Source organism: Rhizobium phaseoli, assembly GCF_001664385.1.
GTDB lineage: Bacteria > Pseudomonadota > Alphaproteobacteria > Rhizobiales > Rhizobiaceae > Rhizobium > Rhizobium phaseoli.
The window spans coordinates 2,547,709-2,603,306 of record NZ_CP013532.1 but is presented as its reverse complement, the minus strand read 5'-3'; the positions used below and the strand labels follow the sequence as shown (position 1 = coordinate 2,603,306).

Genomic DNA, 55,598 nt, shown 5'->3' with positions numbered 1-55,598 from the left:
CGGTGTGTCCGGTCACACGATCGAGGCGCAGTTCCCGCTGGGGCTGGCGCTCGCAGCCCTTGCCATCGATGCCAATGCCAAGGTCCCGCCGTTCGATGCCGCCCATGAAGCGCCAATGAAGGCAGGCACGAAGGCTGCTGTCGTCACGACAGTCGGTCACCAGCGCGGCGAGGGCGTCGCCGTTCTTTCGGCTGAGGCGTGAGGAGACAGATATGACGGATTCCCTTTACAAGGATCATCTCGGCCGGCCGATAGTCGCAGTGACCGGCATGGGCATCATTACCTCGCTCGGCCAGGGCCTGAAGGACAATTGGGCGGCCCTTTCTTCCGGCACCTCGGGCATCCATGCGATCAACCGCTTCCCGACCGAAGGCCTGTCGACCCGGATCGCCGGCACCGTCGATTTCATCGAGATTCCCGTGCCGAACGCCGTCGAGCGCTCCTATGCCTTTGCGCGCGAGACGACCATCGAGGCGCTGGCCGACGCCGGTCTGTCAGGTGACTTCAACGGCCCGCTGTTCCTTGCCGCGCCGCCGATCGAGCCTGAATGGAGCGCCCGTTTCGAGCTTGCAGACCGTTCGCCGGGGGCCGACCATCCCGGTGATGCTTATGAGCGCTTCCTGACGGCGCTGCGCCAGCGGCCGGACCCGGCTTTCCATGAGGCGGCGCTGTTCGGCGCGATTTCCGAGCGCCTTGCCGACCGGTTCGGCACGCGCGGCCTGCCTGTGACGTTGTCGACGGCCTGCGCCTCCGGCGCGACCGCGATCCAGCTCGGCATCGAGGCGATCCGGCAGGGCCGCACCGACCGCGCCCTGACCGTCGCCACGGACGGCTCGCTGAGCGCCGAAGCGCTGATCCGCTTCTCGCTGCTGTCGGCCCTTTCGACCCAGAACGATCCGCCGACCAAGGCCTCCAAGCCGTTCAGCAAGGATCGCGACGGCTTCGTCATCGCGGAGGGTGCTGCGACGCTGGTGCTGGAATCGCTGGAATCGGCGGTCGCCCGCGGCGCCAAGGTGCTCGGCATCATGAAGGGCGCCGGCGACAAGGCCGACAGCTTCCACCGCACCCGGTCGTCGCCCGACGGCGGCCCGGCCATCGCGACGATCCGCGCGGCTCTTGCCGATGCCGGCATGAGCGAGGCCGATATCGGCTACATCAACGCACACGGCACCTCGACGCCTGAAAACGACAAGATGGAATATGGCTCGATGTCCGCCGTCTTCGGCGAGAAGCTGGTAGGCATTCCAGTGTCGTCCAACAAGTCGATGATCGGCCATACGCTGACGGCTGCAGGCGCGGTCGAGGCGGTGTTCTCGCTGCAGACGATGCTGACGGGCACGCTGCCGCCGACGATCAACTACAACAATCCCGATCCGTCGATCGTGCTCGATGTCGTGCCGAACAAGAAGCGGGAAGCCCAGGTTTCGGCCGTGCTTTCCAACTCCTTCGGCTTCGGCGGGCAGAATGCCAGCCTTGTCATGGCGCTCGAACCGGCTTAGAGACCCTCCTTGATTTTGGGACGAAGTGGTTTTTGACGTCATCCTCGGGCTTGTCCCGAGGATCTACTTGCGTCACTCAATGACCGCTGGCAGATGCTCGGGACAAGCCCGAGCATGACGACGATCCACGTAGAAGAAAGAACTATATATTATGCGAGCGCTGCAACTGATCGATGACCGTAAGCTTGAGATCACCGATCTGCCGGAACCGGATGCACCGGCAGCCGGCGAGGTGACGCTGCGCGTCAAGGCCGTGGCGCTCAACCATATCGACGTCTGGGGCTGGCGCGGCATGGCGTTTGCCAAGCGCAAGATGCCGCTCGTCATCGGCGCGGAAGCCTCCGGCGTCGTCGAGGCGATCGGGCCCGGTGTCGCCAACGTGCTGCCGGGTCAACTGGTGTCGATCTACGGCGCGCGTACCTGCGGGCTCTGCCGCCCGTGCCGCGAAGGCCGCGACAATCTCTGCGAACACGTTTCCGGCGTGCACGGCTTCCATCTCGACGGCTTCGCGCAGGAGAAGGTCAATCTGCCGGCGCGCCTGCTCGTTCCGGCTCCTCCCGGAGTCGATGCGATCGGCGCAGCACTCGCGCCCGTTACCTTCGGCACGGTCGAACACATGCTGTTCGACAATGCCAAGCTCGAACCCGGCGAAACGATCCTCGTCCATGCCGGCGGCTCCGGCATCGGCACGGCGGCGATCCAGCTTGCCAAGAAGATCGGCTGCACCGTCATCACCACCGTCGGCTCCGACGACAAAATCGAGAAGGCCAAGGCGCTCGGCGCCGATCACGTCATCAACTACCGCACCGACCGCTTCGAAGGCGTAGTGCGCAAGCTCACCAAGAAGAAGGGCGTCGACGTCGTCTTCGAACATGTCGGCAAGGATACCTGGGCGGGTTCGATGCTCTGCATGAAGCGCGGCGGCCGCCTCGTCACTTGCGGTTCGACCTCGGGCGTCTCGACCGAAATGAACCTGATGATGCTGTTCCAGCAGCAATTGAAGCTGCTCGGCTCCTTCGGGTGCCGCATGGAAAACATGGCGGATGCGATGCAGAAGATGGGCCGCGGGCTCGTGCATCCCGTCATCGATACCGAAGTCGGCTTCGACGATATCGACCGGGCGCTGGAGCGGATGGAATCGCGCCAGATCTTCGGCAAGATCATCCTGAAGATGGATTGACCTGAAGTGAAGCTGATCATCACCCGGATCGTCCTGGCGCTCAGGAATTTCCAGCAATGGCTGGTGGCGCAGGCGATGTTCGGCTTCCTGAACCTGCTTAAGCTGTTTCCGGCCGATGGCGCGATCCGCTTTGCCGACAGGGTGATGCGCCGCCTCGGCCGGCGGACCCGCCGCCACAAGCTGATGCTCACCAATCTGCGCAACGCCTTTCCCGAGAAGAGCGAGGCCGAGATCGAGAAGATTGCGCTCGCCAGCTGGGGCAATATGGGAAGGCTCGCGGCCGAATATGTCTTCCTCGACCAGCTGTTCGACTATGATCCCGAAAAATCGGAACCGGGCAGGGTGGAGGTCTCGGGCATTCCGATCTTCCTCGACCTGCGTGACAATCCACGCCCCTTTATCGTGTTCACCGGCCACACCGCCAATTTCGAGCTGCTGCCGGTGGCGGGTGCTGCCTTCGGGCTGACGGTGACCGTGCTCTTCCGGCCGCCGAACAACCCTTACGTCGCCAAGAAGGTGTTCGACTTCCGCAGCGCCCGCATGGGCAAGCTGGTGCCGTCGCATGCCGGCTCCTCCTTCGCGCTGGCGCGTCAGCTGGAAGCCGGCCAGGGGGTGGGCGTGCTCGTGGACCAGAAATTCGGCAAGGGGCTGAAGGGCACCTTCTTCGGGCGCGAGGTGAAGACCAATCCGCTGCTGCCGAAGCTGGTGCGCCAGTTCGATTGCGAGGTCTATCCGGCGCGCTGCATTCGCCTGCCGGGAAACCGCTACCGCCTGGAAATCGAGCCGCGGCTGGAGATGCCGCGCGACGAAAGAGGCAATCTCGACCTGCCGGCAGCGGCCCAGCTGCTCAACGACAAGGTGGAGAGGTGGGTACGGGAATATCCGGAACAGTGGCTCTGGTATCACGATCGCTGGCAGATCAAGAAGACGCTCGCATAAGAAGGTCCACCCCCCATTTATCAGCGGTGAAAAGCGGCAGGTGCTCTCGAGTTGAAACCGAGTACACTTCATGTTACCCGTCACCACCAGGGCGTGAGTAAAATCTACCGCAAGGCGCATTTTCGTGCATGCTGCCTTATCGGTTATTGGGCACACCGCTTGGACAATGGGAGTGGGAGGCGTCTTGCAGGAGCTTTTTCGAGCCTTTTCCTTGCGTTGCGCGCAAATAGAGGAAGCCATACGCCTCGGCGACGATCAGCGCGTCATGTCGCTCGACCGGCATGTCGAGCCGCTGGTCGAGGCGATCCTGGCATGCCGGGCAGCGAATCTGCTGGAAGTGTATATGCAGCTGCAGTTCGCGAGCCATCTCATCGCCCGTGATGCCGATGACAGCGCCAGCGTCCGAGAACATACGGCGGTGCTGTCCTGCCTGCTTGATGGCTATTTCGGCACTCATGGGCCGGACTGGCGGCTGCCTTCACCGCAGGATGTGCGCATCGAGCCGCCGGCGGCCTATGTGCCCGACACCGACAACGGCCAATTTCTCAATGCGGCGATCCTCGAAAGCCTGCCGGATCGGGTGGCGGTGCTGACCAGGGACTATCGCTATCTCTATTCCAATGCGGCCAACAGCGCTCATCTCGACAGAAGGCCGATGGATCTCATCGGCCACCATATATCCGAATTCATCGGCGAAGAACGCTTTGCCGGATGCGCTAAACATAAGCTGGATGCCTGCTTTGCCGGCGAGCAGATCGACTACACCTATGAGCGGGCGGCCGGCGCTGGCCCATCGCGGCAGGCGCGCTGTCGCATGTCGCCGCTGCGCGATGCCGGCGGCACGGTGATCGGTGCTCTGATCGTGATGGATCGGTGATCGAACCTATGCAGTCGCCCAGACGGCGAGCTCGTAACCGTCTCGATCGAGGAAATGGAAGCGGCGGCCGCCGGGAAAATCGGTGATCGGCCGGCAGATCGTGCCGCCGGCCCTTTCGACCGACGTCAGCACCTCCTCCAGATCATTGGCGTAGACGACGACAAGCGGCCCTCCTGGCCGCACAGGTCCGAAATCGGTAAAGCCACCCTTCAAACGGCCATCGTCGAATTCGCAATAGTTCGGCCCGTAATCGGTGAAACGCCAGCCGAAGGCCGAGCCATAAAAGGCCTTGGCGGCAGCGATGTCGGCGACGTTGAACTCGACATAATCGATGCGGCGGTCGTGGTTTTCTGACTTATCGGCCATCTATCTCTCCATCAGGGCTTTCAGCATGGCGAGGTCCTTCTCGACATGGGCGGCATCGGCGGAAAACTGCGCGTCGGTCATGCCGGGCAGGCGCAGCAGCGTAAACATGATCTCGCAACCATCGCCGTTCGGCACGATGCGCAATGCATTATAGACCCTGAGACCGGATTCGATCGTCACCGTATGGTCGATCACGCCGAATTCATTAGCGGGCACGAAGCTGACCTTGATGGTGCCGAGAGGGCCATGGGCGATCCAATCGGCGCCATTGGGCTCAAGACCGGTCGCAAGGCCGGAGGCCCAGAGCGGCATGTTCTCCGGCTTGCCGGCGAAGTCGTAGACGTCGCGCCAGTCACGCTCGATCGATCGGTGGATGATTCTTGCGGGCATAGTCGACATGGCTTGCAGGTCCTTGATCTTGGTCGAGCGAGAATAACAGCCCGACCCGCGGCGTCTTGAACAAAACGGTCAGTCCGGCATTTCCCGCGCGTTGAGCTGATCAAGAATGACGCCAGGCGTCAGGCATGAGAGTTCGCCGACCTCGCGCGTCATGTGGGCTTGATCGGCAAAGCCCGCTTCCAGTGCAAGTTGGGCCAGCGGCATCGCGTGCGATCTGCGGCAGAGGTCGAGGAAACGCTGGAATCGGCGGATGCGTTCCAGCGTCTTGGCGCCGTAGCCGAAATGCTGGTGGCAGCGGCGGCGCAGCTGTCTTTCGCTGATGTCGAGCCGGCGGCGCAGGCTGGGCGAGGGGCAGCCGCTGTCGGCGGCGGCAAAGATCACCGCGGCGTCGGCGGCGGGCTCCTCCTCCCCGCGTGCAGCCTCTTCGAGCAATCGGGCGAACAACACCATCGCGTCCGCAGCGTCGGGACAATCTTGCAGCCGCGCCTCAAAATCGGCGGTGTCCGTCCGGCCGATATCGCTGAGCCGCACCGAGCAGCCGACCAGCGCCGAGAGCGGCGTTTTCAGCCAGAGTGCGGCGGCGCCCGGTGCAAACCGTGCACCAATGACGGTCGTGCCCGGCCGGATGAGGGGAAAGGCCGCCGTCCTGTCAGGCCCGGCAACGACCAGCCGACCGCCGATCCAGAGCAGATCGCAGTAGCCGTCCGGGACGATCGCCACCGTTGCCGGCGGTCCATCGTGAAGCGAATGCGACCAGAGCCGGCTGAAATGGCCCCGCAGCGCCGGCGGAGGCGCATATTCGCGATAGCGGCCGGCGCGGGCCGCCAGGAGAATTCCACCGTTTCGTTTTTCCGTTGCCACGCGATATCTCCCGAACGGCCTATGATACCATGAGATAGGGCATTACAGATGCGCCAAGGGCAGGTCACACCATATCGCTGCCTGCCGATCAGAAGGCAGCTTGTCGGACAAGCCGGCATTGGAAGCTTCATTTCATTGACTTTTGCGAACCGATTAGACCCTTGGCAGACTTGCCGTTTGAGTAAGACAGTGCCACAACACCGGTCCAAATGACACATCGGAGGTTTGTCGTGGAAAAGGCAGAAATCGGACTGATCGGCCTTGCGGTCATGGGCTCCAACCTGGCGCTCAACATCGCGGAGAAAGGCAATAAAATTGCGGTGTTCAACCGCACGCCTGAGAAAACCGACGAATTCTACGAAAGCGCCGGCGATCTGAAAAAGCAGATCATTCCCTGCAAGACCATAGAAGAGTTCGTCGATGCGATCCGGCCGCCGCGGCCGATCATCATCATGATCAAGGCGGGCGATGCCGTCGATCAGCAGATGGAGGCGTTGCGCCCGCATCTGTCCAAGGGCGACATCATGATCGATGCCGGCAACGCCAATTTCCGCGATACCGTCGCCCGCTTCGACCGCCTCAAGGATACCGATCTGACCTTCATCGGCATGGGAGTTTCCGGCGGCGAGGAAGGTGCGCGCCACGGCCCGTCGATCATGGTCGGCGGCACCGAAGAGTCCTGGAAGCGCGTCGAGAAGGTTCTGACCTCGATTGCCGCCCGCTACAATGACGAGCCCTGTGTCGCCTGGCTCGGCAATGACGGCGCCGGCCATTTCGTCAAGACCATCCATAACGGCATCGAATATGCCGACATGCAGATGATCGCTGAAATCTACGGCATCCTGCGCGACGGCCTCGGCAAGAGTGCCTCCGACATCTCCGGCGTCTTCGGCGAGTGGAACAAGGGCCGGCTGAACTCCTACCTGATCGAGATTTCCGAGAAGGTGCTTGCTGCGACCGACCCGGTTTCCGGCGGCCCGATGGTCGACATGATCCTCGACAAAGCCGGCCAGAAGGGCACCGGCAAATGGTCGGCCATCGAGGCACAGAACATGGGCATTCCGGCAACGGCAATCGAAGCCGCGGTCGCCGCCCGCAGCCTTTCCTCGATGAAATCGCAGCGCGAAGCCGCCGAAAAGATTTTCGGCACGCAGGCCGTCTCCTTCCCGATCGCCTACGGTCCCGAACTCAACAAGGATTTGGAACTGGCGCTGTTTGCCGCCAAGATCGGCGCCTATGCGCAGGGCTTCGCCGTAATGGCGGAAGCTTCGCGCGAGTTCAACTGGTCGCTGCCGATGCCGACCATTGCCAGGATCTGGCGCGCCGGCTGCATCATCCGCTCGCAGTTCCTCGATGAGATCACCTCGGCCTTTACCAAGGCTCCCGACGCTGCGAACCTGATCGTCACGCCCGCCTTCTCGGAAATGGTCAAGGAATCGATTCCGGCGCTGCGCCGCGTCGTCGCCGCGGCAATTTCCGCTGGTCTGCCGGTGCCGGCGCTGACTTCGGCGCTCACCTATTTCGACGCCTACCGCCAGGGCAGGGGCACGGCAAACCTCATCCAGGCCCAGCGCGACTTCTTCGGCGCCCACGGTTTCGACCGTCTCGATGGCAAGGATTTCCACCACGGCCCCTGGGGCAGCGGCGCGGCGACCTTCTGAGGTTTGCCAAGCAGAAGATTAAGGGAAAGCCCGGCCCTCGCGCCGGGCTTTTTCGCTTGCCCCTCGGTCTTTCGTCAACTTTGCATTGCCCGCAGTCTTCGAACCGCCGGCATTCGGAGTTGCGTTGCGGGCGCCGGCATGATCCTTAAATTGCCGAACCTCGAACCCGATCCGGTCGCTCTCATCTACGCCACTTCGCTGTGACACGTCCGGACATTTGTTACTGACATCTCAGTTCCTACATTTTCATCACTCATATCGGCGGCAAGGACAATGGAGCGATGACGGACGCGAAACGGGAACATTGGGACGCAGTCTACCGCACGAAAGCTGCCGACAGCGTCAGCTGGTATCAGCCGACGCCCGAACCTTCTCTGCGGGCGCTCGACGCGCTGCAGTTGCCGGTCGCAACCTCGCTGATCGATGTCGGCGGTGGCGCATCGAGCCTTGTCGACCGTCTAGTCGAACGCGGGTGGTCCGATCTTACCGTTCTCGACATCGCCGCGCCGGCGCTCGATGTCGCCAAGGCGCGGCTCGGGGATGAGGCCGCCCGCATCGCCTGGGTGATTGCCGATGTCACCGTGTGGCGACCGGAGCGCCGGTACGATGTGTGGCATGACCGCGCCGTCTTTCACTTCCTCACCGAGCCGGAACAGCGGCTGGCTTATCGCCGCGCGCTCGAAGCTGGCACGTCGCCAGGCAGCATCGTGATCATCGCCACTTTCGCGCCGGACGGTCCGGAGCGCTGTAGCGGCTTGCCGGTTCAGCGTTACGATGCGGCTGCCCTTGCGACGGCATTCTCTTCGGCTTTCACGCTCGAACGCGAGTGGCGCCAGGATCACACGACGCCCGGTGGTGGCCGACAGCCCTTCCAATGGTGTGTCTTTCGCAAGCGCTGAACTTTGTCAGGCCGATGCCTGACATCAAGCGCCGCCTCAGCCTGTCCGGCCGGCGCGCGCCATGCCGTGATCGACGAGCCGGTCAATGACCTCGGCATAGCTGACGCCGCTTGCCGCCATCGCCTTGGAATACATGCTGATATCGGTAAAGCCGGGGATGGTGTTGATCTCGTTGATGAGGAACCGCATGTCCGATGTCAGGAAGAAATCGACGCGCGCCATGCCGTCGCAGCCGACAGCCCGGAAGGCCTTTGCGGCCATGTCGCGCATGGTGGCCTCGACGTCCGGCGGCAGCTCGGCCGGCACTTTCAGCGCCGCGCCGTTCTCGTCGATATATTTGGCATCGTAATTGTAGAAGCCGTGGCTTTCCGCCGGGACGATCTCGCCCGGCCGGGAGACGAAGAGTTCGCCTGCCGCATTCTCCAGCACGCTGAATTCGATCTCGCGGCCGGCAACAAATTCTTCGGCCAGCAACGTGTGATCGTGGCGGAAGGCCTCCGCAAGGGCGGGCGCGAATTCCTGGCTGGCATGGACCTTGGCGACGCCGACCGACGATCCCTGTCGCGCCGGTTTGATGAAGAGCGGCAGGCCGAGCTCGCTTTCGAGGGTTGCCAGCGAAGGGGCGGCATCCGCACGGATGGTCACGGCGCGCGCCACCGGCAGGCCTGCTGCCCGCAACAGGCGCTTGGCGATATCCTTGTCGAGTGCGGCGGCCGAGCCGAGGATGCCGCAGCCGGCGAGCGGCACGCGGGCGACCTCCGCCAGACCCTGCACCGATCCGTCTTCGCCGTACGGGCCGTGCAGCACAGGGAACAGGATGTCGATCCCTGGCAAATCATATGGCGTCCCACCGGCCGGGATCGCCATCATCCGTCCACGTCCGCCCGGCACGAGGCAGATTTCTGTGCCGGATGACGGTGTCGCCAAGGCGCCGTCCACGATGCTGCTGAGCAGCCACTGTCCCTCGCGGCTAATGAAAATGGGAACGGCGTCGTATTTCTCGGGCGCCAGGGCGCCCATGACATTGGTTGCCGAAAGGATGGAAACCTCATGTTCGGCCGAGCGGCCGCCGAAGAGCACGGCGATGCGCAGCCTGTTTGGGGACGGGGTCATGAAAGCCTCCGAAGCGATCTGGTGTTGAAAAGGGTCAGGCCTCGACCGATATGCCGCGATTGGCGAAAAAGCGGTCGAAGACGGCAAGCGGCAGCCTGACATCGGCTTGGCTTGCCTCGTGATGGCCGGATGGGTTGTGGAAGCGGATCGTTTCGTTGCTTGCCGCCGTCACCAGCACCAGGTGACCGCCCTTCGACGGCGGCGCGCGCTCCGGCCAGCGGATTCCCGAATGCACAGAGGCGATAAAGAAGCGGCGCTTCGATAGGAGGTCTGATATGGCCGCCGTCTCGACGCCGGTCATGGTCTCGGCGCCGAGCCCGAAACGCTCGGCCACGAAGCGTACGAAGGGCGCGTAGATCAGTCCCTTGATCGAGGCATCGACCTCGTTGATGACATAACCGCCATAGGCGGTACAGGCCCGGGCGAGGTCGAGGGTCGGATGGATCTCGCCGCGGGCGGCAAGGATCATTTTCAGGCAGGCCATGCCGCAGACATTCACTGCCCAGCGTGCATATTCCTCGATCGTGCCGGCTCCAGAATACCGCCAGAGCGGGTCGCTGAGCAGGGCTTGCGAGCCCTCAGCAAGCACCGGCAGCGTCATGCCGGGTGTTTCCCATTGGCTGAAATAGGGCACGCCGCTCTGCTGCATCCTGTCGAATCCCCGTGGCGTCCCTGAATGCGGGGCAATCTTGGCTTTTTCGAGCCGATGCCGGCTCGGGTATCCCTGGGGTAGCGTTCATCCTCCTTCAGGAGATCGATGATCGATCGATCTTCCGGACAATCGCATTGGGTTTCTTTCGATTGCGCACTCTCGCGCCGCGAGGATGACAAGCGTTTTTGAGCTTTGCCAACCTTCCCTCGATCAGTCCTGTGACATCTCGCGGGCGAAGCCTGAGGTCACACGAATAACCGAGGACAGATTAGTGCACTCCCGACGTAATGAAAGGAGACGGCGGACCGCGGCGTTGATGGGGGCAAGAAGTGGCGCTCTAGTCCCGCCTATCTGCCGTTCTCCGGCCAAATCGGCTGGCTGATGCTCTGCAGCAGTTCCGGTTCCACGCCGTCGATGCGGGCGATGACAGCCTTGGCCATTTCGCGGCCGGCCTGACGCACGTCCTCCTGGGCGGTGATGATCTCGGGCCGGATCCAGTTCAGGATCGGCACCGATTGCTTGGAAACCATGTCGAGATCGCGTCCCAGTGCCTTGCCGGCGGCCTCGATGCCGGCATTGACGGCGATCGCTGCGCTGCCGGCCGAACAGACGATGCCGTCAGGGGCGTTCGCCGAACGCATCATCACCTCGACGACGTCGCGGATATCAGCGAGCGGCGCATCGGTGTTGATGCGCAGCGGCACTTCCTCGGCGCCGTAATCGTGCAGACCTGTCTGGAAGCCGATCCGGATATGGGCGTAATAGGTGAGCTTGCTCGGCGGCTGCAGCAGGGCGATGCGCCGCCGGCCGCGTTTGACCAGCCGCTCCACCGCCTGATGGGCGAAGGCCTCGTTGTCGAAATCGTGGAAGGGGTGCGTCAGACCCGCATCGGTGCGCCCATGCGTGGCAAAGGGCATGCCGCGCTCGGTCAAGAGCCGTACACGCGGATCGTCCGGCTCGATGCGCGAGATGATCACACCGTCGGCCGAGCCGGTCTCGAGGATATAGCGCACCGGCAGCATCGGGTCCTTGCTGTGGGAATGCGGCGTGACGACGATATGATAGGGCGTGCCGGACAGGACCTCGGAGATGCCGAAGACCATCTGGCTCGAGAAGCCCATGATCTCCTCGTCGATGCTGAGGACGAGGGCGATGACGTTGGTTTTGCCGGTGCGCAGGCGCACGCCCGCCCTGTTCGGCTGGTAGCCGAGCTGGCGGGCGACCATGCGCACCCGCTCCTTGGTTTCGGCCCCGATATCAGGTGCATCTTTCAGCGCACGTGAGACCGTGGTGACGCCAAGGCCGGTCATGAAGGCGATCGTCTTCAATGTCGGGCGCTCGCGCGTCACCGCCGTCGATGCGGCTTGTCCGAAATTTCCCTTGTTTTCCATCCCTGTAGGCCGCCCTGCGCGAATTTGTCTCGCTTATAGAGGCTTTTTCAGGCGCCGTAAGCCCGCCGCCTGCCAAAATCGCGCCTCCCTGAAGAATACAATCTGTAACGATACAGTAGAAATGTCGAGCATTTTTTCTTGTGTGCGTCGCAATATCATTCGCATAGGTTGAATCGGTGATTTGTTGGGAATTTTTCCGCGCCTGCGAAAAAGACGATGCGAGGGCTGAGGTTATGTGTTTAAATTATGGCTTTATTTTCAATTATATAAAGGGACAGCGCATATGCGAAAAACCCAAAGGTTCTTTCGATTCAGAGGGTGTAGAGAGCTAATCTTGAACAGTCAGAAGTGGCAATTCGGATCTTTAGGCAAAAATTTATAGGGGGGCAGTTGCGTGGGGAAATCGATTGATCTAAGTTTTTCCGGCAACGTTTCAGTGAGGGAGGAGAACTCATGAAAATTCGTATGATGGCGGCACTGCTTGCCGCTTCGGCCGCGCTTCCGATCAGCGCAAACGCCACCGATCTCGAAGTCACGCACTGGTGGACATCCGGCGGCGAATCCGCGGCCGTCGCCGAGCTGGCCAAGGCCTTCGACGCCACCGGCAACCACTGGGTCGATGGCGCTATTGCCGGTTCCGGCGGTACGGCCCGTCCGATCATGATCAGCCGCATCACCGGCGGCGATCCGATGGGCGCCACGCAGTTCAACCATGGCCGCCAGGCCGAGGAGCTCGTTCAGGCCGGCCTCATGCGCGACCTGACCGATGTGGCGACCGCCGAGCACTGGAAGGACATCATCCGTCCGTCGAGCCTGCTCGATTCCTGCACCATCGACGGTAAAATCTATTGCGCTCCCGTCAACATCCACTCCTGGCAGTGGCTGTGGCTTTCGAACGCCGCCTTCAAGAAGGCCGGCGTCGAGGTTCCGAAGAACTGGGACGAATTCGTCGCTGCCGCGCCGGCTCTCGAAAAGGCCGGTATCCTTCCGCTCGCCGTCGGCGGTCAGCCGTGGCAGGCTGCAGGCGCCTTCGACGTGCTGATGGTGGCGATTGCCGGCAAGGACACCTTCAACAAGGTCTTTAAGGACAAGGATGCGGAAGCTGCCGCCGGCCCTGAAATCGCTAAGGTCTTCAAGGCCGCCGACGATGCGCGCCGTATGTCCAAGGGCACCAATGTCCAGGATTGGAACCAGGCCACCAACCTCGTCATCACGGGGAAGGCCGGCGGTCAGATCATGGGTGACTGGGCGCAGGGCGAATTCGCGCTCGCCGGTCAGAAGGCCGGTACCGACTATACCTGCCTGCCGGGCCTCGGCGTGAACGAAATCATCTCGACCGGCGGTGACGCCTTCTACTTCCCGCTGCTGAAGGATGAGGAAAAATCCAAGGCGCAGGCCGTGCTCGCCAAGACCCTGCTCGATCCCAAGACTCAAGTTGCCTTCAACCTGAAGAAGGGCTCGCTGCCGGTTCGCGGCGACGTCGATCTTGCCGCTGCCAATGATTGCATGAAGAAGGGGCTCGATATCCTGTCAAAGGGCAACGTGATCCAGGGCACCGACCAGCTGCTTTCGGCCGACAGCCAGAAGCAGAAGGAAGACCTCTTCTCCGAATTTTTCGCCAACCCGTCGATGACGCCGGAAGACGCCCAGAAGCGTTTCGCCGAGATCATTGCTTCGGCTGACTGATCGATAGATTCGCTGCCATCGGATCCGGCTCCGCAAGGGCCGGATCCTTCCCCGGACGGAGGTTCGGCTGGCGGCATCTCTCCGGCCCTTCCCGGTAAAACCGGAGCAAGGATGGCAAATGGTGCCGTACCTTGCTGTCGCGGGCCGCCGTTGCGATTTGAGGAGAAGCGTTCATGACGGGTCAAGCGCGAGCCGGCCGACCGATCAAATTACTGCGCAATCTGAATGCCAAGATTGCATCCATCCCGATGATCCTGACGGCGTTGATGATCTTTGTCGGCGGCACATTCTGGACGGTCTTTTATTCCTTCACCAATTCCAAGCTCCTGCCGCGGTTGAGCTTCGTCGGTATCGATCAATATCAGCGCCTCTGGGCGGCGCCTCGCTGGGTGACGGCGATCGAAAATCTGGCCCTTTACGGCGTTCTCTCGCTGATTTTCAGCCTGGTCATCGGCTTCGTCCTCGCTGCGCTGATGGATCAGAAGATCCGTTTCGAAAATACCTTTCGCACCATTTTCCTCTATCCCTTCGCGCTGTCCTTCATCGTGACCGGTCTCGTTTGGCAGTGGGTGCTGAACCCGGATTTCGGCGTGCAGTCGGTGGTGCGCTCACTCGGCTGGACGAGCTTCACCTTCAATCCGCTCTATACGCCTGAAATCGTCATTTACGGCATTCTGATCGCGGCGCTGTGGCAGGGGACCGGATTGGTCATGTGCCTGATGCTCGCCGGGCTGCGCGGTATCGACGAGGACATCTGGAAGGCTGCGCGCGTCGACGGCATCCCGATGTGGAAGACCTATCTCCTCATCGTCATTCCGATGATGCGGCCGGTGTTCATCACGACGATCGTCATCATCGCCTCAGGCATCGTCAAGGTCTACGACCTCGTCGTGGCGCAGACGTCTGGTGGTCCCGGCATCTCGTCGGAAGTGCCGGCGAAATATGTCTACGACTACATGTTCCAGGCGCAGAACCTGGGGCAGGGCTTTGCTGCCTCGACAATGATGCTCGTCACGGTCGCGATCATCATCGTTCCCTGGGCCTATCTGGAATTCGGAGGAGGGCGCAAACGTGGCTAATATCGGAACTCTCAACACCACGGCCGCTGGTATCGATGCCGTCTCGCAGAGGCTCGGCGATGGCCCAAGCGGCCCGAAACCGCGCCCGGCTTTGTCGCCGCGCAACATCATGCTCTACGGCACGCTGACCGTCGCGGCGCTCTATTACCTGCTGCCGCTCTATGTGATGGTTGTGACGTCGCTGAAAGGCATGCCGGAAATCCGCCTCGGCAACATCTTCTCACCGCCGATGGAAATCACCTTCGAGCCTTGGGTGAAGGCCTGGGCGGAGGCCTGCACGGGCTTGAATTGCGATGGCCTGTCGCGCGGCTTCTGGAATTCGGTGCGCATCACCGTGCCGTCGGTCATCATCTCGATCGCGATCGCCTCGGTGAACGGCTACGCGCTGGCAAACTGGCGCTTCAAGGGATCGGAGTTCTTCTTCTCGATCCTCATCATCGGGGCGTTCATTCCCTATCAAGTGATGATCTATCCGATTGTCATCATCCTGCGCGAAATCGGCATTTACGGCACGCTGACCGGTCTCGTCATCGTGCATTCGATCTTCGGCATGCCGATCCTGACGCTGCTGTTCCGCAACTACTTCGTGTCGCTGCCGGAAGAGCTGTTCAAGGCGGCGCGCGTCGATGGCGCGGGTTTCTGGCAGATTTTCCTGAAGATCATGCTGCCGATGTCGCTGCCGATCTTCGTCGTCGCGATGATCCTGCAGGTGACCGGAATCTGGAACGACTTCCTGTTCGGCGTCGTCTTTACCCGGCCGGATACCTATCCGATGACCGTGCAGCTCAACAACATCGTCAATTCCGTTCAGGGCGTGAAGGAATACAACGTCAACATGGCGGCAACGATCCTGACGGGTCTCGTGCCGCTGATCGTCTATTTCGTGTCGGGACGGCTTTTCGTCCGCGGCATCGCCGCTGGCGCAGTGAAGGGTTGATCACATGAACATGAATTCGAGTGTCTCCAATTCAAGTGTTTCCATCAAGGATCTGTCGCTGAACTTCGGCGCGGTCAGCGTATTGAAGGATCTGAACCTCGACATCAATGACGGCGAATTCCTGGTGCTGCTCGGCTCATCCGGCTGCGGCAAGTCGACCTTGCTGAACTGCATTGCCGGCCTGCTCGACGCCTCGGAAGGGCAGATCTTCATCAAGGGCAAGAACGTCACCTGGGAGGAACCGAAGGACCGCGGCATCGGCATGGTGTTCCAGTCCTATGCGCTCTATCCGCAGATGACGGTCGAGAAGAACCTCTCCTTCGGCCTGCGCGTCGCCAAGGTGCCGCAGGCCGAGATCGACAAGCGCGTGGCGCGCGCCGCCGAGATCCTACAGATCCAGCCGCTTCTGAAGCGCAAACCGGCCGAGCTTTCCGGCGGCCAGCGCCAGCGCGTGGCAATCGGCCGGGCGCTGGTGCGCGATGTCGACGTCTTCCTGTTCGACGAGCCGCTGTCCAACCTCGATGCCAAGCTTCGCTCGGAGCTGCGCGTCGAGATCAAGCGTCTGCACCAGTCGCTGCAGAATACGATGATCTACGTCACGCACGACCAGATCGAGGCACTGACGCTTGCGGATCGCATCGCCATCATGAAGAGCGGCATCATTCAGCAGCTCGACGATCCGACGACGATCTACAATCGGCCGCGTAACCTTTTCGTCGCCGGCTTTATCGGCTCGCCGTCGATGAATTTCCTGCGCGGCGAACTGGTCAAGTCGGGCGATGGCATCGCCTTTACGGCGAATGGCGTCATCTTTTCGCTGGCCGCCTACGAGGCTAATGAGGCGCTGCAGCCCGGCCGCAAGGTGGTGCTCGGCGTTCGCCCCGAGCATATCAAGGTCAACGAAAACACCGGCGGCGAAGAACATGACGCGACCGTCGATATCGAGGAGCCGATGGGCGCGGACAATCTCCTTTGGCTGAAACATGCCGGTCACACGATGTCGGTCCGCGTCAACGGCGCGCGCCGCTTCAATGTCGGAGCCAAGGTGAAGCTGAGCTTCGACATGACGCTGGCTTCGGTGTTCGACGCCGAGAGCGAGCTGCGGCTTTAGCGGAGATTTGTGGATTGAGGCCACTAGCCCCGGGCGAGTTTGACGCAAAGGCCAATCCCGCCCTCCGTCATCCTCGGGCTTGACCCGAGGATCCATGCCCGTTGCTGCTGGTGGATGCGGTGTAGATCCTCGGGTCAAGCCCGAGGATGACGGAGAGCGGAGTGGGCGGATGAGGGCAAAAACGACACGTCTCTGACGAACGACTAGGTGAAAGCCGCCGAACAGCGACATTTGCCCTTCCTTCAAGAACACAACCCTTTTCGAAATCGGAAATGAAATCGTGACGCAACAATCGCTCCCCTCCAGCATTGACCTTTCAGGTTCGTGGCAGCTGACTTCCGTCGATGGCGAGATCAAAAGCGTCATCGCACTGCCGGGCGACGTGCATACGGCGCTTCACCGGGCCGGTCTGATCCCCGATCCCTATTTCGGGCGCAACGAGCAGAAGGTGCAGTGGGTCGCCCAGCGTGAGTGGGCGGTCGAGCGCAGCTTTGCACTGCAGGAGGTAGACGGCGACTGGTATCTCGATGTCGACTATCTCGACACGGTCGCCAGCGTCTACGTCAACGGCTTCCTGGCGCTCGAAGCCGACAACAGCTTCCGTCGCTATCGACCCGACGTGTCGAGCATGCTCAAATCCGGTGACAACGTCATCCGCATCGTGTTTGCCTCCAATCCCGCCGTTGGTGCCGAGCGGCAGAAGAAGCAGCCCTTCTATATTCCTTACAGCACGGGTAATTCGCCGATCCCGGACGGCAACATGCTGCGCAAGCCGCAATGCCACTTCGGCTGGGACTGGAATATCGCCATTGCACCCTTCGGCCTCTACGGCACGATCGCGCTGAAGAAGCTCGAGACGGCGCGCATCGAGCATGTCGTTACCCGCCAGGCCCACAACAATGACGGCTCTGTCGATCTCACGGTGACGGCGAGCCTCTATGCCAGGCATGCCGGAATCGCCCAGGTCTATTTCGATCTCGACGGAGAGCGCGTGCGCCTCGATGTCGGCGTCAAGGGCGAGACAACGGTCAATCACCTCTTCCATATCGACAGGCCGCGCCTCTGGTGGCCCTCCGGCAGCGGTGAGCAGGCGCTTTACACGCTCTCCGTCGAGCTGTCCGATGAGGTGGTGACGAAGCAGATCGGTCTCCGTACCATCGAGCTGATCACGACGCCGGATGCATCAGGCAGCCGCTTTGCGTTCAAGGTCAACGGCAGAGAGGTCTTCTGCCGCGGCGCCAACTGGATTCCGGCCGATGCGCTCTATTCGCTATCGTCGCCTGAAAAGACTGAGGATTTGCTGCAATCGGCGAAAGCCGCCAACATGAACATGATCCGCGTCTGGGGCGGCGGTTTCTATGAGCAAGATCATTTCTACGATCTCTGCGACCGGCTGGGCCTCCTGGTCTGGCAGGACTTCATGTTCGCCTGCAATCTCTATCCCTCGACGGAGGACTTTCTCGAGAATGTGGCGATCGAAGTCGATTACCAGGTCCGCCGGCTCTCCTCCCATCCCTCGATCGCGCTCTGGTGCGGCGACAACGAACTTGTCGGCGCGCTGACCTGGTTCGAGGAGTCGAGGAAGGACCGCGACCGTTATCTCGTCTCCTACGACCGGCTCAACAGAACGATCGAGCAGGCGGTGAAGAAAGCGTCGCCCGGCGCGCTCTGGTGGCCGTCGAGCCCGGCCTCCGGCTATCTCGATTTCGGCGATGCCTGGCATGCCGACGGCTCCGGCGACATGCATTACTGGTCGGTCTGGCACGAGAACAAGTCGTTCGACAATTACCGTTCGGTGCGGCCGCGCTTCTGCTCGGAGTTCGGCTTCCAGTCCTATACCTCGCTGCCTGTCATCAAGACCTATGCCGAGGAGAAAGACTTGAACGTCGCTTCTCCTGTCATGGAGCTGCATCAAAAGAATGCCGGCGGCAACGAGCGCATCGCCGGCACGATGTTCCGCTATTTCCGCTTCCCCAAGGATTTCCCGAACTTCGTCTATCTCTCGCAGATCCAGCAGGGCCTGGCGATCAAGACGGCGGTGGAATACTGGCGGTCGCTGAAACCCCATTGCATGGGCACGATCTACTGGCAGCTCAACGACACCTGGCCGGTCGCTTCCTGGTCGAGCCTCGATTATGGCGGGCGCTGGAAGGCGATGCATTATCTCGTCAAGCGCTTCTTCCAACCGGTGGCAGTCGCGGCCATTCCTTCCGAGGACGGCAAGACGATCCGTTTCTCGCTTGTTAATGACACGCTTGCCGATGTCAGTGTCGATCTTTCAATTTCTGTTCTGACGATGAACGGCGAGCGGAAGCACCTGAAAGATGTGCAGGCGGTCTGCTCGCCGGATGCGGCGGTCACGGCTGCGACCATCAACGTCGCCGAGATCGGCGAGGGAACGCTGCTCGCCTGGCATTTCACAGCCTCGAACGGCATGGGCGGCGAGGGGCATTATGTCAACGGCACCTATAAGGCGCTGGAGCTCGAGCCCGCGGGGCTGACGGTCACCCATGAATATGTCGAGGCGAGCGGGGCGGTCGACATCAACGTCACCGCCAAGGCACTTGCGCTCTTCGTAATGATCGAGAGCGAGACGGACGGCAAATATTCCGACAACGCCTTCGATCTTGCGGCCGGTGAGAGCCGCCGCATCACCTTCACCCCGGCACATCAGCTCGAACGCGGCAAGCTGCCGGATTTCCGGTTCTACGACCTGCATTCCTGCCAATCGGCGGATTGATCTTCCCAAGCACGGGCACGAGGCCCAAGGAGAACATGATGACGAAACTCAGCTACCAGCTCTACAGTGCGCGTAATTTCCAGCCCTATTCGGCGATTTTCGAGAAGCTCGGCAAGGCGGGCTATGCCGAAGTCGAGGGCTTCGGCGGCATCTATGCCGATCTCGACGGCGCCGGCCTGAAGAGCCTTCGCGCCGAGCTCGACAAGAACGGCCTCGTCATGGCGAGCGGCCATTTCAGCCCTGATTTCCTGGAAAAGGACGTTCAGAAATCGCTCAACATCGCCAAGATCCTCGGCATGGATTCGATCTATGCGCCGCATCTGGCCGCTGATCAGCGCCCCTCCGACGCCGCCGGCTGGACCGCCTTCGGCAAGCGGCTGCAGGAAATGAGCAAGCCTTACAAGGACGCCGGCTACGAATTCGGCTGGCACAACCACGACTTCGAATTCGTCAAGCTCGCCGACGGCTCGCTGCCGATCGAGCGTATCTTCGAAGGCGCGCCTGACATCTCCTGGGAAGCCGATATCGCCTGGGTCATCCGCGGCGACGCCGATCCGTTCGCCTGGATCGAGAAGCTCGGTCCTCGCATCACTTCCGTCCACGTCAAGGATATCGCGCCGGCAGGCGAAGCGAAGGACGAGGACGGCTGGGCCGATGTCGGCCATGGCAAGGTCGAGTGGGCCAAGCTGATTGCAGCGCTTCGCGGCACCAAGGCCAAGCACTTCGTCGTCGAACATGACAATCCCAAAGACATCGACCGCAACATCAGCCGTTCGATCGCATCCTTCAAGACTTATTGAGGCAAATCATGACCAGGGAACTTGGCGTCGGCATCATCGGATGCGGCAACATCTCCACCACCTACTTCTCGCTCGCACCGCTCTTCAAGGGGCTGAAGGTGTTGGCCTGCGCCGATATCAACGTGCAGGCCGCCGAGGCCCGCGCCAAGGAATATGGCGTGAAGGCACAGACGATCGACGCGCTTCTCGCCAATGACGAGATCGACGTCGTCGTCAATCTGACCATTCCGGATGCGCATTTTCCGGTGTCGAAGGCGATCCTCGAGGCCGGCAAACACGTCTATTCGGAAAAGCCGCTGGTGCTTACGCTGGAGCAGGGCGAGGAGCTTCGCCGCATCGCCAAAGCAAAAAACCTAGCCGTCGGCTGCGCGCCGGACACTTTCCTCGGCGGCGCGCATCAGCTTGCCCGCAAGTTCATCGACGACGGCGGCATCGGCCGGGTAACCTCGGGCGCCTGCTACGTGATGAGCCCCGGCATGGAGATGTGGCATCCGAACCCGGATTTCTTCTTCCTGCCGGGCGGCGGCCCGATCCTCGATCTCGGCCCTTATTACATCGCCAACCTCATCAACCTGATCGGCCCGGTCAAACGCGTCGGCGCCATGACCTCGATGGCATCGGAGACCCGCACCATCACCAGCCAGCCGCGCAATGGCGAGATCATCCCGGTCAAGACGCCGACGACGATCCAGGCACTGCTCGAATTCGTCAACGGCGCCACGGTGACGCTGACGGCGAGCTGGGACGTGTGGTCGCATCGCCATGCCAATATGGAGCTCTACGGCACCGATGGCTCGCTCTACGTGCCGGATCCGAACTTCTTCGGCGGCACCGTCGAGGCAAGCGGCCGCGACAAGGACATCAAGCCGCTCGAAGCCTGGGAGCATCCCTTCGGCAAGATCAACCAGGAAAGCCCCAGCGGCTCGCGCGCCAACTACCGCACGGCCGGCCTTGCCGACATGGCGATGTCGCTGATCGAAGGCCGCGACGCGCGCTGCTCGCTCGACCGCACGCTGCACGGTGTCGACGTCATGACCTCGATCCTGAAGTCGGGCGAGGAAGGGCGTTTCATCGACCTCACCACGACCTGCACCCAGCCGGCCGCGCTCGGTATCGAGGAGGCGCAGGCACTGTTGAAGTGATAGGATGGCGTTAGAATCGTCGTGGTGAAGATTGCCCCTCACCCTCACCCTCACCCCGTAAAGAACGGGGAGAGGGGACGTGCAAACGCAGGGTTGAGATTTAAGCGAGCGGGTGCGGTATGTCCCTTCGCCCCGTTTACGGGGAGAAGGTGGCGGCAGCCGGATGAGGGGCAGACTCCTGAGTCAGGCCCTGCGGGGCATCTATTAAGATATTTTAGCAAGGAGAGTCTCATGAGCTGGCAACCGGCCGCAGACCGTTATTCGAAGATGAAATATAACCGCGTCGGCCGTTCGGGCCTGAAGCTGCCGGCCGTTTCCCTCGGCCTCTGGCACAATTTCGGCGGCGACACGCCGCATGAGCGTAAGATCGACATGTGCCGCACGGCCTTCGACCTCGGCATCACCCATTTCGATCTCGCCAATAATTACGGTCCGCCTCCCGGCAGTGCCGAGACCGCCTTCGGCGAAATTTTGCGGACAGAATTTTCCGGGCTTCGCGACGAGCTGATCATCTCCTCCAAGGCCGGCTATGACATGTGGCCGGGTCCCTATGGCGAGTGGGGCAGCCGCAAGTATCTGATCGCCTCCTGCGATCAGAGCCTGAAGCGCATGGGCCTCGGCTATGTCGATATCTTCTATTCGCACCGGTTCGACCCGGACACGCCGCTTGAGGAAACCTGCGGCGCGCTCGACCATATCGTCCGCTCCGGCCGGGCGCTCTATGTCGGCATCTCCTCGTATAATTCGCAGCGCACCCGCGAAGCCGCCGCCATCCTTAAGGATCTTGGTACGCCCTGCCTGATCCACCAGCCGAGCTATTCGATGCTCAACCGCTGGGTCGAGGACGACAGGCTGCTTGATACGCTCGACGACGTCGGCATGGGCTCGATCGTGTTTTCGCCGCTCGCCCAGGGCATGCTGACGACGAAGTATCTCGGCGGTATCCCCGATGACAGCCGCGCGGCGCAGAACCACTTCCTGAAGCGCGACTTCATCCGTCCCTCGATCATCGACAATATCAGGAAGCTCAACGAGATTGCCGAGCGCCGCGGCCAGACGCTGGCGCAGATGGCGATCGCCTGGGTGCTACGCGGCGGACGCGTGACTTCGGCGCTGATCGGGGCCAGCCGTTCCTCGCAGATCGTCGATTGCGTCAAGGCGCTGGATAATCTCGAATTCAGCCTGGAAGAACTCGCTGAGATCGACGTCTACGCCCGCGAGGCTGATATCAATTTGTGGGCGAAGTCGGCAGAGCGGGAGTAGTATGGGCAGTGGGAGTTTGTGGCAGCATGTCGCCACAGGCTCCCTCATTCGTGTGGGCCAGGCTTCGCCCGAGGACAGAGATGATGGAGGAGAGGTTTTCCCGCCTTCGTTTGACGTACGTACCACAAAAATAATCTAAGGAGGAGGCTTCATCATGATCCGCAATCCCATCCTGCCGGGGTTCAATCCCGATCCGTCGATCTGCCGTGTGGGCGAGGATTATTACATCGCCACCTCCACCTTCGAATGGTATCCCGGGGTGCAGATCCACCATTCGCGCGATCTGGTGAATTGGACGCTGGTGCGCCGGCCGCTGGAGCGCGCCTCGCAACTCGACATGCGGGGGAACCCGGATAGCTGCGGCATCTGGGCGCCGTGCCTTTCCTTTGCCGCTGGGCAGTTCTGGCTCGTCTATACCGACGTCAAGCGCTTCGACGGCAATTTCAAGGATGCGCATAATTACATTGTCACCGCGCCCTCTATCGAGGCCGAATGGTCCGAGCCGGTCTATGTCAACTCTTCCGGTTTCGATCCTTCGCTCTTCCACGACGATGACGGCCGCAAGTGGTTCGTCAACATGCAGTGGAACCACCGCACCGAGAGCTTCGGCGGTTCGCCGAAATCACCGGCCTTCGACGGCATCCTGCTGCAGGAGTGGGACCCGGCGACGAAGGCGCTGAAAGGCCCGATCAAGAACATCTTCGCCGGCAGCCCGCTTGGTCTCGTCGAGGGACCGCATCTTTTCAAGCGCAATGGCTGGTACTATCTGACAACCGCCGAGGGCGGCACCGGCTACGACCACGCCGTCACCATGGCGCGCTCGCGCCGCATTGACGGACCATACGAGATGCACCCGAACATGCACCTCATCACCTCCAAGGATCATCCGGGCGCGGTGCTGCAGCGGGCGGGGCATGGCCAATATGTCGAGACGCCTGACGGTCAAGCCTATCATACCCATCTCTGCGGCCGGCCGCTGCCGCCGAAGCGGCGCTGCACGCTGGGGCGCGAAACGAGCCTGCAGAAATGCGTCTGGCGCGACGACGACTGGCTTTACCTGGAAAACGGCACGACAGTGCCAGAGGTCGATGTGCCGGGCCTCTTCGGCGCGGTACCGGCGGAAAAGCCGATGCGCACCGAATACAATTTCGACGGGGGCAAACTTCCCGCAGATTTCCAGTGGCTTCGCACGCCCGAGCCAACGCGCATCTTCAACCTGACTGACCGTCCCGGCCATCTGCGCCTGATCGGGCGCGAAAGCATCGGCTCCTGGTTCGAACAGGCGTTGGTCGCCCGTCGTCAGGAGCATCACAGCTTCCGCGCCGAAACCGTGGTTGAATTCTCACCTGATACCTATCAGCAGGTGGCTGGGCTGACGCATTACTACAACCGCCACAAATTCCACGCCGTCGCCGTGACGCTGCACGAAACGCTCGGCCGCTGCGTTATGATCCTGTCCTGCAGCGGCGACTACCCGAACGGCCGCCTGAGCTTTCCCGCCGAGAGCGGCGTCGCGATCCTCGCCGAGGGGCGCGTCCAGCTCGCCATGGAAATCCGCGAAAACGACCTGCAATTCTTCTGGCAGACCGAAGGCAAGGGCGCCTGGCAGCCGATCGGGCCGGTTCTCGACGCAGGTGTGGTTTCCGATGAAGGCGGGCGCGGCGAACATGGCTCCTTCACCGGCGCCTTCGCCGGCGTGTTTGCCTTCGATACGTCCGGGCGGGGGAAAGCCGCGGATTTCGACTGGCTCAATTACGACGAGTTGTGAGTGCGACTCGCACCTCGTCTTGCGACTCCTATTCCGCGGCAATTAAAAAGAAAGCCGGCGCAAGGCCGGCTGAGGCGAACGCGGCTGGACAGGGGATACTGGCCGGTTCAAAGCACTTGGTGAATGACAATAACTTTCACTACATGCCGAGGCAGCGGAAATAGGGCGCAACGAGAACGCCGGAGGACGGCTCCGCAAACGGATGGGCGGCGGGGCGGATGCCGGTGCTGGCCTCGGTTCTCTTATCGGGCAAGAATATCACCGGATGATGACATCCGAACCGACCGTCACCTTTCTTTCAACGATCGGCGGCAGGAAATACTGCTGCTGTGCGCCGTTGAATATGAAGCTATCTCCCCTGTGTAATTGCCCAGGCTGGAGCCAGCTGAGGAAAGAACGAGATCATTGACGCCGCACTCACTTTTTCGCACAACGTCGATCGCTGTTCCAAATCCAACCGGGTGTGAGATGACTTTAAAGATTCGCGACGCGGTGCGCGCCGATGCGGCGACGATCCTGAGGTTCATCCGGGAGTTGGCCGTCTACGAGAGGGCTGAGCACGAGGTCGAAGCGACTATCGAGACGCTGACCGAATCTCTTTTTGGCGAGGGATCAGTCACGCATGCTCTGATCTGCGAGAAGGATGGTGAGGCGATTGGTTCGGCCATCTGGTTCTTCAACTATTCGACTTGGCAAGCCAGGAAGGGCGTTTATCTTGAGGATCTATACGTGACGCCGACGGCGCGCGGCCTCGGCGCCGGAAAGGCATTGCTGCGGCGCCTTGCTGAAATCGCGCTGGAAAACAATTGCGGCCGGTTCGAATGGAGTGTGCTTGACTGGAACGAGCCTACCATCAAGGTCTATGAGGCGATCGGCGCCCAGCCTATGAAGGAGTGGGTCCGCTACCGCCTGTCCGGCGAAAAACTGAGCGCCTTTGCGGCCGGATGAAGGCACAATCAATAGTCTTGAGCTTGATCAAGACGCCGATCTTCAGCGGAAGCATACTCAGGGAGCCGATAGGTCCGGGCCGAATCCGTAGCCGATGGACTTGCCAGCGACGTCCAGGTGCGAGTGTCGAGACAATAGCTGAGAGCTAGCTAGGGCACGTCACTGGTCGGAGATCTGGCTATCCTTGGAACGGTGTTGGTGCTGCGTGAATGCAGTGTTCACGTTCCCGAAGGATGTCAAACCGTCACAGACGAACTATATAGCGGGCCGAAATACTTCGAGAATCCACAAGAGTTCCGCATGGCCCCCATTATTTCCGTCCAGAACCTGACCAAGACCTATGCCAATGGGTTCGAGGCCCTGAAGGGCATCAACCTCGATGTGGAGAAGGGCGAGATCCTGGCGCTGCTCGGACCGAACGGCGCCGGCAAGACGACGCTGATTTCGATCATCTGCGGCATTGCCAACCCGAGCGGCGGCCAGGTGCTGGTCGCCGGTCACGATGTCGTCAAGGATTTCCGCGCAACGCGTTCCATGATCGGGCTTGTGCCGCAGGAACTGACCACCGATCAGTTCGAGACAGTGTTCAATACGGTGAGCTTTTCCCGTGGGCTGCACGGCAAGAAGGCCAACCCCGCCCATATCGAGAAGGTGCTGCGGGCGCTCTCCCTCTGGGACAAGAAGGACAACATGCTGCGCCAGCTCTCCGGCGGCATGAAGCGGCGTGTGCTGATCGCAAAGGCGCTCTCCCATGAGCCTGAGATCCTTTTCCTCGACGAGCCGACCGCCGGCGTCGACGTGAGGCTGCGCAAGGATATGTGGAATGTCGTCGAGCAGCTGCGGGCTTCCGGTGTCACCATCATCCTGACAACACATTACATCGAAGAGGCCGAGGAGATCGCCGACCGGGTCGGCGTCATCAATGGCGGGCAATTGCTGCTCGTCGAGGACAAGGCGGCGCTGATGGCCAAGCTTGGCCGCAAGCAGCTCATCCTCGATCTCACCGAACCGCTCGAGCGGCTGCCGGACTGTTTTGCCGGCAACGGATTGACGCTGGAAGCCGAAGGCTGCCGGCTGACCTATGATTTCGATGCCGATAACGAGCAGGAGAGCATCGCGACCCTGCTCACCCGGCTGAGCGAGAGCAATATCCATTTCAAGGATCTGTCGACGCGGCAAAGTTCGCTCGAAGACATCTTCGTGGCCCTGGTGGGAGCGGCAAAATGAACGTCGAAGCAATCAAGTCGATCTATTTCTTCGAGATGGCGCGCACGCGCCGCACCCTGCTGCAGAGCGTCATCTCGCCGGTGATTTCGACATCACTCTATTTCATCGTCTTCGGCGCGGCGATCGGCTCGCGCATACAGGAAGTGGAGGGTGTTTCCTACGGTGCCTTTATCACACCCGGCCTGATCATGCTGACGCTGCTCGGCCAGTGCATCAGCAACGGCTCCTTCGGCATCTATTTCCCGAAATTCACCGGCACGATCTACGAGGTGCTGTCGGCGCCGGTGGCGATGACGGAAATCCTGCTCGGTTATGTCGGGGCGGCGGCGACCAAAGGGATGATCATCGGTTTCATTATCCTGCTGACCGCCAATCTTTTCGTTGACGTCAGGATCGAGCATCCCTTCATGATGATCCTGTTCTTCCTGCTTACGGCCGTCACCTTCAGCCTGTTCGGCTTCATGATCGGCATCTGGGCCGGCAATTTCGAGCAGCTGAATCTTATTCCGATGCTGGTGGTGCCGCCCCTGACCTTCCTCGGCGGCAGCTTCTACTCGATCAACATGCTGCCGCCCTTCTGGCAGGCAGTCAGCCACTTCAATCCGGTCCTCTATCTCGTCAGCGGATTCCGCTGGAGCTTCTACGGGATCGCCGATGTCAATCCGGCGACCAGCCTGGCGATGATCACGGTGTTCCTGGCGATCTGCCTCGGCACGCTCGGCTGGATCTTCAAGACCGGTTACCGGCTGCGCAACTGACGCTGACCGTGCGTCATCGGAAACTCCGATGACGCTATCGATTTCTTCCGTTTTTCTTCCGCTGCCGTCGGGGGCATCTGCTCTCTCATTCAAATGGAGATGTGCGATGACTACGATCAGGATTGAAGGTGCGAAGGTGTTGATTGTCGGTGGCAGTTCCGGCATGGGACTGGCGCTTGCCATGCGCCTGCTTGCCGAGGGAGCGTCGGTGACGATCGCGGGGCGCAGCCGGGAGAGGCTCGCGGCAGCCCGCCGCCACCTCGGCGACCATCCGAAACTCGCGACACGTGCCGTCGATATAACCAGGGAGGAAGAGGTCGCCGCGCTGTTTCAGCACGGCGAACCGCTGGATCATATCGTCAGCACGGCGGCCGATGTCGAAGGCGCCTATCAGCTCCTGCCGTCGATCGAACTGGCGGCGGCACAACGGGTGGTCGAAAGCAAGTTCTATGGGCCGCTACTGCTGGCAAAACATGGCGCCGCCCATCTGTCGCCTCTGGGATCCATCACTTATACCTCGGGGGTCGCCGCCTATAGACCGGCAGCGCGTGGCTCGGTGGTAGCAGCCGTCAACGCGGCGCTCGAAGGCCTGGTGAGAGCGCTTGCCGTCGAGTTGGCTCCGATCCGCATCAATGCCGTATCGCCCGGATGGGTCGATACGCCGATCTGGGGCTTTGTCGCCGGCGACGCCAAACAAGCAACGCTGGACGCGATGGCGGAGCGCCTGCCGGCCGGCCGGGTCGGGCAGCCGGAGGATGTTGCCGACGCAATCCGTTTTCTCATCGGCAACGGCTTTACGACAGGCACGATCCTGCACGTCGAGGGTGGACATCGGCTGGTTTGACCGGCGAGAGATGTTCGCTTGCTGACTGCAGGATAAGGGTGAGCGCCGACGGCTGAACGCGCCGGCGCCGCCACGTCATCACCAGCGAAGCGGCTGGCGGTTTGCCCGGCCACGACAATTCGACGATATCGCTACGCGCCGGAGACAGCCCGATCGCGAGGCGCGGGACGAGCCCATAGCCGGTGCCGAAGGCAACGAGGCGAATGATCGTCGCAATGCTGTCTGCTTCCGTTGCGATGGGCGGCGGCGTCACACCCGCTTCGGCAAAGGCAGTATCGAGCAAATAGCGATAGACGCAGCCGGCTTCGGTCGCCACAAAGTGGGTGGTGCTCAGCGCCGCTAGGCTATCAAATGAGGATAGCTGCGCGTTGCGGCCCGCGATCAACACCAGCGGTTCGCTGCAGATATGGCGCGTCGCGAAGCGCTCGTCCTCATGGCGATCGAAGGTGAAGGCGACGTCGATCGAGCCCTGCTGCAATTGCGCATGCAATTCGCCACTGCCGCCAACCTTGAGTTTGAGAGCGAGGTCGGGATTCTGCCGACGGAAGCGGGAGAGCCAGGGTGCCAGCCTTTCAGCGGCGATGGTTTCGAGCGTGCCCAATATGACTGATTGTTCGGCATTGCCGGCGGCCGAGCGGACGGCGTCCTTGGCCTCGCCATTCAGCGCCAAGATCTCTTCCGCATAGGCCTTCAAAGCTGCTCCTGCCGGCGTCGGGACGACGCCTTGCCGGGATCGGACAAACAGCTCGGCGCCCAATTCCTCTTCAAGCGCCTGGATCTGGTCGCTGAGGCTCGACTGGGCGAGGTTGACCTCGGCAGCGGCGCGCGTGAGGTTTCCGTGGCGGATGACCGCAAGGAATGTCTTTAGTTGTCGTGGAGTCATGTCAGGTTCCGGCATTGCGCAGGCGCAGAATATCAACAAAGAGGACCGGGCGGCAATGAGGCCGCGTTTAGGAAGCGCCGCAATTATAACACGAAAAATGTCCAGCGTTGCTGTCATTGGTCGCGGGGGCAGGGGATGATCACCAGCAGCGTGTTTGAAGTCTTCGCGATTGCCGCGCTCCTCTTTTTAAACCCACAAGGAAGCCGGTCGTACGGGCCGCAGCGCCCGTCAAAATTACTATGGATGTTGCTTGCGACCTTGTCGACCATGCCAATTCCGCCGTCCATCTCGCGATTACGGTGTCTTCGGGCTTGAAGGGTGGTGAACTGCGCATCTATTGCTCGACTGATCCCTGTTCCTTCGGGGGTTCGCGATCGCGCATCGATTTTTCCGGCCGGCGAGTTACCGCCGACATCTTTTTAGGTGAGTCCGATTTCGGTATCGCGGTTCCGCTGGTTGTAAGGCAGCGACGTATTATCGGCAAAGTCCTTGTCTCCTATTGATTGTCTTATCTTGCGCAATCCCCTCAGGCGCTGCTGACGAGGAGAGCGCCTGAGAGAATGAGGAGGGTGCCGGCGGCGAGCTTGCCTGTGTTGATCTCTGAGGCCTCGCCGAGGTAAAGGGCGCCGATGGCGAGCGTCACCAGCACGTTGCAGCTCCAGATCGGCGCGAGTTTCGAGACGGGAACGCCGTAAGCGAAGAGCGCGAAGCTGATCAGGCCGGTGCCGAGGGCGAAGCAGGTGCCGGCGGTCGCGGCCAAACCAAGGCCCTCGAGGCTCCCAATCAAGCCGGCGAAAGCACAGGCGGTGCCGAAGGCGATCAGATAGACGGCGGAGCCGGTAGCGGCCGTGGCGCTCTGCTTCTGGAAGATGGCGGTGATGCCCCAGAAAATGGCAGGCAAGACGCCGCCGACGATGATCGGCCAGAGTGAATTCATCGCGAAGCTCCTGTCGCACCCATTGGTCAAAGCCATCGCCCGAAGCGATGGCCGATCGAACATGCGGGGTGCCACCAGACTAGGAGTTTCTTCTTGCTCTTTGTGGTCTTGTTGTTTTGCGGGTGAAGGTGACAGATCCGGCCCGTGCCGTAAAGTGGCATCGCGCCATTGGTCGCACGGGTTGGCTGGCTTGCATTTCCACGGGCGGTGAAACCTCACGTTGACGGGGTGGAAATATTCGTCTAGCCATAGCGGCCATGAAGATCGCAATGGTTCTTGTCGTGGTGATAAAGCGCATGGGCAGGATGGTGTAACCATCCGGCGATCAGCCCCATGCGCGGTAGTTCAAGCTCCTGACGGGGCTTTTTTTGTGCCCTGAATTTGCGTTGCGCCTCGTCAGACTCTCCACAAATCTCGCTGACAAGACGGGTAGGACCATGACAGGCAATAATTCCGTTCAGACTTCCGGCAGCCGCCTGACCGAGAAAACGGTCACGACATCGACGGCGGCACCCCGACGCACGATCCTCCTGCTGCTGACGGCGCTATCGGTATTGCCGGTCAACATATATCTGCCGGCGCTGCCAAACATCGCTGCCACGTTTCGGGCCGATTTCGCCCTCGTCAATCTTTCGATTGCGGGCTATGCGATCATCAATGCCGTGACGGAAATTGTCGCGGGCGCGATGTCGGATCGCTACGGACGCCGGCCGGTGGCGCTGATCGCCGTTTCGATTTTCATCGTCGCCTCCATCGGCTGCGCGCTCGCTCCCAACATCGGCATTTTCCTGTTGTTTCGCGTGATGCAGGCGTCGATCGCCGCCGGTTTCTGCGTCGCTCTTGTCGTCATCAAGGAGACGGCGGGCGAAGGCCAGGCTGCCAACAGGATCGGTTACGCCGCCATGGGTTGGGCAATTGCCCCAATGCTCGGCCCGAGTTTCGGTGGCGTCCTGGACGAAGCGTTTGGATGGCGGGCGATCTTCGCTGCTCATGCGCTGCTTGGCGCAGCCATCCTTGCGATTTCCATGCGCGAGCTGAAAGAAACGGCGGGGCCTGCGTCGAGACCGAGAGGCAACTACCTTGCCTCTTATCGGCACCTCCTGAGTTCGCCGCGGTTCTGGGCCTATACGCTGTGCATGGCCTGCTCCACCGGCACTCTTTACATCTTTCTCGGAGGCGCATCTTTGGCCGTCGGAACGTTGCTCGGCGGATCGAGCGCGAAACTGGGTTTATTCATGGGGATGGTTCCCGCAGGGTTCATTCTGGGCAGCTATCTGGCTGCCCGATTGACCGAAAAATCGCTCAGCCTCACGCTCGTCATTGCGCGCCTATCGACCTGCATGGGTCTGCTGCTGGGGTTGAGCCTGTCGATCTCAGGCGTGACGCATATTCTGGCGTTTTTCGGACCCTGCATGTTCATCGGCATTGGCAATGGCTTGACCTTTCCGGCCGCCAATCTGGGGGTGATGTCGGTTCGCTCCAATCTCGCCGGCACCGCTGCCGGCCTTGCCGCTGCCATGTCGATCGCCGGCGGCGCGCTAATCGCTTCGATCGCCGGGCTGTTTCTCCGGGAGGCCGGCGCGATTCCGACACTGTTCGCGATGTTGCTGACCTCGGCATCGCTCGCCCTCTTGGCCGCGCTTTCGGCGGCGTTCATCGACGGGCGAACTGCTCCGGGCGCTCCGCATGGAGAGCCTGCCGAAACCCGACGGGGCGGGTGAGGTCCGCTATCGAAGGCGGCAGATGATGAGCGCTGCGACGCCAGGGTTCAATCCCGCAGGCGCAGTTCGTCGGTCTGCATCTGCATGGAGCCCAGCGTTTCCAAGAAGCTCATCCCGAGCAGGCTCTGGTCGAGCCGGCCGTCCTCGGCGACGCTGGCTGCGACATTATTGCGGACGATCGGACCGATCGCCACCTGGTCGAGCGTGATCGGGGCTGCGCGACTGCGGCCGTTGGCGGTCATAACAGTCATCGAGTAGGTGAGGCCGGTGAGATCGATGCCGATGCGTTCGGCATCCTCGTGCGAGAGCGCGACCATGCTGGAGCCGGTGTCGACGAGCATCTCGACCGGTCGGCCATTGACATTGACGTCGGCTTCGAAATGGCCGTTCAACAGCTTGTGCAGGATGATTTCCTCGCCACCCTCGCTCGTCGTGACAACGACGGCGCGGCCGGGAACGAGGCCGGCTAGCACCCGGTTGCCGACGCCGAGCGCTTCCTGGCGATAGAGATAGACGGTGACGAGCGCCAGGATGATCACCAGCCAGATCATCATCTGGCGCATGGTTTCACCGACGCTGCGCCGGCTTCCCCAGATGCCGGCCGACAGCATCAGTGCGATCGGCAGCAGGTAGACGACGCGGCCGAAATCGTCGCTTTGCAGGCCGAGGATGCGGCTGCTGTCATTGTTGAGGATCAGCACGGCAAGGCCGATGCCGATTATGACGAGGAAGACAGTCAAACGGATCATCAGGACTGCTCCGGCCGCGCGGCGAGGCTTGTTTCCATGTGGCTCCTCGTGGCGGCGGCTGCGAGCCTCGCCGGCAGCAGCGCCATGATCCCGCCGCGCTCGGTCTCGGTATAGTTCATCCAGCCACCGATTTCCTCAAGAGTGCGGCCGCATCCGGCGCAAAAACCGGTGGCTGAAACCATGGAGCAGAGGTGAATGCAGGGTGTTTGCATGGAGGATATATCGGAGTTTCAAAGAGCCGTGGCAAGTGCGCATAAAGTGGCGATTTCGCAGATCTGCTGCGTCGCCCCCAGCGTGTCGCCGGTGTGGCCGGCAAGTCGGCGGCGGATGAAGACGGTGCAGGCAAATCCTGCGGCGCCGGCGGCGAGCAGGCTGGCGACGAGCGGCCACAGGCCGAAGGCCGGCCAGATCAGAAGTGCTGCGAGGAGACCGGCTGCGACGAGCGCAAAATGCATCGCCGCTTCATCCGGCTGACCGGTCGAGGCGGCCACGCCATCGGCCTTTGCCGGCGGCAGCCGCTGCCAATGCCAGGTGATTGCGCCGCGGCTCAGCGCCGCGACGGCGGGGATGGCAAGGACCGCTGCGAGAGGTGAGGAATGGCGGACGATGGCGGCAAGCGCTGCCGCGCGGATCGCGAAGGAGAGAATGAGCGCGATGGCGCCATAGGTGCCGATCCGGCTGTCCTTCATGATGATGAGGCTCTGTTCGCGGCTCTTGCCACCGCCGATGCCGTCGGCCGTATCCGCCAAACCATCTTCGTGCAGCGCGCCGGTGACAAGAGCCTGGACGGCAAGTGCGACCAGTGCGGCTACCAGTGGATCAGCGCGCAGGCCCAGAAGAAGGAGGAGGGCGAAGGCCGGGACAAAGCCGATGAGAAGGCCGGCGAAGGGAAAGGCGCGCACCAGACGGCCGAGCCTGCCGTCATAGCCGTTGAACAGCGCTGGCGGCATGGGAAGGCGGCTGAGGAAGGCGACGGCGCGGGCGGTATCGACCGCATAATCCTTGATCTTCATTCTGTTTCGTTCTGCCGGAGATCCCGACTTATGGTCGCGGCGGCGCTTTTGGTGTTGTTCGCTTCGTTCGCCGGCTTTAAGAGAGAGCCACCGCAAAGAAGCTGATTTGCTCGACGCAAACAAGTGGTTTGCGTGAAAACAAGAATAGCCGAATTCATAGGAAAACCGCACAGATGAGCGTTTCAGGCCTGCCGTTCGACGATTTCCGTACCCTGCTTCGCGACCTGCCGGGGCCGGATGCCCGCGCGCTGGTGGCCGCACGCGAACGCGACGCGCAGCTGACCAAGCCGCCGGGTGCGCTCGGACGGCTCGAGGAAATCGCCTTCTGGCTCGCCGCCTGGACGGGCCGCCCACCCGCCGTCAACCGGCCGCTGGTGGCAATCTTCGCCGGCAATCACGGCGTCACCAGACAGGGCATCACGCCGTTTCCGCCGGCCGTGACCCAGCAGATGGTCGAGAATTTCGCGGCCGGCGGCGCGGCGATCAACCAGATCTGCGTCACCCACGATCTCGGACTGAAAGTCTTCGATCTGGCGCTCGATTATCCCACAGGCGATATCACCGAAGAGGCGGCGCTTTCCGAGCGCGACTGCGCCGCGACCATGGCTTTCGGTATGGAGGCGATCGCCGGCGGCACCGACCTGCTCTGCATCGGCGAGATGGGCATCGGCAATACGACGATTGCGGCTGCGATCAACTATGCGCTCTATGGCGGTTCGGCGCGCGACTGGGTGGGGCCCGGCACCGGCTCCGAAGGCGATATGCTGGAGCGCAAGGTCGCGGCGGTGGAAAAGGCAGTGGCGCTGCATAGCGACCATCTCGACGATCCGCTCGAGATCATGCGGCGGCTCGGCGGGCGCGAGATTGCGGCGATGGCGGGCGCCATTCTCGCCGCCCGCATGGAGCGCATTCCGGTGCTGATCGACGGTTATGTCGCGACTGCCGCGGCTGCGATCCTCAAAGCCGCAAATCCTTCCGCGCTCGATCATTGCCTGATCGGCCATGTCTCTGCCGAACCGGGGCATCTGCGCTCGATCGAGATGCTTGGCAAGACGCCGCTTCTGGCGCTCGGCATGCGGCTCGGCGAAGGCACCGGTGCGGCGCTGGCCGCCGGTATCGTCAAGGCGGCGGCCGCCTGCCATTCCGGCATGGCAACCTTTGCCCAGGCGGGTGTGAGCGGCAAACATTGAGGCCGCGACCGGCACCGGCGATGCGGTCTCCGGTTCGCTTGCACCGTTCAGGCGGATTCGCTATTTGCCTATTGGCTCACTAAAGGGGAGACGGCGAAGCCTTTCCCGGGTCCATGGCGCAACGGGAAGAGGAGAGGGCGTGTGATGAAGCCTGCGGTGACGAAAGAGACCGGATTTCGGCATTTCATCGCCGCCGCCAGCTATTCCTGGGCGGGCTTTCTACGCGTGCTGAAGGAAGCTGCCTTTCGCCAGGAACTCGGCTTTTTCGTCGTTTCGATCGCAGCGCTGGCGCTGGTCGGCGCGACCGCCGGTGAGATCGTCGTCGCAGTTTTGCTGTTTCTCGGGCTCTTTTCGATGGAGGCGATGAATACAGCCGTCGAAGAGGTGATCGACCGCATTTCGCCGGAGATTTCGATCGTCGGTAAACACGCCAAGGATCTCGGTTCCTTTGCGGTGAGCTGCATGATCGCCGCCTGCTGTCTCTATCTCGGCTTCGTTCTCGGCAACCACCTGTTTTTTGGCTGAATCAGGCAAAACTCTTGCGCTTGCGGGCGACGGCCTGGGCCTCTTCGACAGCCGGCAGGCTCTGGAGCACGCGCTTGGCGGGCAGGATGGCGATGACCTCGGTGCCCTCGCGCAGCTTCGACTTCAGCAGGAACTGTCCGTCATGCTTGGCAAGGATCGCCTGGACGATCGGCAGGCCGAGGCCGGTGCCCTGTTCGGCGCTTTTGATGGCGATCGAACCTTGGCCGAAGGCCGAGAGGACGACGGGGATCTCTTCTTCCGGAATGCCGGGGCCGTTGTCCTTGATCGAGATGTACTGGCCGCCACCAGCCGTCCAGCCGACCTTGACGTGGATTTCGCCGCCCTGCGGCGTGAATTTGACGGCATTGGAGAGAAGGTTGAGCACCACCTGGCGCATCGACTTCTCGTCCGCCCAGATGGCCGGCAGCTGCCGCTCGAATTGATCCGAAATGGCGATGTTCTTGGCCCGGGCGCGCAGCTGGACCATGCCGATGCAATCCTCGGTGATATCGAGCAGCGAGATCGCCTCCTCGCTCAACTCGTATTTGCCGGCCTCGATGCGCGACAGGTCGAGGATCTCATTGATGAGATCGAGCAGATGCTGGCCGGAGCGGTGGATATCGCCGGCATATTCTTTGTAGGTCGGATTGGCGAGCGGTCCCATGACTTCTGCCGACATCACCTCGGAGAAGCCGAGGATGGCGTTGAGCGGGGTCCTGAGTTCGTGCGACATCGAGGCGAGGAAGCGGGACTTGGCGAGGTTTGCCTCCTCGGCGCGGCGGCGCGCCTCGTCCGACATCGATTTCGCCACTTCAAGCTCGGCGATCAGGTCGTCCTTCTCCGACTGATAGGAGAGGATCCTGAGGTTCGATTTGAACAGCCGGTCGCTGATATAGTTGAAGAAGACCAGGGTGGTCGTGAACAGGCCGGTCAGGCTGATTTCGAGGAGGTCGCGCGAAAGGCCGCTCTTGGCGCCAAGCGCCAGGACTGCCGGTGCGAAGGCGACCAGCACGGCAGGTGTCAGCATGAAGTTCGACATCGCCGTGACGGAGAGCGCAATCAGCAATGTTGCGCCCTTATAAAGAATGAAACTCGAAGGTTCGCAGGTGTCGCAGCCCTGAAGCGCGAAGACGGCCCAGCAGCAGCCAACCAGGAATTGGCCGGAGAGCAGCAGGCGGCGCCATTTGCGGGCGCTTTCGGAGGTGATTTCCTGGCGGCGGGCGCGTCGCGCGAGCAGGATATTGCCGGTGTGGCAGGTGAGCGTCAGCAGCGCCCAGAAGAGCAATCGCGTATCCTGAGTGAAATAGACGCCGAGGGCGGTGATGATGACGACGAACAGCGGCATGATCGTCGCGCCCTGCAGCATCGACGCTATGTACATCTTAAGGACGTCACGGTCGAAGGAGGAATTGGACGCATGACCGGACTGAAGACGTTCGCGCGTCTGCCGCACGGCCTTGGAAACGGCCTTATTGCGGTGGCTGCGCGACCTGTCGACGATAATCTTGTCGGTCGATGTGCTTACGCCGGTACTCATGTGCACGTTGAAACTTCATCCCAGGGTGGATAAGAGCTTAACCGGCAATTCTTAAGAAGATGTTTGCCATCTTTGCCAAGGATTTGTTTTTTAAGGAGGCGAAAGCGTGACACGGGGCCTGCGCCTGATTCGCGACGGCGTCACCGCTTTTGCCTTACTGGCGTTCCTGGCGCTGATCGCCGCCAAGGTCAACGATACCGCAGCCATCAAGCATGCGGGCGCCTTTCATGCCGCCGACGGCGACAGCCTGTCCTTGGAGCGGGAGCGCTTCCGGCTCGAAGGCATCGATGCACCGGAGCTTAACCAGAGCTGCGAGCGGGCGGGAACAGTCTGGGCTTGCGGGCGCGCCGCGCGCCAGGCGCTGCAGGAGATGGTGCTGGCATCGGGAACGCTTTGCCAGGGCAGCCGGCGCGACCGCTATAACAGGCTGCTCGTCGTCTGCCGCAATGGGGCAGGCGGAGACATCAACGCCGCCATGGTGCGGCGGGGCATGGCCATTTCCTATGGCGGTTACGGCAAGGAGGAGGCGGAAGCGAGGGGTGCAAAGGCGGGGATGTGGGCCGGAAGTTTCGAGCGGCCGCGCGATGTGCGCGGCCACGCCCGCCAGGATTCCGGTTTCGACGAGACGCTGCGCTTCATCGGGCGAATCGTCGGGTGGGAGTAAGGTGATGACCGACGAAGCCAGGCTGGAAACTTTGCGGCGTGAAATCGCCGCCTGCCGCATCTGTCGCGACGCGCCGGCAAAGGGGCCGGCGCACCGGTTGCCGCAGGAGCCGCGGCCGGTGGCCGTGATCTCTTCGAACGCCCGTATCCTCATCGCCGGCCAGGCGCCTGGACTTCGCGTGCATGAGAGCGGGCTGCCATTCGACGACGCCTCAGGTGACCGGCTGCGATCTTGGCTCGGCGTCGACAGGGCAAGCTTTTACGACCGCGACCGATTCGCCATCGTGCCGATGGGCTTCTGCTTTCCCGGCTATGACGACAAAGGCGCGGATCTTCCGCCGCGTCGCGAATGTGCACCATTCTGGCGGCAAAGAGTACTTTCGGCGATGCCGCAGATCGAACTCGTGCTGGTCATCGGCCAATATGCACAGGCCTGGCATATGGCCGGCGGAGGGCAGGGCGGTATGGCTGAGACGGTGCGGGGGTGGCGCGACAGCCTCATGTCCGGGCGATCGCCGGCGGTGCTACCGCTGCCGCATCCGAGCTGGCGCAACAGCGGCTGGCTGAAACGCAATTCCTGGTTCGAAGAAGAATTGCTTCCGGTCTTGCGGGCGCGGACGAAAATGCTGCTTTCCTGAAACAAAATTCTTTTCGTTGGGCGGAATCGAGTTATACAAAGAAAATAATTCGAAAGGACTGACGTGCGCATGGACCGCCTCGACCGAAAAATACTGCGTCTGCTGCAAGAAGATTCGACCCTTGCCGTTGCCGACCTCGCCAAGAAAGTGGGGCTGTCGACGACGCCATGCTGGCGCCGCATCCAGAAAATGGAAGAAGACGGTGTCATCAAGCGTCGGGTTGCCATCCTCGATCCGGAGAAGGTCAACACCAAGGTCACCGTTTTCGTGTCGATTCGCACGGCTACCCATTCGATCGAGTGGTTGCGCCGCTTTTCCGAGGTGGTCGCCGAATTCCCCGAAGTGGTCGAATTCTACCGGATGAGCGGTGATGTCGATTATCTCCTGCGAGTCGTCGTGCCCGATATCGCAGCCTATGACGCCTTTTATAAGCGGATGATCGCAAAGATCGAGATTCGCGACGTCTCCTCCGCCTTCGCGATGGAGCAGATCAAGTATTCGACGCAGCTGCCGCTGGACTACATGATTCTCGAGAACGCCAAGTCCAACGAAGACTGAATCCGAGCGTGCGATCTACCGCCGCCTGGAATTGCGTCGATAATCGTGGCACGGTCTACTACCGCAGAGGGTATCATCCCCAAGAAATGGGCTTCGAGCGGCATTCTCATCATCCCGTGAGAGTGTCCGCAAGGAGGCCGCAAGCAGGGCCGAGAGAGGGTTCTGACTACGGAAAAGTCTCATAAATAGCAGAAAAGCGCTCGAATCGCGGCGAAATCCTGAAGAAATACATAGCCTAGTAACGATTAAGGGGCTATGGTGCGTACAACCAGTGGGCAACATGTCATCATTTTGACGCATTGGTATCGAATTCAGGACACTATGTTCTAAGCCGTCACCTTGTATGTGTTCATTAGCCGGCGGTAGAGTTTTATGAGCTTCACCATTATGTCCGACGAAGATCGGACGGTGAGGATTTTGATGAAAGAATATGGCGTTTGCGGCTTGCGATGGAGGGTTTTCGTCGCCGGGTCGTTTGTGCGTTTTTCTGCTGTAACCAATTGAAATTGTTGTATAAAGATCACGCTTTCGGGGAAAGTGGCTCGATCGGACTCTTCCCGCGTATATCGAGAATTGCTTGAACGCGCCCGGTATGGGATGACGATTTGGCGGTTCGATCGATCCGCACGCCGAGATGGCTGTTCAAACTGGGCCGGCTTCAAATCGACTACCCGATTGGAAGCCAGCCCCGATCGACAAAGGAATGGATTGGTAAATGAACATCAGAATGGTTTTGCTCGCATCAGCAGCAGCATTTGCTGCATCGACGCCGGTTCTTGCAGCTGACGCTATCGTTGCTGCCGAGCCGGAACCGGTTGAATATGTTCGCGTCTGCGACGCTTACGGCACCGGCTACTTCTACATCCCCGGCACCGAAACCTGCCTCAAGATCGAAGGCTACATCCGTTTCCAGGTCAACGTTGGCGAAGATGTCGGCGGCGATTCGGACTGGGATGCCGTCACCCGCGGTCAGGTTCAGTTCACCGCCAAGAGCGACACCGAGTACGGTCCGCTGACCGGCGTCATCGTCATGCAGTTCAATGCTGACAACGCCTCCACTCAGGAAGCCAAGCTCGACTCCGCTTACCTTGACATCGCGGGCTTCCGCGCTGGTCTGTTCTATAGCTGGTGGGACGATGGTCTCTCCGGTGAAACCGATGACATCGGTTCGGTCGAAACCCTGCACAACTCCATCCGCTATCAGTACGAAAGCGGCACCTTCTACGCTGGCCTCAGCGTCGATGAACTGGAAGACGGCGTTTACCAGGGTACCTTTGCTCCCGGCGTCCTTCCCGGCACCACTGTTTTCACTGCGGATGATGGTCCGAACAACGTCGGCGTAGCCTTCGGCATCGGCGGCAAGGCTGGTGCCTTCAGCTACCAGGTTACCGGCGGTTGGGACTTCGACAACGAAGACGGCGCTATCCGTGCAATGGGTACGGTTGAAATCGGCCCCGGCACGCTCGGCCTCGCCGGCGTATACTCTTCGGGCCCGAACTCCTACTACTCCGCAGCTGAATGGGCTGTTGCTGCCGAATACGCTATCAAGGCAACCGACAAGCTGAAGATCACCCCTGGTGTTCAGTACTACGGCAACTACTTCGGCGGCGGCAAAGAAGTTCCGGAAGACTTCGACGGTCTTGGCGACGCTTGGAAGGTTGGTCTGACGGTTGATTACCAGATCGTCGACAACTTCTACGCCAAGGCTTCGGTTCAGTACCTCGATCCGGATGACGGCGACGACTCCACGACGGGCTACTTCCGTCTGCAGCGTTCGTTCTAATCGGCTTAGTGCATGCTCCCGGTCTTCGGACCGGGAGCATTTTCAAATCAGTTTCTGATCCGAGTGACCTCCGATCAGCTACGGGGACGAGTCCGGTCTTCCCTGCCGGACCGTCCTTGCGGCGTTTCTGCTCCTATCTTCGTGACGGTCTTTGCGAAACGCCATTCAGGTGAGCCGGACCGGCAATCGCGTATCGCACGACGACATGCTGTTTAGCCTATTGAGGCGCCCGCTTTGTTTTAAGCGAGCTCGGTTCGCGTGGACGAACTCGCCGACCAGCCGACGCTGGCGATGACATCGTGGGTGACATTCCATACCTGGGAGCTCATCGGCCCGAATGACGACAAGCGGGTAATCCGGCATCAGCCGCGGCTGACCTGCCGTAGCATGACCGCCATTCTCGATGCAGCCCGCGCCGGCCTCGGCCTCGGACTGCTACTCGAAAGCGCCTGCGAGGCGGATCTGCAGGCTGGCAGGCTGGTGCGGGTGTTGCCGGAATGGCAGTCGGAAGAAAGCCAATTCTATATCGTCTTCACAACGGCCAGGGGCATGCCGCCGGCGGTAAGAGTGCTGATCGACTTTCTAGTCGAAAAGTCCAAGCATCATTGACGGTGAGGCGAAAGCCCCGACCCCAAAGCGTGTCGCGAACTTTCAGTTGGCTTGCGATGATTTGCCGAAGATCTGGCGGTGGGGTTCACCCGGGGCTTCAGGCCGGGCATGGAGGTGGGGCTCTCAGACGACCAAGCCCAAGGTAGACGGGAGAGCCGGCGGTTACCACGGCACGGATGAGCATGCGGTAGGGCCAATGAATAGAACGATCTGCCTCGACCGTTGTTGAATCTTGGGCGGGTGATGCGAATGCTGATGATCGTCGTCATTGGAGCGATGATTGCTTCAATACTCGGTATCCTGGCTCTCAAGCCATTTGATCGCGGCAGCAATAAGAGCGACGCGCCACCAGCCGTGATTCAACAACCGGAGCCGAAATAGTAGCGCAGCTTTGGCTGACGTGCCAAGGCTTCGATAACAAAAACAAATCAATCTCGTGGCGTCGTTCCTATAAGCCCTTGGGCCCTAGCAGCGGAGCTGCGTGAGGCGTCCGGATGTGCGAAATTGCCGAACTCTCGCGCCAACGGCAATGGCGCGAGAGAGATGAATGATCAGATGACTGCCGGCCCGTGGACAGCTTTCTGTGGCGCCACGCGGACCGTCAGTGGGCCGTCTGCGAATGTGCGCCCCCACGTTGCGAAATGCCGCTCAGTGCTCTGCCTGTTTCCATGGTCTCGCCCTTCATCGCGAGATCGCCAAGCGAGATGATGCCGACCAGCCGCTTGCTTCGGTTCAGCACCGGCAAGCGCCGCACTTGAAGATCCCCCATGTTGTGAAGAACGTCTTCCAAATCTTCGTCATCGAAGCAGTACTTGACATCGGTACTCATTACATCCCGGACCTTTGCGTCGGGACCTTTGCCCTCTGCCACGCCACGAATGGTAATGTCGCGATCAGTGATCATCCCGACCAGCCGATCATTCTCTGCCACCGGGAGAGCGCCGGCATCGAGACGTCCCATCATTGCGGCAACTTCCCGCAATGTCTGGTCCGGATCGGTGATCTGAACGTCGGTGGTCATGCAATTGCTGACTTTCATGATAGCCTCCCTCATGTTGTGCGCGTCAAGCCGCTGGATAAAAACAATCAACGCTCATCGGTCGGAAACGTTCCTGTCAAAGGCTCAGTGGTAAAAAATGTGCCGGAGCGTCTCTCTTCCTTCTCCTCGCCGATGGCGGGATCCTCATCATCGGTCGTTGACAGATCGCTGGGCCGGACTCGGAACCTTCAGTGTGGCGGTCGGTTCTTGTCGGTGAAGCTGGAGGAACCGGCTATGTCTGGAAAAATTGCTGCCCCCGCCAAACGGATCGACCCTAAAAAGCAGCCTGTCTGCCGTTCCGACGACCAGGTGGCGCCCCCTTAGTCTGACGATCGCCAAGATCCGCCACGAGATACAAGAGAGACGCCGACACCGAACCCAAACGACAAAGGCTCACGAACAGGCCAGCTGAATAAGTCAGAAACTCAAGACGGTCTCAAGGCGCGCAATCGGTAATAGCGGACGCTCCCTGCTAAAATTATGCAGCGTTGCCTGTCGCGCAACGCAGCAAAAATGCCCGTGGCCAAACCTCATTGACAAGCAGCATGTGATTAGACAACCGCTGCACACTTTAGCGAGGCATGCATTCGATGTCGCATCGCTATTTCAGCCGCGCCATCAACTTTTCGCCGCTCAGCTCCCTGACCGCATCCCTGCCGATCCAGCGGGCGGTTTTATCCGAGCTTTCAGCCAGAAGCTTCGCCAGCCGCAGCGCCGGACCGTGGCAGCCGCGATTGCGTTTGCCGATGCTGCGCAGTGCCCAATTGACCGCCTTCCGAACAAAGTTGCGGGAGTCGCCCGAATGCGCCTGGATCAGTGGCAGCCAGGCAAGGATAGCCAAATCTCCCTCGTTCTTCCGGTGGACGGCGGTGGCTGATATCATGGCGAAGGCGGCGCGGCGAACGAACTCGCGCTCGTCGGCTGCGAATTCCGATATGAGTTCGTCCAGTCGGGCTCCGACGAAGAGATCGGCGGCGCAATCGACGATCTCCCAGGAGTTGAAATCATTGGCCCAGCTTCTGGCTTCTTCCGCCGTGAGCCGTTTCGGCTCAGCTGTGCAGAGGGCAAGCAGGCGGGCTTCGCGGATATCGCTTTGCCAGAGCTGCATTGCCCTGAGGTGATCCCTCTTCGCCAGCCGAGGGCGCGGGCGGTGACGATGCCGAAGCGCGCCATCCCGGCGACATTCTCCTCCGAGCGCAGCGTTTCGAGATGCGCGATCAGTTCCGCGGGATCGGAGGAGGGGCCGATCATTTCTCGAGGCGGGCAAGCAGCGAGGACGTGTCCCAGCGATTGCCGCCCATCGCCTGCACGTCGCCGTAGAACTGATCGACAACGGCCGTGACCGGCAGTTTAGCGCCGTTGCGGCGGGCTTCGGCGAGCACAATGCTGAGATCCTTGCGCATCCAGTCGACTGCAAAGCCGAAATCATATTTGCCGGCGTTCATGGTTTTGTGGCGGTTTTCCATCTGCCAGGAGCCTGCCGCACCCTTGGAGATCACCTCGACGACCTTTTCGATATCGAGGCCGGCGCGCTTGCCGAAATGCAGCCCTTCGGCGAGGCCCTGGACGAGGCCGGCGATGCAGATTTGGTTGACCATCTTGGTCAGCTGTCCGGAACCTGCCGACCCCATCAGGCCGACCATCCTGGCATAGGCTTCGATGACGGGCCTGGCGCGCGCATAAACGGCTTCGTCGCCGCCGCACATGACGGTCAGGACACCGTTTTCGGCGCCGGCCTGGCCGCCGGAAACCGGAGCGTCGATGAAGTCGACACCTTTTTGCTTTGCCGCTGCATAAAGTTCGCGAGCGACCTCGGCGCTGGCGGTGGTGTTGTCGATCAGCACCGAGCCAGGCTTCATGCCGTGCAGAGCGCCGCTATCGCCTAATGTCACCGATCGGAGATCTTCATCGTTGCCGACGCAGACGAAGACAAAATCGGCGCCCTCTGCCGCCTCGGCCGGGGTAGGGGAGGATTTGCCGGAGAATTTCTCAGCCCAGGCGGCGGCTTTCTCGGCGGTGCGATTGTAGACGGTAACATCGTGGCCGCCCTTGAGCTTCAGGTGGCCGGCCATGGGAAAACCCATGACGCCGAGACCGATGAACGCGACTTTAGCCATATGTCCTATCCTTTCCTGAGTGAGAGGCCCCGAGGATTAACCGAAACGGCGGGAGCAGAAAAGCCGTCAGAAGCGACTTCCCGTCGATTGACGTGACGAGGCTGGCCGTCGTTCGTTTCGGCTCTAGATTGCTGGAAGGCACAATGCTCCGGGAAATGATATGAGCGAAACTCCGACGATCAAGCAGCGGCGCAAGGGCCGCAGCGGCATGCAAGCGATGCTCATTCCGTCGCAGCAGATGGTCGCGGAGCAGATCCGATCAGCACCACAAGGGATTCGCACCGATCTCGGTGCTCTCCGCCGCTGCCTCGCCACTCGATACGGGGCGGACGCCTGCTGCCCGGTGACGGTGCAGCGGCATTTGCGAGCCATCGCCGACCTGTCCTTCGGCGCGTTGGCAAAGGGCGAGCCGGTTTCGGCTGTGACGCCCTATTGGCGTCTGGTTGATCCCGCGAGCATGCTTGCGGCGCGTCTTACCGGTGGCCCCACCGTCATTCGGGAGCGGCTGGCCGCCGAGCGTCCTGAGAGGTCGTGACCGCGAATATGCCTGTCGCAACGGCGGTGCGCGATCGATGCAAAATGTTCCTATGCATAGCTGTGAAGCTATGTAATCTCTCAGTCGCTATGCGCCGCAAACCTTTGGTGTTCTTCTCCTTCGCTTTGTCGGCCCCGCGTACCAAGCTTTCGTCTTGACTCACGTATGCCTCGGCAGCTATACGTCAATTCATAGCTCCAGAGGTATGAATCATCTATGCCAGATGCTCACGATGTACTATTTCGGACGCTCGCCGATCCGACGCGGCGGGCTCTGTTCGAGCGGCTGTGCCGGGAAGGAGAGAAGACTGTCGGGGCTCTGACGGCCCGGGCCGGCGTATCTCAGCCGGTTGTTTCGAAACATCTCGGGATCCTGAAGCAGGCCGGATTGGTGCGCGACCGCCACGAAGGGCGGCAGACCCACTACAGTGCGCAGCTTGGCGCGCTGGCTCCGCTGGTCGACTGGACGAGCGAGATGGCCGGCTTCTGGCAAAGCCGCTTTAACGATCTCGAAGATTTGCTGAAAAGGATGGATCAATGACCGACACATCGACAGAGACGCGCTCCGTCGTCATCGAGCGGGAAATACCCTTTCCTTCGGAAAAGATCTGGCGGGCGCTCACGCAGCCGCACCTGCTCCAGGAGTGGCTGATGAAGAGCGACTTCAAGCCCGCCATCAATCATCGTTTCAGTTTCAGCGCTGATTGGGGCTCTGTCGACTGCAAGGTCCTGGAAGTCGAGCCGAACAAGACCCTATCTTACAGCTGGGAAGCCTATGGGCTGGAAAGCATAGTCACATGGACTCTCACCCCAACCGCCACCGGCACGCATTTGCGGATGGAGCAATCCGGCTTCCGGGCAGATCAGCGGCAGGCGTACGGAGGCGCCAGGAGCGGGTGGACGCAGTTCTTTGCAAATCTGGAGCAGGTTCTGGCGCGGTCGGAGTGAGATCGTCGATAGACGGACCTTGCGTCGCTGAAGCTCATTTCCCCGGGGAGATCCTATTGAACTGGAACCACTGGTTTCGGCAAATTCATCGCCGGCCGTCCGTCGCCTTTACGGCTGCTGTTACCGTCGATATCATCGCCGCGCTGCAGGGGAAATCGACTGTCTGGGTAGGCCTCCTGGCGCTGCTGCCGCTCTGCCTGTTGATGCGACCGATCTTTACCTGTTCTTGCTGCCCGATGCCGCGAGGCGGCGCGGAAGATGGGAGTGAACGCGATGGCCGAAAGAAGACCCAAGACGGCGGCCGAGGTGACAAGCAAGACGGTCGCCGAACCGGCCGCCGCGCCGAGGCTTCTGTCGGGCGGCAACCCGCAGATCGCCAAAGGTCATGGCGACGCGCCCGTGCAAGCCTATATTGCGGCGATGCCGGGCTGGAAAAGCGAGATCGGGCGTCGCCTCGACGTGATAATCACCGGCACGGTGCCTGGCGTCTCCAAGGCAGTCAAATGGAACTCACCTTTCTATGGGGTCGAAGGGCAGGGCTGGTTCCTCGGCGTCCATTGCTTCACGAAATACGTCAAGGTGGCCTTCTTCCGCGGCGCCCTGCTCGATCCGCCGCCGCCGGGCGCTTCCAAGCAGAAAGACGTGCGTTACCTCGACATCCGCGAGAATGACGAGATCGATGAAGCCCAGCTCACCGACTGGGTGGAGCAGGCCAGCCGATTGCCCGGAGAGCGGATGTGACCGCAGCGATGTCACCGACATCTGGGGCCAATGAAGAGAGACAATCATGAAAAAAGTGACGGCAAGCATGAAGAAGAGCGGTTCCGAGCAGGGGCCCGGAGAAGCCTCGCCCTCCCAACTGATCGATGCGAGGATCGAGGAGCTAAGGGATTGGCGCGGCGAGACGCTTGCGCGGGTCCGGGCGCTGATCAGGCAGGCCGAGCCTGACGTTGTCGAGGAATGGAAGTGGCGGGGGGTGCCGGTCTGGGAGCGTAGCGGCATCATCTGCACCGGCGAGACCTATAAGAGCGTGGTGAAATTGACCTTTGCCAGAGGTGCCGCGCTGGAGGATCCTTCGGGACTCTTTAACTCCAGCCTCGAAGGCAACACCCGGCGCGCCATCGATATCCATGAGAGCGACAAGATCGACGAGGAGGCATTGAAGGCGCTCGTTCGCGCCGCCGCCGCGTTGAACGCTGCTGCCTCGCGGAAGAAATCAAACGGCTGAGGCTTCGTCCGATTGATGCGCGTCGCGTCAAATATAGTTCACGCCACTCCCATTAGCCCTTTGTTTTGATGCATGTCGTTATCCCGGAAGCGCTGCACACTTCTGGGCGACATGCATTAGTGGATTGGGCTTGTCTCGCGCTCGAGAAAGAGTTCGAGATTGTCGAGGCCGATTTCGGTGCCCTGAAGACGGGCGCCGTTGTCGGCATAGCCGTCGAGGAACACCGCTTGTTCGGTAAAGACCATCTTTGTGCCGCCGGGTTCGGCCTCGAAGGCGACGGTGGCAAGAGAGACCGAGATGCGGGCTTCGCCGAGCTTCATCTCATAAGTGTAGATGATCCGCGCATCGGGCACGATGTCGATGTAATGGGCGTCAAAGGCATGCAGGAGCCCGTCCGTGTCGGCAACATAATTCCTTTCCAGCCCGCCGGGACGGAAATCCAGGCCGTATTCCAGCGGCACCCAATCGCCGTGGCAGGCGAACCATTGACGCTTGGCTTCCGGCGCCGACCAGGCGCGGAAGACCCGGGCGACGGGCGCCTTGAGGTGGCGTTCGATGACGAAGGTGGTGTGTTCTGCGGAGCGTGTCGTCATTCGGGGAGGGTCTCCGGCTCGTCGGCGAGAAGTTGATCCAGCCTGCCGAAGGCGGTGGTCCAGCGGGTTTTCCGCTGTTCCACCCAGCGCTCGACGGCGGCAAGCGCATCCTGCTGCAGGTGGTAGGTGCGCACCCGGCCGGATTTTTCGGAGAATACGAGGCCACTGCTTTCCAACACCTGCAGATGTTTCAGCACCGTCGGTAGCGCGACCGAGAGCGGCGCCGCCAGCTCGGTGACGGAGGCCGGGCCGCGGCCGAGGCGGTCGATCATGCCGCGGCGGCTGCGGTCGGAAAGCGCATGAAACATGCGGTCGAGATCCACCTGGCCGTCGATCATTCCGCTGCGTCCCGGAAGCGGGCGGGCAGCCTGTCATGGTAGGGGTAGAATTTGAAATAGGGGCGGGCCTCCTCCAATGCCCTGGCGAAGGATGGGCGCGTCAGCAGCCGCTCATAATAGGCGCGCAGTCGCGGCTGCTCGGGTGAAAAGGGGACCAGCGTCTCCGCGTAGAAGAGAGAGGGGGCGGCGGCGCAATCGGCCATAGTGAAGGCCCCGCCCGTGATCCATGGGCTGTCGCCCAGCTGCTTTTCGATCATTGTGTAGGCCGTGGCCAGCGTCGCCCGCGACGCGGCCATCTCGATTTCGTCCGCCTTGCCTTCGGGACGTCGGCGATTGCTGACCAGCGTCTGCATCGGCGCCTGAACATAGTGATCGAAGAAGCGGTCCCAGAGACGGACCTGCAACGCCCGGTCGATCTCCAGCGGCAGCAGGGCGGCGGGACCGGGATAATAATGGTCGAGATATTCAATGATGATCGAGGTTTCGGGAATGGTGCTGTCGCGGGCCTCATCACGCAGCAGCGGCATCTTGCCGATTGGCCAGAACCGGAAGAGATCAGAACGTGAAGTCTCGTCGGATAGATCGACGATCCGGTTTTCGAAGGGCGTGCCGTTTTCGTAAAGCGCGATCAGCACCTTATGGCAGAAGGAGGCAAGCGGATGCCCATAAAACACGAGCGACATGCGGCGACCCTTTCCTGTGTGGTGGAAAACTTTACCATCCGACTAAGTATCAGGTTCGCAAGACTTCGGCAACCGATAGTTCTCCGATCGCGCAACTATTCTCGTCAGCCGATATATTTGGCGATCACCAGATGGCCGGGCGTCGGCTGTCCCTCTTCCATGCGCACGTTGATATCGGATATCTCGGCAAGCTCGAAACCGGTGGCGGTCAGCCGCTCCCTCACATAGCCGTCGGCGTGGGCGAAGCGCTGGTGCGGTCCGACCATGAAGGCGCGGCCGGCGAGAATTTCTGCCGGCAGGGTTTCGGAGGAGAAGACGAACAGGCCGCCCGGCGTCAGGTTCTCGGCGGCCCCGAAGAACAGCGGCTCGAGCGCGCCGAGATAGGGCAGCACATCGGTGGCGGCGATGATGTCGAAGGCTTCCTCGTCATTGTCCTCGAGGAAATCCTCGACCTCGGCGACGAAAAGCGTCTCATAAAGATCCTTCTCATGGGCAATCTCGACCATCTTCTCCGATATGTCGATGCCGGTCATATCTTCACAGAGGTCGCGCAGGGCGCCGCCGGTCAGACCCGTGCCGCAGCCGAGATCGAGCAGCCGCTTGAACGGTCCGAGCTTCAGCTGCTGCAGGCGCTGGCGCACCAGCATCGGCACGTGATAGCCAAGCTGCTCGACGAGAACATCCTCGAACACCTCGGCATGCTGATCGAACAGGGTCTCGACATAGGCGTCGGGCGCCTTGGCCGGCGTTTCACCGCGGCCCATCGCGGCGATGCGCACGGCGGCTCCGCCGTGGTCATCTGGATCGATCGCCAAAACTTCCTCATAGGCCGCCACGGCCGCGTCGATATCACCGGCCTTTTCCAGCGCCAGCGCGCGGTTATAGGCCTCGGCAAGGGCTTCTTCGTCGATCTTCTTCGCCATCGCGGTCCATATCCTCTTGTTTCAGGCAAGCGTCTAAGGCCGCTTTCGATGTTTTGCAATGGCGGGCGTGCAGGCGCAGAATAGTTAAACGCGCCAAGATCTGCGCCAAAAAGACGAAAGGAGGAAAGCCATGGATATGGAGCAAGACAGGATGCCGCCGGCAAGTGAAGGAGAGGGCGCGCGGGTGCTGCTGCCTGGCACGTTGAGCGAGATCACCACCTCGCTCACACACTATTACCGTGGCGAACTGGGGAGAATGACAAGCTGGCGCGACCGCATCGACCGGACATCCAACTGGGCGATCACCGTGGTGGCGGCGCTGCTCTCGGTATCGCTGTCGACTCCGACCTCGCATCACGGCGTGCTGCTGTTCGGAATGATGCTGATCACGCTGCTTCTGATGATCGAGGCGCGGCGCTACCGCTTTTTCGACATATACCGCGCCCGCATCCGCCAGATCGAGCGCTGTTATTTCGCGCAGATTCTGGCGCCCAACCCCAATAGCGGCAGCGAATGGGCCGCGGTGATCGCCGGCAGCCTTCGCCATCCGCGCTTTCTTCTCAGTTATGGCGAGGCGATGCATCGCCGTCTCAAGCGCAATTACGGCTGGATGTATTTCATCCTGCTGCTTGCCTGGTGCCTGAAGATCTCGACGCCGAAATTGCAGACAGAGGGCACGCCGGCGCTGCAGGCGCATTCATGGGCTTATGTTATCGACAATGCCGTGCTTGGGCCCATTCCCGGCCTTGCAGTCATTGCTGGGGTCGTCGCCTTCTATCTCGGCATGCTCTATTTCGCACTGCGTCCCGATCGTGACGAGGGCGAATTCGGCCATGGCGAAGCGCATGTCTGATCAGTGCAGGATGAACTCACCCTTCAGCGCGCGCCATTCGGTTGCCGAGATCAGCTTGCGGTGGACGTAGCGCACAGAATGCAGCGGTCCGTCGAGCTTCTCCTGCCAGAATTTCAGAAAGCCGCGCATCTCGGGAAAATCCGGGGCGAGATCGTAATCCTGCCAGACGTAGGTCTGCAGGATCGTCGGGTGGTCCGGCAGGCGGTAGAGGATCTGGGCGGTCGTCAGGCCGTAACCTTGCAATTGTCTTTCCATGTCCGTGTGCATTTTATTCCGCTTCTTCTCGTTCCCACTCGCACGCTTATTAGCGCTACGTGATATGGAAACATGCGAGTGGTTAACGGAAACTTTACAGATACTTCAGAAAAGGACAATTTATTTTTAATATCAATGGCTTGGCAGCACGGCTCCGAGAGTGCTGCCAGCGCCATCAGCGCTTGAGATGGCGGGTCAGCCGACGCTCGATCCACGCCCAGAGATGGCGCAACGCCTCGACGATGGTGAGATAGAAGATCGCCGCCCACAGGTAAGTCTGGTAGTCAAACGTGCGCGAGAAGGCGTAGCGGGTTTCGCCCATCAAATCGAGCACGGTGATGATGGCGACGACCGCCGAACCCTTGATCAGCAGGATGATTTCATTGCCATAGGGGCGCAGCGCGACGATAAAGGCCTGCGGCAGGACAATCTTGCGGAAAGCGATGACCTTATGGATGCCGAGGGCGGCTGCCGCCTCGTGCTGGCCGTGCGGCACGCTCTCGATTGCGCCGCGCAGGATTTCCGCTTGATAAGCGGCGGTATTGATGGTCATGGCGAAGAGACCGCAATACCAGGCATCGCGGAAGAACCACCAGATGCCGACGGCTTCGAGCTGTGGCCGGAATACGCCGAGGCCATAATAGACAAGGAATAGCTGGGCAAGCAGCGGCGTGCCGCGGAAGAAATAGATATAGCCGTAGGCGAGCCAGTTGAGCACGCGATTCTTCGACAGGCGCGCCATGGCGAGCGGCAGCGAGAGTACGGCGCCGCAGACGACAGAGATGGCGACGAGGCTGAGAGTGATCCACAGACCGTGTAGATAACGTGGCCCATAGCGGGTGAACTTGTCGGGATCCCAGCCATTGACGACGGTGAAGAGCAGCAGCGCGGCGAGCAGCGCCCAGAACGTGACGAGGATGTAGCCGCTGAGACGGGCCGCCGTCATCGGCTTTCTCACCTCGCGGGGTGCGGGCTGCGGCGGGATCAATGTTTCGGCATAGCTCATCGGCGCACCTCCGAACGCTTGGCCCAACGGTCGATATGGACAAGCAGGAACGAAGAGAGGATGGCGAGCACCAGATAGAGACAGCAGGCGATGCCGTAGAAGAAGAAGGGTTCCTTGGTCACCCGCACGGCGACGCTCGTCTGGCGCAGGATGTCGGCAAGGCTGATAATCGAGACATAGGACGTGTCCTTCAGCAGCACCATCCACAGGTTCGTCAGGCCGGGCAGTGCAATTCGCACAAGCTGCGGCAGGATGATGAGCCGCAGCGTGCGGCCGCGATGCAGGCCGAGTGAGTCTCCCGCCTCATACTGGCCCTTGGGTATGGCGCGAAAAGCGGAGAGCAACACTTCCGAACAGTAGGCGGAGAAGACGACCGAGAGCGCGATCACGCCGGCGAGAAAAGCGTTGATCTCGATCGGGGGGCCGACATAACCGGCAAGCTCCAGAAGGGACTGGATCAGCATCTGCATGCCGTAATAGATGATGAAGAGCGTCAAAAGCTCGGGCAGGCCGCGGAAGATCGTGGTGTAGATGCCAGCGGCCAGCCGCAGCGGCTTTTCCTCCGACTGCTGACCCAGCGCCACGAGGAAACCGATGGCTAGGCCGATCGGCAAGGTGACGATCGCCACCGAAACGGTCACCTGCAAGCCAAGGGCGATTTCGTCGCCCCAGCCAGTATCGCCGCAGGCAAGAATCGTCGACTGACCAAACCAGGTGAAGATGCCGACGGGTCCGCACAGCGGATCGAAAATGTGCACAAGTGAGCTCCAGAAGGAGCCTAGCGCGGAAAATAATCCGCCCATGCGTGAATTCCCCTCACGGCTTTTGCCGTTTTGATCTTGTCACCGTTGTCAAACAAAAATGGCGGAAGAGCAAGCCTTCCGCCATTCGCTTTATCGGCCAGATACCGAATTTCTCATTCGCCGTAAACGTCGAAGTCGAAGTACTTGTCCTGGATCTTCTTATACTCGCCGCTGGCGCGGATCGCTGCGATGGCAGTGTTCAGCTTTTCCTTGAGCGGATCGCCCTTGCGGATGGCAATCCCCGCGCCGTTGCCGTTGATTTCCTTGTCGACCGGCAGGGTCGTCAGGATCTTGCAGCAGGCGCCGGCGTCGGACTTGACCCATTCGGAGAGAACGACGACGTCGTCGATGACGGCATCGACACGGCCGCTGGAAACGTCGAGCTTGTATTCGTCAGCGGTCGGATAGAGCTTCAGTTCGGTGTCGGCCAGGTGCTTCTCGGCGTAGTTGGCGTGCGTCGTCGAGGTCTGGGCGCCGATCACCTTGCCCTTGAGGCCAGCAACGTCAGTGATCTTGGAGTCCTTCGGTACGGCGATGGCCGGCGGCGTGTTGTAGTACTTGTTGGAGAAGTCGACGAGCTTCAGGCGTTCCGGCGTAATCGACATGGAAGAAACGATCATGTCGAATTTCTTGGCGTTGAGCGCCGGAATGATGCCGTCCCAATCGGTGCTGACGAAGCTGCATTCAGCTTTCATCTCGGCACAGAGCGCCTTGGTGATATCGATGTCGAAGCCCTGGATGGTGCCGCTGGCATCGACGAATTCGAAGGGCGGATAGGTCGAATCGGTGCCGATCACGTATTTTTCGCCATCGGCCATGGCCGAGCCGGCAAAGAGCGACATTGCCGCGATCGAGGCTGCCGCGAAGATACGGGTGGAATTAAACATGAGGATCCTCTCTGTTGGTGGCCGCTGTCGGTTTTTCTCTTGGACTCGCGGGCGCAATTCAACGGTGTCGACACCGCCTTGCGGCGATAATCAGACTTTTTTTCATGGAATTGCAACAGAAATTCCCGCGCAATTGTGCGGTGCAAATAACAGGCGAGATGAACGAAAGCAGACTGCAACATTCACGGGAGGTTAATCCAGGGCTTCCTAGAACGGGAACAAATCGGCGGCTTGGCGCTTTGCCAGTTCGCCGTTTCGCCTCATTGCGAAGCTACGGGCGGAGCAAGGCCTGTCGGCCTTCAGGAAGCTCAAACAGGATCGAGGAAACCCGATGGGCAAGAAATCAACTTTGTTTGCGAGTGCCGCTTTTCCGCTGCTTTCCCTTTCGCTGGCTCTCCAGCCCGCCACGACGATGGCTGCCGTCCGCGACGTCGCGGCGCCGGCCGCGGCCGTGCAGCAGGCGGAGCAGGGCAGTTTCGAAGTGGCGCAGGACGCGCCGTCGGACGAGGAACTGCTGAAGAAGAAGCGTAAGGAAAAGAAGGAGGCTCCGGCCGAACAGGCGCCGGCAGCCGAGCAGCCCAAGCAAGAACCTGCCGAAAAGCCGAAGAAAGCCGAGCCGAAGGAGGCGCCGGCACCCGAGCCGAAGGCAGAACCTGAAGCGCCGAAGGCCGAAGCGCCCCGGGAGGAGCCCGCACCAAAGGCCGAAAGCAAACCCGAGCGCAAAGCCAAGAAGGAGGCTGAGCCCGAGGTAAAGCCTGAGGCCCAGCCGCAGCAGGAAGAGCCGCAGAAGCCCGTAACGCAGGAAAAGCCGAAGAAGCCCAAGAAGCCTCAGGCGCAGCAGGCCGAGCCGGAGGCTCAGCCGGAGCCCGAACAGCAGCCGGCCGCCAAGGAAGCTCAGCCGCAGGTGGAGCAGGCTGAGCCTGAGACCAAGCCGGAGGGCAAGCAGCGACAGGAGAAGGCCCAAGGCAAGGACAAAGGCAAGGGCAAGGCCGAAAAGGAAGCCCAGCCGGCTGCGCCCGAGGCCGTAACGCCGGCCGAGAATCAGGCCAAGCCCGAAGCAAAACCCGAGACAAAACCCGCAGCCGAGGCGCCGGCTGAGAAGAAGCCGGCAAAGGGCGAGGCGACAGCGCCGGAGGACAAGCCGGCCGAAGACAAGGCAGCCGCACCTGAGGCCGCGCCCGTCGAAAAGCCAAAGGAGGGCACGGCCGAAAAGCCTGCCGCAGCACCGACGACCGCGCCCAGCACCGACACCGCCCAGCCTGCGCCGGATGCCAGCGGTAGTCAGCAGGTAGAGCAGGCGCTTCCGGCACCGGAAAAGGTTTCTCCCGAGGAACTGGAGCGCCGCAAGAAGATCGCCGCGGATCCGGCCAAGAGCAACGAGACCGTCGTGCTGCCGGTCGAGAATGGTGCTGCCGTGCTCGACAGCGACAAGGATGCAGACCGCAGCAAGGGCCGCGAAGGCCGCCGCGACCGCGACAAAGTGCGCGCCGAGAGCCAGGAGGTGAAGGTGCCGACCTCGGACGCCGATGCCCAGGCGGCGACCGCCGGCAAGGCGCCGGCGCCGATCAAGCTCGAGGCGGTGACCAGCGAGAAGGGCACCAGACTGGAGGAACGGCCGCGATTCGTCCGTCCCGAGGGCGCCCGCGTTGACGACCAAACTGACGACAATCGCGTGATCATCCAGTACAACAATCAGGTGATCGTGCGCAGCGACGACGACAGACGGTTCCTGCGCGACGGCGAGCGGCCGATCTATGAAGAGCTGCCCGACAGTCGTTATCGCGAGACGATCACACGGCCGGAGGGCTACCGCATCGTGACGATCCGTAACCGCTACGGCGATATTATCCAGCGGTCGCGGGTCGACGCCCGCGGGCGCGAATCCGTCCTCTACTATTCGCCCGATCTCTACGAAGATCCGGACCGCGGCTATTTCGAGGATCCGGGCGCCGATCTGCCGCCAATGCGGTTGCGCGTGCCGCTTAGCGATTACATCGTCGACACACGCAGCGACCCGGACCGGGATTACTACGAGTTCCTGAGCGAGCCGCCCGTCGAGCCGGTGGAGCGTGTCTATTCGCTTGACGAGGTGAAGTATTCGGCCCGAATCCGCGACAAGGTGCGCCGCATCGACCTCGACACGATCACCTTCGCGACCGGTAGCGCCGAGATCCCGATGACCCAGGCGCGCACCCTGCGCAAGGTTGCCGATGCGATCAGCCAGGTGCTGAAGAAGGATCCGAGCGAGACCTTCCTGATCGAGGGCCACACGGATGCCGTCGGCAGCGATCAGAGCAACCTGGTTCTTTCCGACCAGCGCGCGGAATCGGTCGCTAACGTGCTCTCCGATGTCTACGGCATCCCGCCGGAAAACATGGCGACGCAGGGTTATGGCGAGCGTTACCTGAAGGTGAATACGGCAGGTCCCGAACAGGAAAACCGCCG

At 61.2% G+C, this 55,598-nt stretch carries 57 protein-coding genes and 3 pseudogenes (2 of these 60 only partly in view); 37 read left to right on the top strand and 23 right to left on the bottom strand.

Going from position 1 to position 55,598, the window contains the following annotated elements; translation table 11 throughout:
- The 5 genes from AMC88_RS12630 to AMC88_RS12610 form a co-directional block, all read left to right on the top strand.
- On the top strand, positions 1-202 hold the 3' end of the coding sequence (locus AMC88_RS12630; protein WP_012484140.1) for a beta-ketoacyl-ACP synthase. 1,004 nt of this gene lie to the left of the window's left edge; the window shows 202 of its 1,206 coding nt (coding positions 1,005-1,206); the start codon falls outside the window, past its left edge; its stop codon occupies positions 200-202.
- Between the two features lie 10 nt (positions 203-212).
- Positions 213-1,499 (top strand): beta-ketoacyl-ACP synthase, encoded by a 1,287-nt coding sequence (locus AMC88_RS12625; protein ID WP_064825347.1) that lies wholly within the window; start codon positions 213-215, stop codon positions 1,497-1,499.
- A gap of 151 nt (positions 1,500-1,650) precedes the next feature.
- Positions 1,651-2,679 (top strand): zinc-binding dehydrogenase, encoded by a 1,029-nt coding sequence (locus AMC88_RS12620; protein WP_004669770.1) that lies wholly within the window; start codon positions 1,651-1,653, stop codon positions 2,677-2,679.
- A gap of 6 nt (positions 2,680-2,685) precedes the next feature.
- The gene (locus tag AMC88_RS12615) at positions 2,686-3,618 is read left to right on the top strand and encodes a lipid A biosynthesis lauroyl acyltransferase (RefSeq protein ID WP_012484138.1); all 933 of its coding nucleotides are present in this window, start codon (positions 2,686-2,688) and stop codon (positions 3,616-3,618) included.
- A 184-nt stretch (positions 3,619-3,802) separates the two neighbouring features.
- The gene (locus AMC88_RS12610) at positions 3,803-4,495 is read left to right on the top strand and encodes a PAS domain-containing protein (RefSeq protein ID WP_029531288.1); all 693 of its coding nucleotides are present in this window, start codon (positions 3,803-3,805) and stop codon (positions 4,493-4,495) included.
- 6 nt (positions 4,496-4,501) lie between these two features.
- Here the strand turns inward: AMC88_RS12610 and AMC88_RS12605 are convergent, their stop codons facing one another.
- The 3 genes from AMC88_RS12605 to AMC88_RS12595 all read right to left on the bottom strand — a co-directional run bounded on the left by AMC88_RS12605 (position 4,502) and on the right by AMC88_RS12595 (position 6,121).
- Entirely contained in the window at positions 4,502-4,861 is a 360-nt protein-coding gene (locus AMC88_RS12605; RefSeq protein WP_004669769.1) for a VOC family protein, read from the bottom strand.
- The gene (locus AMC88_RS12600; protein WP_004669768.1) at positions 4,862-5,260 is read right to left on the bottom strand and encodes a polyketide cyclase; all 399 of its coding nucleotides are present in this window, start codon (positions 5,258-5,260) and stop codon (positions 4,862-4,864) included.
- A 69-nt stretch (positions 5,261-5,329) separates the two neighbouring features.
- The gene (locus AMC88_RS12595) at positions 5,330-6,121 is read right to left on the bottom strand and encodes a helix-turn-helix domain-containing protein (RefSeq protein ID WP_016733319.1); all 792 of its coding nucleotides are present in this window, start codon (positions 6,119-6,121) and stop codon (positions 5,330-5,332) included.
- Positions 6,122-6,330: 209 nt separating this feature from the next.
- Here AMC88_RS12595 and gndA point away from each other — a divergent pair, with 209 nt between their 5' ends.
- Positions 6,331-7,782: an NADP-dependent phosphogluconate dehydrogenase gene (gndA, locus tag AMC88_RS12590; protein WP_016733318.1), complete on the top strand. Its 1,452-nt coding sequence runs from the start codon at positions 6,331-6,333 to the stop codon at positions 7,780-7,782.
- 281 nt (positions 7,783-8,063) lie between these two features.
- Positions 8,064-8,681 carry a class I SAM-dependent methyltransferase gene (locus AMC88_RS12585; RefSeq protein WP_012484133.1) on the top strand — a complete coding sequence of 206 codons (618 nt, stop codon included), beginning with the start codon at positions 8,064-8,066 and terminating at the stop codon, positions 8,679-8,681.
- Between the two features lie 36 nt (positions 8,682-8,717).
- On the opposite strand, the gene AMC88_RS12580 is transcribed toward AMC88_RS12585, so the two are convergent.
- The 3 genes from AMC88_RS12580 to AMC88_RS12570 form a co-directional block, all read right to left on the bottom strand.
- Complete coding sequence (locus tag AMC88_RS12580; RefSeq protein ID WP_012484132.1) at positions 8,718-9,794, bottom strand: D-alanine--D-alanine ligase family protein; 1,077 nt, start codon at positions 9,792-9,794, stop codon at positions 8,718-8,720.
- Positions 9,795-9,828: 34 nt separating this feature from the next.
- Positions 9,829-10,443: a C39 family peptidase gene (locus AMC88_RS12575; RefSeq protein WP_012484131.1), complete on the bottom strand. Its 615-nt coding sequence runs from the start codon at positions 10,441-10,443 to the stop codon at positions 9,829-9,831.
- A gap of 350 nt (positions 10,444-10,793) precedes the next feature.
- On the bottom strand, positions 10,794-11,837 hold the full coding sequence (locus AMC88_RS12570) for a LacI family transcriptional regulator (RefSeq protein ID WP_064825346.1): 1,044 nt from the start codon (positions 11,835-11,837) through the stop codon (positions 10,794-10,796).
- A gap of 453 nt (positions 11,838-12,290) precedes the next feature.
- Between AMC88_RS12570 and AMC88_RS12565 the strand changes: the two genes are divergently transcribed.
- The 13 genes from AMC88_RS12565 (at position 12,291) to AMC88_RS12505 (ending at position 28,140) form a co-directional block, all read left to right on the top strand.
- Complete coding sequence (locus tag AMC88_RS12565) at positions 12,291-13,523, top strand: ABC transporter substrate-binding protein (protein ID WP_012484129.1); 1,233 nt, start codon at positions 12,291-12,293, stop codon at positions 13,521-13,523.
- Between the two features lie 173 nt (positions 13,524-13,696).
- Positions 13,697-14,602, top strand: a complete 906-nt coding sequence (locus AMC88_RS12560) for a carbohydrate ABC transporter permease (protein WP_012484128.1) — start codon at positions 13,697-13,699, stop codon at positions 14,600-14,602.
- Positions 14,595-15,539 (top strand): carbohydrate ABC transporter permease, encoded by a 945-nt coding sequence (locus AMC88_RS12555; RefSeq protein ID WP_041683661.1) that lies wholly within the window; start codon positions 14,595-14,597, stop codon positions 15,537-15,539. The genes AMC88_RS12560 and AMC88_RS12555 overlap by 8 nt, the downstream gene beginning before the upstream one ends.
- Before the next feature lie 4 nt (positions 15,540-15,543).
- On the top strand, positions 15,544-16,650 hold the full coding sequence (locus AMC88_RS12550) for an ABC transporter ATP-binding protein (protein ID WP_012484126.1): 1,107 nt from the start codon (positions 15,544-15,546) through the stop codon (positions 16,648-16,650).
- A gap of 280 nt (positions 16,651-16,930) precedes the next feature.
- Positions 16,931-19,390: a beta-mannosidase gene (locus tag AMC88_RS12545; protein WP_012484125.1), complete on the top strand. Its 2,460-nt coding sequence runs from the start codon at positions 16,931-16,933 to the stop codon at positions 19,388-19,390.
- A gap of 38 nt (positions 19,391-19,428) precedes the next feature.
- Positions 19,429-20,190, top strand: a complete 762-nt coding sequence (locus AMC88_RS12540; RefSeq protein WP_012484124.1) for a sugar phosphate isomerase/epimerase family protein — start codon at positions 19,429-19,431, stop codon at positions 20,188-20,190.
- Positions 20,191-20,198: 8 nt separating this feature from the next.
- Positions 20,199-21,332, top strand: a complete 1,134-nt coding sequence (locus AMC88_RS12535; protein ID WP_012484123.1) for a Gfo/Idh/MocA family protein — start codon at positions 20,199-20,201, stop codon at positions 21,330-21,332.
- Between the two features lie 231 nt (positions 21,333-21,563).
- Positions 21,564-22,595 carry an L-glyceraldehyde 3-phosphate reductase gene (mgrA, locus tag AMC88_RS12530; RefSeq protein WP_012484122.1) on the top strand — a complete coding sequence of 344 codons (1,032 nt, stop codon included), beginning with the start codon at positions 21,564-21,566 and terminating at the stop codon, positions 22,593-22,595.
- A 154-nt stretch (positions 22,596-22,749) separates the two neighbouring features.
- The gene (locus AMC88_RS12525; protein WP_012484121.1) at positions 22,750-24,363 is read left to right on the top strand and encodes a glycoside hydrolase family 43 protein; all 1,614 of its coding nucleotides are present in this window, start codon (positions 22,750-22,752) and stop codon (positions 24,361-24,363) included.
- Between the two features lie 468 nt (positions 24,364-24,831).
- Entirely contained in the window at positions 24,832-25,311 is a 480-nt protein-coding gene (locus AMC88_RS12520; protein WP_064825345.1) for a GNAT family N-acetyltransferase, read from the top strand.
- 300 nt (positions 25,312-25,611) lie between these two features.
- On the top strand, positions 25,612-26,538 hold the full coding sequence (locus tag AMC88_RS12515; RefSeq protein WP_012484119.1) for an ABC transporter ATP-binding protein: 927 nt from the start codon (positions 25,612-25,614) through the stop codon (positions 26,536-26,538).
- The gene (locus tag AMC88_RS12510; protein WP_004678436.1) at positions 26,535-27,296 is read left to right on the top strand and encodes an ABC transporter permease; all 762 of its coding nucleotides are present in this window, start codon (positions 26,535-26,537) and stop codon (positions 27,294-27,296) included. The genes AMC88_RS12515 and AMC88_RS12510 overlap by 4 nt, the downstream gene beginning before the upstream one ends.
- 106 nt (positions 27,297-27,402) lie before the next feature.
- Positions 27,403-28,140: an SDR family oxidoreductase gene (locus tag AMC88_RS12505; RefSeq protein WP_041683660.1), complete on the top strand. Its 738-nt coding sequence runs from the start codon at positions 27,403-27,405 to the stop codon at positions 28,138-28,140.
- Here the strand turns inward: AMC88_RS12505 and AMC88_RS12500 are convergent.
- Positions 28,091-29,023 (bottom strand): LysR family transcriptional regulator, encoded by a 933-nt coding sequence (locus AMC88_RS12500; protein ID WP_012484117.1) that lies wholly within the window; start codon positions 29,021-29,023, stop codon positions 28,091-28,093. The two genes, AMC88_RS12505 and AMC88_RS12500, sit on opposite strands and share 50 nt — an antisense overlap.
- Positions 29,024-29,549: 526 nt before the next feature.
- Complete coding sequence (locus tag AMC88_RS12490; protein ID WP_012484116.1) at positions 29,550-29,960, bottom strand: hypothetical protein; 411 nt, start codon at positions 29,958-29,960, stop codon at positions 29,550-29,552.
- A gap of 437 nt (positions 29,961-30,397) precedes the next feature.
- On the opposite strand from AMC88_RS12490, the gene AMC88_RS12485 reads away from it, so the two are divergent.
- Positions 30,398-31,681, top strand: a complete 1,284-nt coding sequence (locus AMC88_RS12485) for an MFS transporter (protein ID WP_064825344.1) — start codon at positions 30,398-30,400, stop codon at positions 31,679-31,681.
- A 47-nt stretch (positions 31,682-31,728) separates the two neighbouring features.
- Here AMC88_RS12485 and AMC88_RS12480 read toward each other — a convergent pair whose 3' ends face one another.
- From AMC88_RS12480 to AMC88_RS12470, 3 genes are read right to left on the bottom strand one after another with little or no spacing between them, the layout of a single operon-like run.
- Positions 31,729-32,430 carry a TIGR02281 family clan AA aspartic protease gene (locus AMC88_RS12480; protein WP_010678593.1) on the bottom strand — a complete coding sequence of 234 codons (702 nt, stop codon included), beginning with the start codon at positions 32,428-32,430 and terminating at the stop codon, positions 31,729-31,731.
- Positions 32,430-32,642 (bottom strand): DUF1289 domain-containing protein, encoded by a 213-nt coding sequence (locus tag AMC88_RS12475; protein WP_012484114.1) that lies wholly within the window; start codon positions 32,640-32,642, stop codon positions 32,430-32,432. The genes AMC88_RS12480 and AMC88_RS12475 overlap by 1 nt, the downstream gene beginning before the upstream one ends.
- Before the next feature lie 18 nt (positions 32,643-32,660).
- The gene (locus tag AMC88_RS12470; protein ID WP_016733299.1) at positions 32,661-33,443 is read right to left on the bottom strand and encodes an adenosylcobinamide-GDP ribazoletransferase; all 783 of its coding nucleotides are present in this window, start codon (positions 33,441-33,443) and stop codon (positions 32,661-32,663) included.
- Positions 33,444-33,616: 173 nt separating this feature from the next.
- Between AMC88_RS12470 and cobT the strand changes: the two genes are divergently transcribed.
- Together cobT and AMC88_RS12460 are read left to right on the top strand one after the other, a co-directional pair.
- A complete protein-coding gene (gene cobT / locus AMC88_RS12465) occupies positions 33,617-34,633 on the top strand; it encodes a nicotinate-nucleotide--dimethylbenzimidazole phosphoribosyltransferase (RefSeq protein WP_012484112.1) in 1,017 nt (338 codons plus the stop codon).
- A gap of 141 nt (positions 34,634-34,774) precedes the next feature.
- On the top strand, positions 34,775-35,158 hold the full coding sequence (locus AMC88_RS12460; RefSeq protein WP_012484111.1) for a diacylglycerol kinase: 384 nt from the start codon (positions 34,775-34,777) through the stop codon (positions 35,156-35,158).
- 1 nt (position 35,159) lies between these two features.
- Here AMC88_RS12460 and AMC88_RS12455 read toward each other — a convergent pair whose 3' ends face one another.
- Positions 35,160-36,695, bottom strand: coding sequence for a sensor histidine kinase (locus tag AMC88_RS12455; protein ID WP_012484110.1), 1,536 nt, complete (start codon positions 36,693-36,695; stop codon positions 35,160-35,162).
- Between the two features lie 106 nt (positions 36,696-36,801).
- On the opposite strand from AMC88_RS12455, the gene AMC88_RS12450 reads away from it, so the two are divergent.
- From AMC88_RS12450 to AMC88_RS34505, 6 genes and pseudogenes are all read left to right on the top strand, one after another.
- Entirely contained in the window at positions 36,802-37,359 is a 558-nt protein-coding gene (locus AMC88_RS12450; protein ID WP_010024792.1) for a thermonuclease family protein, read from the top strand.
- 4 nt (positions 37,360-37,363) lie between these two features.
- Positions 37,364-37,996: a uracil-DNA glycosylase family protein gene (locus AMC88_RS12445; RefSeq protein ID WP_012484108.1), complete on the top strand. Its 633-nt coding sequence runs from the start codon at positions 37,364-37,366 to the stop codon at positions 37,994-37,996.
- Positions 37,997-38,065: 69 nt separating this feature from the next.
- Complete coding sequence (locus tag AMC88_RS12440) at positions 38,066-38,554, top strand: Lrp/AsnC family transcriptional regulator (RefSeq protein WP_004678404.1); 489 nt, start codon at positions 38,066-38,068, stop codon at positions 38,552-38,554.
- A gap of 715 nt (positions 38,555-39,269) precedes the next feature.
- Complete coding sequence (locus AMC88_RS12430; protein ID WP_064829961.1) at positions 39,270-40,337, top strand: porin; 1,068 nt, start codon at positions 39,270-39,272, stop codon at positions 40,335-40,337.
- Between the two features lie 258 nt (positions 40,338-40,595).
- Positions 40,596-40,946, top strand: a pseudogene (locus AMC88_RS33085) (LysR substrate-binding domain-containing protein); the annotation flags it as partial.
- Positions 40,947-41,195: 249 nt separating this feature from the next.
- Complete coding sequence (locus AMC88_RS34505) at positions 41,196-41,327, top strand: hypothetical protein (protein ID WP_257784661.1); 132 nt, start codon at positions 41,196-41,198, stop codon at positions 41,325-41,327.
- Positions 41,328-41,547: 220 nt separating this feature from the next.
- Here the strand turns inward: AMC88_RS34505 and AMC88_RS12420 are convergent, their stop codons facing one another.
- The 3 genes and pseudogenes from AMC88_RS12420 to AMC88_RS12410 form a co-directional block, all read right to left on the bottom strand.
- Positions 41,548-41,985, bottom strand: a complete 438-nt coding sequence (locus tag AMC88_RS12420; protein ID WP_012484104.1) for a CBS domain-containing protein — start codon at positions 41,983-41,985, stop codon at positions 41,548-41,550.
- Positions 41,986-42,586: 601 nt separating this feature from the next.
- Positions 42,587-43,236 (bottom strand): annotated as a pseudogene (locus tag AMC88_RS12415) (DNA alkylation repair protein).
- Positions 43,233-44,102, bottom strand: coding sequence for an NAD(P)-dependent oxidoreductase (locus AMC88_RS12410; RefSeq protein ID WP_064825342.1), 870 nt, complete (start codon positions 44,100-44,102; stop codon positions 43,233-43,235). Before AMC88_RS12410 ends, AMC88_RS12415 begins: the two are co-directional and overlap by 4 nt.
- A gap of 160 nt (positions 44,103-44,262) precedes the next feature.
- Between AMC88_RS12410 and AMC88_RS12405 the strand changes: the two genes are divergently transcribed.
- The 6 genes and pseudogenes from AMC88_RS12405 to AMC88_RS12385 all read left to right on the top strand — a co-directional run bounded on the left by AMC88_RS12405 (position 44,263) and on the right by AMC88_RS12385 (position 46,812).
- Positions 44,263-44,637: a hypothetical protein gene (locus AMC88_RS12405; protein ID WP_012484100.1), complete on the top strand. Its 375-nt coding sequence runs from the start codon at positions 44,263-44,265 to the stop codon at positions 44,635-44,637.
- 216 nt (positions 44,638-44,853) lie between these two features.
- Complete coding sequence (locus tag AMC88_RS12400; RefSeq protein ID WP_004678370.1) at positions 44,854-45,177, top strand: ArsR/SmtB family transcription factor; 324 nt, start codon at positions 44,854-44,856, stop codon at positions 45,175-45,177.
- Positions 45,174-45,584, top strand: a complete 411-nt coding sequence (locus AMC88_RS12395) for an SRPBCC family protein (RefSeq protein ID WP_012484099.1) — start codon at positions 45,174-45,176, stop codon at positions 45,582-45,584. Before AMC88_RS12400 ends, AMC88_RS12395 begins: the two co-directional genes overlap by 4 nt.
- 56 nt (positions 45,585-45,640) lie before the next feature.
- Positions 45,641-45,852, top strand: a pseudogene (locus AMC88_RS34055) (hypothetical protein).
- 5 nt (positions 45,853-45,857) lie between these two features.
- A complete protein-coding gene (locus tag AMC88_RS12390; protein WP_012484098.1) occupies positions 45,858-46,325 on the top strand; it encodes a DUF1801 domain-containing protein in 468 nt (155 codons plus the stop codon).
- A 46-nt stretch (positions 46,326-46,371) separates the two neighbouring features.
- Positions 46,372-46,812 (top strand): DUF1801 domain-containing protein, encoded by a 441-nt coding sequence (locus AMC88_RS12385; RefSeq protein WP_012484097.1) that lies wholly within the window; start codon positions 46,372-46,374, stop codon positions 46,810-46,812.
- A gap of 116 nt (positions 46,813-46,928) precedes the next feature.
- On the opposite strand, the gene AMC88_RS12380 is transcribed toward AMC88_RS12385, so the two are convergent.
- The 4 genes from AMC88_RS12380 to AMC88_RS12365 all read right to left on the bottom strand — a co-directional run bounded on the left by AMC88_RS12380 (position 46,929) and on the right by AMC88_RS12365 (position 49,349).
- Positions 46,929-47,405, bottom strand: coding sequence for an SRPBCC family protein (locus AMC88_RS12380; RefSeq protein WP_012484096.1), 477 nt, complete (start codon positions 47,403-47,405; stop codon positions 46,929-46,931).
- Positions 47,402-47,743 (bottom strand): ArsR/SmtB family transcription factor, encoded by a 342-nt coding sequence (locus tag AMC88_RS12375; protein WP_012484095.1) that lies wholly within the window; start codon positions 47,741-47,743, stop codon positions 47,402-47,404. The genes AMC88_RS12380 and AMC88_RS12375 overlap by 4 nt, the downstream gene beginning before the upstream one ends.
- The gene (locus AMC88_RS12370; protein ID WP_004678358.1) at positions 47,740-48,426 is read right to left on the bottom strand and encodes a glutathione S-transferase family protein; all 687 of its coding nucleotides are present in this window, start codon (positions 48,424-48,426) and stop codon (positions 47,740-47,742) included. Before AMC88_RS12370 ends, AMC88_RS12375 begins: the two co-directional genes overlap by 4 nt.
- Before the next feature lie 104 nt (positions 48,427-48,530).
- Entirely contained in the window at positions 48,531-49,349 is an 819-nt protein-coding gene (locus tag AMC88_RS12365) for a methyltransferase (protein ID WP_064829960.1), read from the bottom strand.
- A 130-nt stretch (positions 49,350-49,479) separates the two neighbouring features.
- Between AMC88_RS12365 and AMC88_RS12360 the strand changes: the two genes are divergently transcribed.
- On the top strand, positions 49,480-50,202 hold the full coding sequence (locus AMC88_RS12360) for a DUF2270 domain-containing protein (protein WP_012484093.1): 723 nt from the start codon (positions 49,480-49,482) through the stop codon (positions 50,200-50,202).
- Here the strand turns inward: AMC88_RS12360 and AMC88_RS12355 are convergent, their stop codons facing one another.
- The 4 genes from AMC88_RS12355 to AMC88_RS12340 form a co-directional block, all read right to left on the bottom strand.
- On the bottom strand, positions 50,203-50,469 hold the full coding sequence (locus AMC88_RS12355; protein ID WP_004678350.1) for an usg protein: 267 nt from the start codon (positions 50,467-50,469) through the stop codon (positions 50,203-50,205).
- Positions 50,470-50,632: 163 nt separating this feature from the next.
- On the bottom strand, positions 50,633-51,463 hold the full coding sequence (locus AMC88_RS12350) for an ABC transporter permease (RefSeq protein ID WP_016733280.1): 831 nt from the start codon (positions 51,461-51,463) through the stop codon (positions 50,633-50,635).
- Positions 51,460-52,266 (bottom strand): ABC transporter permease, encoded by an 807-nt coding sequence (locus tag AMC88_RS12345; protein WP_064825341.1) that lies wholly within the window; start codon positions 52,264-52,266, stop codon positions 51,460-51,462. The genes AMC88_RS12350 and AMC88_RS12345 overlap by 4 nt, the downstream gene beginning before the upstream one ends.
- A 113-nt stretch (positions 52,267-52,379) precedes the next feature.
- On the bottom strand, positions 52,380-53,153 hold the full coding sequence (locus tag AMC88_RS12340) for a transporter substrate-binding domain-containing protein (protein WP_004678345.1): 774 nt from the start codon (positions 53,151-53,153) through the stop codon (positions 52,380-52,382).
- A 331-nt stretch (positions 53,154-53,484) separates the two neighbouring features.
- Here AMC88_RS12340 and AMC88_RS12335 point away from each other — a divergent pair, with 331 nt between their 5' ends.
- Positions 53,485-55,598: the 5' portion of an OmpA family protein gene (locus AMC88_RS12335; protein ID WP_064825340.1), read on the top strand. The gene runs 55 nt beyond the window's last position; only the first 2,114 of its 2,169 coding nucleotides appear in the window; the start codon lies at positions 53,485-53,487; its stop codon lies beyond the right edge, outside the window.

Bases quoted from the DNA above. Each gene is read 5' to 3' on its own strand.
- mgrA (WP_012484122.1), top strand. From the start codon at position 21,564: ATGAGCTGGCAACCGGCCGCAGACCGTTATTCGAAGATGAAATATAAC.
- AMC88_RS12525 (WP_012484121.1), top strand. From the start codon at position 22,750: ATGATCCGCAATCCCATCCTGCCGGGGTTCAATCCCGATCCGTCGATC.
- AMC88_RS12510 (WP_004678436.1), top strand. From the start codon at position 26,535: ATGAACGTCGAAGCAATCAAGTCGATCTATTTCTTCGAGATGGCGCGC.
- AMC88_RS12385 (WP_012484097.1), top strand. From the start codon at position 46,372: ATGAAAAAAGTGACGGCAAGCATGAAGAAGAGCGGTTCCGAGCAGGGG.
- AMC88_RS12365 (WP_064829960.1), bottom strand. From the start codon at position 49,349: ATGGCGAAGAAGATCGACGAAGAAGCCCTTGCCGAGGCCTATAACCGC.
- AMC88_RS12405 (WP_012484100.1), top strand. From the start codon at position 44,263: ATGAGCGAAACTCCGACGATCAAGCAGCGGCGCAAGGGCCGCAGCGGC.
- AMC88_RS12440 (WP_004678404.1), top strand. From the start codon at position 38,066: ATGGACCGCCTCGACCGAAAAATACTGCGTCTGCTGCAAGAAGATTCG.
- AMC88_RS12560 (WP_012484128.1), top strand. From the start codon at position 13,697: ATGACGGGTCAAGCGCGAGCCGGCCGACCGATCAAATTACTGCGCAAT.
- gndA (WP_016733318.1), top strand. From the start codon at position 6,331: ATGACACATCGGAGGTTTGTCGTGGAAAAGGCAGAAATCGGACTGATC.
- AMC88_RS12400 (WP_004678370.1), top strand. From the start codon at position 44,854: ATGCCAGATGCTCACGATGTACTATTTCGGACGCTCGCCGATCCGACG.
- AMC88_RS12585 (WP_012484133.1), top strand. From the start codon at position 8,064: ATGACGGACGCGAAACGGGAACATTGGGACGCAGTCTACCGCACGAAA.
- AMC88_RS34505 (WP_257784661.1), top strand. From the start codon at position 41,196: ATGCTGATGATCGTCGTCATTGGAGCGATGATTGCTTCAATACTCGGT.
- AMC88_RS12445 (WP_012484108.1), top strand. From the start codon at position 37,364: ATGACCGACGAAGCCAGGCTGGAAACTTTGCGGCGTGAAATCGCCGCC.
- AMC88_RS12485 (WP_064825344.1), top strand. From the start codon at position 30,398: ATGACAGGCAATAATTCCGTTCAGACTTCCGGCAGCCGCCTGACCGAG.
- AMC88_RS12580 (WP_012484132.1), bottom strand. From the start codon at position 9,794: ATGACCCCGTCCCCAAACAGGCTGCGCATCGCCGTGCTCTTCGGCGGC.
- AMC88_RS12490 (WP_012484116.1), bottom strand. From the start codon at position 29,960: ATGAATTCACTCTGGCCGATCATCGTCGGCGGCGTCTTGCCTGCCATT.
- AMC88_RS12395 (WP_012484099.1), top strand. From the start codon at position 45,174: ATGACCGACACATCGACAGAGACGCGCTCCGTCGTCATCGAGCGGGAA.
- AMC88_RS12475 (WP_012484114.1), bottom strand. From the start codon at position 32,642: ATGCAAACACCCTGCATTCACCTCTGCTCCATGGTTTCAGCCACCGGT.
- AMC88_RS12515 (WP_012484119.1), top strand. From the start codon at position 25,612: ATGGCCCCCATTATTTCCGTCCAGAACCTGACCAAGACCTATGCCAAT.
- AMC88_RS12625 (WP_064825347.1), top strand. From the start codon at position 213: ATGACGGATTCCCTTTACAAGGATCATCTCGGCCGGCCGATAGTCGCA.
- AMC88_RS12340 (WP_004678345.1), bottom strand. From the start codon at position 53,153: ATGTTTAATTCCACCCGTATCTTCGCGGCAGCCTCGATCGCGGCAATG.
- AMC88_RS12375 (WP_012484095.1), bottom strand. From the start codon at position 47,743: ATGATCGACGGCCAGGTGGATCTCGACCGCATGTTTCATGCGCTTTCC.
- AMC88_RS12355 (WP_004678350.1), bottom strand. From the start codon at position 50,469: ATGCACACGGACATGGAAAGACAATTGCAAGGTTACGGCCTGACGACC.
- AMC88_RS12455 (WP_012484110.1), bottom strand. From the start codon at position 36,695: ATGAGTACCGGCGTAAGCACATCGACCGACAAGATTATCGTCGACAGG.
- AMC88_RS12470 (WP_016733299.1), bottom strand. From the start codon at position 33,443: ATGAAGATCAAGGATTATGCGGTCGATACCGCCCGCGCCGTCGCCTTC.
- AMC88_RS12345 (WP_064825341.1), bottom strand. From the start codon at position 52,266: ATGGGCGGATTATTTTCCGCGCTAGGCTCCTTCTGGAGCTCACTTGTG.
- AMC88_RS12350 (WP_016733280.1), bottom strand. From the start codon at position 51,463: ATGAGCTATGCCGAAACATTGATCCCGCCGCAGCCCGCACCCCGCGAG.
- AMC88_RS12550 (WP_012484126.1), top strand. From the start codon at position 15,544: ATGAACATGAATTCGAGTGTCTCCAATTCAAGTGTTTCCATCAAGGAT.
- AMC88_RS12480 (WP_010678593.1), bottom strand. From the start codon at position 32,430: ATGATCCGTTTGACTGTCTTCCTCGTCATAATCGGCATCGGCCTTGCC.
- AMC88_RS12600 (WP_004669768.1), bottom strand. From the start codon at position 5,260: ATGTCGACTATGCCCGCAAGAATCATCCACCGATCGATCGAGCGTGAC.
- AMC88_RS12620 (WP_004669770.1), top strand. From the start codon at position 1,651: ATGCGAGCGCTGCAACTGATCGATGACCGTAAGCTTGAGATCACCGAT.
- AMC88_RS12390 (WP_012484098.1), top strand. From the start codon at position 45,858: ATGGCCGAAAGAAGACCCAAGACGGCGGCCGAGGTGACAAGCAAGACG.
- AMC88_RS12540 (WP_012484124.1), top strand. From the start codon at position 19,429: ATGACGAAACTCAGCTACCAGCTCTACAGTGCGCGTAATTTCCAGCCC.
- AMC88_RS12520 (WP_064825345.1), top strand. From the start codon at position 24,832: ATGACTTTAAAGATTCGCGACGCGGTGCGCGCCGATGCGGCGACGATC.
- cobT (WP_012484112.1), top strand. From the start codon at position 33,617: ATGAGCGTTTCAGGCCTGCCGTTCGACGATTTCCGTACCCTGCTTCGC.
- AMC88_RS12410 (WP_064825342.1), bottom strand. From the start codon at position 44,102: ATGGCTAAAGTCGCGTTCATCGGTCTCGGCGTCATGGGTTTTCCCATG.
- AMC88_RS12535 (WP_012484123.1), top strand. From the start codon at position 20,199: ATGACCAGGGAACTTGGCGTCGGCATCATCGGATGCGGCAACATCTCC.
- AMC88_RS12605 (WP_004669769.1), bottom strand. From the start codon at position 4,861: ATGGCCGATAAGTCAGAAAACCACGACCGCCGCATCGATTATGTCGAG.
- AMC88_RS12360 (WP_012484093.1), top strand. From the start codon at position 49,480: ATGGATATGGAGCAAGACAGGATGCCGCCGGCAAGTGAAGGAGAGGGC.
- AMC88_RS12575 (WP_012484131.1), bottom strand. From the start codon at position 10,443: ATGCAGCAGAGCGGCGTGCCCTATTTCAGCCAATGGGAAACACCCGGC.
- AMC88_RS12570 (WP_064825346.1), bottom strand. From the start codon at position 11,837: ATGGAAAACAAGGGAAATTTCGGACAAGCCGCATCGACGGCGGTGACG.
- AMC88_RS12430 (WP_064829961.1), top strand. From the start codon at position 39,270: ATGAACATCAGAATGGTTTTGCTCGCATCAGCAGCAGCATTTGCTGCA.
- AMC88_RS12420 (WP_012484104.1), bottom strand. From the start codon at position 41,985: ATGAAAGTCAGCAATTGCATGACCACCGACGTTCAGATCACCGATCCG.
- AMC88_RS12505 (WP_041683660.1), top strand. From the start codon at position 27,403: ATGACTACGATCAGGATTGAAGGTGCGAAGGTGTTGATTGTCGGTGGC.
- AMC88_RS12380 (WP_012484096.1), bottom strand. From the start codon at position 47,405: ATGACGACACGCTCCGCAGAACACACCACCTTCGTCATCGAACGCCAC.
- AMC88_RS12370 (WP_004678358.1), bottom strand. From the start codon at position 48,426: ATGTCGCTCGTGTTTTATGGGCATCCGCTTGCCTCCTTCTGCCATAAG.
- AMC88_RS12565 (WP_012484129.1), top strand. From the start codon at position 12,291: ATGAAAATTCGTATGATGGCGGCACTGCTTGCCGCTTCGGCCGCGCTT.
- AMC88_RS12500 (WP_012484117.1), bottom strand. From the start codon at position 29,023: ATGACTCCACGACAACTAAAGACATTCCTTGCGGTCATCCGCCACGGA.